We start from the raw sequence: 57671 nt of genomic DNA on the forward strand, positions 1-57671 counted from the left end.
ACATGACTTTGAAACAGATCCGCTATCACGACATCAAGAAGGGCTTCTTCTCCAACACGGACACCGTGAAGACGGCCTGGGTAGTGGAACAGAAGCCAACCTCTGACACTGTTGCCGAGGTTAACCTGATCAACAATCTGCCACGAGCCATTGCAGGTGATCTGGGCGATCTGGCTCTCAATATGTCTGATCTGCGAGAAGATCAGTCACAAAAGAGCAGCGACATTCAGGACAAGAGAGGCCATCTGGACGAGTTCCTTACCTCCAAGGGTGACGGCCTGTTGCAAAGCTATGGGAATGCACATGATGCGATCAGCAGCTTGCAGGACCATGCCATGAAGGAAGTCATGGCCAAGATGAGCAACGGCACAAGTATCCGCAAGATCCTGAAATGGGCGAAGGAACAACCTTGGTCAGCCATGTTCCAGGTTGAAATCACACCGATGGAAAGTGGCAAGAAGGATCAGTACAATGTCGTGATCAAGGAAGTTGAACACGGCACCACAGAAGCCAGCAGTGTTGTGCTGAATGAGCCAACAGATCAAGACAAGGAAAATGCCGGTAACATCGCTGACGAAGATGATCAGGCCTTTGGTGAAGATCTGCATGGTTTGAGTGGTGCCTTGAAGGCCCTGTTGAACCCATCCGTTTACAAGCAGCTGATCTCCAAAACCACCGGAGAAAAGAGCGACGGAATGCAAATCGTCGAAGAACCAACCAAACTGGCACGGGATTGGGCAGACCTGATTCAGAAATCTGCTGGCCCCGGTGCAAGCTTGCCGGACTATCTGGAACTTCGTCAGGTGAAGTACCGCGTCCGCTCCTTCCTGCCTTGGAAGAGAAACAAGCTGGAAGCCTGTTGGGTTCTGGAATTTAAGCCTACGGCTTTTAAACAAGCCGCATAAATGAGCTCATGTGCTCATAGATGACGAATGACCTTCCTTATCTAATGGCTTGGGCTCTGCGGTCTCCGCAGGGCCCGTTTTATTATCCGGTCTGCAGTGCGATCCAAAGCGGCAGGCTGATGCACGAGAGCAACGTGGATTGGGCGATCAGCGTGGCCGGTTGCCGGCAGTCCGCACCAAAGGCGGCGGCCAGTACATGGGCGGCTGATGCGGTGGGCAAAGCTGCGAACAGCACCAACACGGATGCCTGTTCTTTTGGAATGGCAAAGCTGTGCACCATAAACCAGGCAATGCAAGGCAAGGCCAACAGTTTGATGGAGTTCAACCCACCCGTATAAACATCCAGCTTCATCAGTCCCTGCCAATCAAGTGTCGCTCCAATAGCCAACAATGCTAGGGGGATGGCCGCCAGAGCCAGTTGATTGAGACCTTCCGAAAGGACTGAGGGAAGCGGATATCCGCTCAAACCCACCGCAACACCGCTAAGGGCTGCCAGAAAGAATGGATTGAGCACCACCTTTTCCGCTGCCTTGCGCAGGCCAAGACCTTTGCCCAGGGAAAGAGCCGTTACCGCCATCAGGTTTGCCATTGGCACCGCAAAGCCAATGGCTATGGCCATGAGAGAAGCACTGTCGGCGTCCAACGCATTGATGGCCACAAACCCGATGGCTGTGTTGAACCGCCACGCTGTTTGCCAACCAGCGGCAAAATCCAAAAACTGTGTTGGACCAAACGGGCGCAACATCCAGCCAAGCAGCAAGCCGATCCCTAAAATACCCCAGGTGCCCAATCCGATGATGGCTGCATCATCCAGATTGATGGGGCGAGCTGCTGCAGCGGAGAACATCAGGGCTGGAAACAGCAACTGAAAGTTCAGCGTATCAATGCCCCGCCATGTGGCCTGGTCCAGGCGCTTGCCAAATACACCGCCCAAAGCCAGCAAACCCAAACTTGGCAGCAATGCCATCGCAATCCCCATGCGCCCTCTCCCTACTGGTTTGGCTGGTCTTTCCTGCTGCTATGTCCTAGGCTAATGATGAGATATAAAATAATAAGCTAAGCTTATAATGTGTGGTGATACCTGATGACCAAGCCTGATGGCCTCAATTCTTTTGCAATGCGCTTGCCAGAACTTGCCGTGCGCGCTCTGCCTTTGCTGCAGGTGGTTGGCTCCGTCACCAAAACCGCGCATCAACTGGGGGTGAGCCAGTCTGCCGTCAGCCAATCCATCGCTGAGCTTGAAAAGCGGCTTGGCGTAAAGGTGCTCCGTCGTGGTTCTCAGCCAGTACAGCTGACGGATGAGGGCAAGGTGTAGAAGGGACAGGCCCTGAGCGTGCAGGCGGCGGAAGAGAACGCACTGGCCAGCATCAACGATCTGCGCCAGAACAAACGCGGGCGCGTGCGCATCGGCTCTTCAGGCCCATCGGCCTCTACCCAATTGCTGCCTAATGTGATGAAGCGGTTCTCACGCCACTATCCGGGGATCGCGCTGGAACTGCGTGAGGCACAGGATCAGGAAATCATCGCAGCTTTGCGACGCGGTGAGGTGGATGTGGCCGTAGTCCCGGGACTGGATGGAGACGAGGAGTTCGAGAGTCTGCCCATTGCCTGTGACCGACTTGTCGCAATCACTGCAGATGATATGAACTTGCCGCTGCACATGAACGCTGAAGCTTTTCAAAAGCAGCCCTTCATTATGACAAAGGGGGGCAGTGAGCCGTTGGTGCGGAAATGGTTTGGCCGGTCAGATACAGACCCACGCGTGGATCACTCCATTCAGCAGATCACATCCATTCTGGCGGTCGTTCGCTCCGGCCTTGCCTGCTCTATTATTGCAGAACTGGCACTGCCCGAGGATCTGGAGGGTGTGAAAGTTTTACCGCTTGATCCCCCTGCCCCGCGTAGCCTGTTCCTCACCCGCCTGCCAACAACACCCAGCAACAGCGCGGTGACGAGATTTTGGGAGTTTACCGAGCAGGAGATCTATCGGGAGGAGTAATTTTCCCCTGCCCTTGGGGCAATACCGCAACTCTCTTATCTTGGTTAATCAGAATGTGCTCATAAGTTACGAATCCGGGGATGGATTTTCCAAAACTGTACCGGGTGGTCGGTTAAAAACGATAATTTACGCCCGTCAGACGCGAAATTTTCACCAAAATTTTTCGTGATGACCGTAGGTAAACTACGTATTTTCAAATTAACTAATTGAAAAGCAACAGAAAAGTTTGAAATAGGTCTATTGTAGATGTATTCCCTATGCATGCCGAGGATGTAAACTAAATCATAATAAAAATCATGGTGGGAGGCTAACCATGGAAATAATGACGAATATCCTAGGCGAAATCAATTCTATCGTTTGGGGCCCTGTGATGCTTATAGCCATTCTCGGGGTAGGACTTTTTCTCCAGATCGGACTCAAACTAATGCCCATCTTTAAGTTGGGCACGGGCTTTAGCCTGCTCTGGAAAGGTCGCCAAGGCGAAGGTGGTGGTGAAATCAGCCCCTTCAATGCGTTGATGACTTCTCTTTCAGCTACAATTGGAACAGGTAACATTGCAGGCGTTGCGACGGCTGTGTTCCTGGGCGGGCCTGGCGCTCTCTTCTGGATGTGGATGACTGCGCTTGTGGGCATGGCAACCAAGTATGCCGAAGCTGTCCTCGCGGTGAAATACCGTGAGCGTGACAACGCTGGCAACTTTGTTGGTGGCCCGATGTACTACATCAAAAACGGTCTTGGCCGTAAGTGGTACTGGCTTGCTCCAACCTTTGCTGCATTCGGCGCTGTTGCTGCGTTCGGCATTGGTAACGGTGTGCAAGCCAACAGTGTTGCGAACGTTCTGAATGAGAACTTCAGCATTCCGGCACAGGCAACGGCTGTTGTCCTGATGGCACTCACAGCTGCTGTTATTCTGGGAGGAGTAACGCGCATTGGTAACGTTGCCGGCAAACTGGTTCCGTTCATGGCTATTGCGTACATTGCAGCTGGCCTTGTTGTTCTGATCATCAACATCGATTCCATCGGTGCTGCTGTGCAGACAGTGTTTGCTCAGGCATTCACCTCCACAGCTGCTGAAGGTGGCTTTGCTGGTGCTGCTGTTTGGGCTGCGATCCGCTTTGGTGTTGCCCGTGGCGTCTTCTCTAACGAAGCTGGTCTGGGTTCTGCGCCAATCGCTCACGCGGTTGCTGAAACCAAGAGCCCTGTTAATCAGGGTCTGATCGCAATGCTCGGCACGTTCATCGACACCATCATCGTTTGTACCATCACTGGTCTTGCGATTGTGGCATCCGGTGTGTGGACCTCTGGCTCCTCCGGTGCAGCGCTCACCTCTCTGGCATTTGAAACATCTCTGCCAGGTGTTGGTGGCTACCTGATTGCGATCTCGCTCTCAGTGTTTGCATTCACCACCATTTTGGGGTGGAGCTTCTACGGCGAGAAATGCGTTGGCTTCTTCTTTGGGCCTCGTGCGCTCAAGCCATACCGCATCCTCTGGGTGGTTGCGATCTACTTCGGCGCAACTGCGGAGCTGAGCTTCATCTGGCTGCTGGCTGATACGCTGAATGCGATGATGGCTATTCCAAACCTGATCGCGCTGGCACTTCTCAGCCCGATTGTCTTCAAGCTCACCAAGGAGTTCTTCTCCGAAGATGACGAGCCTGAGGGCGTGGAAAAAGCCCCGGCTGAATAAGAGAAAACACAGTTTTCAATAGAATGGCCCGGTTTCATCACCGGGCTATTTTTGTATGTGCAGATGGATGCGGTGCAACGCGATAATTAGGTGCGCCGACCAGCTCTGAGTATTTTCTGAAGCTGTTTTTGCTTGGCGGGGCTATCTGCCATTCAAAAAACTGAAGGTACTTATTAAAACCATATCTTTTCAAAAGAGAGTAGAAATAGTCTGCTGTAACCTTGGTGGAAACTTCTTCTGAAGCTAGCTTCCCTAGATTTCGGGAAGTGCACAGTGCGCGAGTTGGCCGCTCGCTTCACTTAGCATTTGATTTTTCCTCTGGAAAGCCATGCAGTTCGAATAGGTCATCTAATAATGGTGATACAATTTCATCTTTAGGCGAAAACTCATCACCCCACATGCGATTAAAGCTTCTCAGCATATTGTGAAAAGCTTCAGATTTTTGCTTATAGTCCAGTGATTGGGATATCTCTCGCATGTCTTGCAACAAAGGAAAAATTTTCTTGTTCAAGATATCACCTTCAAGTGTTTTGGCTATCAAGTCTATTTTTTCAGCGGTGCCTGTCATTTTACTAGATCCGGAAGTACAGTTGCAAACCCGTCATAGGAATAAGTTCATCTGTCTGAACAGATCAAACGCCCTCAAAAGAGCGATGTTTACATGCCGAAGTGATTATGATTGCTGGTCGTGACAAATAGACATCCAACAAGATGCGATTGATAGCGAAGGCATTTCACTGCAGGAGATCAACGATCAGTTGAGCGCGTTTGCCGATGGCGCCACGCTCTGGTCTTGGGGCAAAGACGTGCCAATGTTCCTGCAGTGTCAACGTGTTGCGTGATCCCTGCCCAGAATTGAAGCAGGGACCATATGGTCTATTGCGATATTACTTCCACCAGGCATCCGGTGAGGTGTAAGCGTCGTAGCTGTTGTTGTTCCGTTCCCACTGGTACTGAGCGGAATCGTAGGAGGACATGGATTCCAGTTTAGCGTCAGGATTGGTTTTCTGCGCGTCGAACAGGTCTTCATGGGCTTTGGTGAGCAAGTTGACGACAGGATCATTTGAAAAGAGGTCGCTCTCCTTACCACCGGATAGTCGTTTATAAGCAGCCTGAGCGCTGGCTTTGCTTTCTGCCCACTCAAAGGACTTTTGCTCTTCTGCGGAGGTCTCTTCCTCCAGATACTTCAAAAGAGACAGATAATTGTCGGCAGTCGGTCCAGCCTCGGGAGCGTCTTTTTTCAGGATCTCGTCAAGCTGCTCTTGCATCACTTGCTTTGCAGCTTCTATCTCTTCATCAGAGAAGTAGCCGTTTTCATTGCTGGCGATCAGGTGGAGGGTCTCGCGGTCAAACTCCAGATCATCAAAGATGTCTTTACGAAACGCTTCGATGTCATCCTTGTACTTGCTGGAGGTCGTATCAAGGTCGCCATAAAGATCGGTCAGCTTAGCACGTGCATCAACGGCAGTATCCGGAGTCGGCTTTAAGTCAGGCGTCTTTGTCTTGTCTTTCGACTCATCATCCGGTGACAAAACACTCTGGTTGACACGAGTGCTGATCGACGACGACGCATTGCCTATATACTTTGCAACACTGTAGTTGGAGAAGCTGTAGGTTCCGCCGCTACTGCTGAAAAAGCTCACAATTATTGTCCTTATAAAATCAATAGTGCGATGCTAGTGGCCCAAACCTGCGTGGCGCTGTTCTTTCTGGAAATAAAAGTTGCAAAACTGCAATTTTTGACGCTAGGGAATCTGCGTGGAAAATCTAGCTTATTTTGTAGGGTGTTGGCGGTTAATCAGCGATCTCGAAGACTTCGCCTGAGTTCAGGTCCTTGATCATATCAATCGCCTCACCGCTCCAGTGATAGCTGAAATGCCGGGCCTGAAGTGGAGCTTCCACCACGTCGGGATAAAACGCAGCAATACACAACCCGCTCTCGTCCCGCACACTTGGGTAGAGAATGCCATCGCCGCCCTCTTCCAGCAGTTTGCGTGCGAAGACCTGAGAGGCGCTGTAATCATCCGGGTGGAGGAGAACTTCAAAACGCGGATCTGTTACGTCAGCAAGTTTAGCCTCAACACTGCCGATCAACTCGCGCATCTGCGCAATCCAGCCCGGTGCCTCTTGCGTGGCGGCATAGAAATTTCCGGTATGATGCACAGTCTCGAACAGCGCGGTTTCAAAAGATTTGGCGGCATAAAAAGCGCCGAAGTACCCATCATGGAAACGGCCAGTCCGGTCAGGAGAGGCATGGGTGAATGGTGCCATCAGATAGGAAGAGCCTGTTCCATTGACCCGCCGTTCAACGGGTACAAGATCCAGATTGCCAATGGTTTCTGCAAGGCGCGGATTGGTGCGGCTCTCTGCAGCGGCCAGCAGTTCCCAATCTGCGGGATCGGCAATGTCTTCAAACAAATCTATGGGTGGGTAAGCCGAGTTGACCAACCGATAATACTTGGGCCAGCTGACATGTGTTTCAGGAGCTTTCAGGTCCGTCTCCACCAAAGTTAATGTGGTCACCAGTTGCCTCGCTGCGCATCAAGATATCTGCGCACGCGCATTAAGTCCGTGAGTTGTCCGCCCATCATGATCTCAAGAGCAGACTTACCGCCAAAGTCATGGTTCGCGCGTTTCACCCAACCATACCCACGGTTGGTGTCGCTGAACAGCAAGCGAAGCGCCTTGTGAATGCCAAGCAGGTTGGACAGGCGCGCTGCAAGGTCTACGCTGACACGACCATAGTGTCTCGTCTTCCAACGTTGATAGGTGCGCTTGGCAATGTCTCCCAGCAGCAAAGTGGCCTGCTCATCCGTCAGCTGCCAGCGCTCAAACAAGTTGATCACCGCCCGCTGCATGGCATGCACTTCTTCCTCGGTAAACTTTGGCCCACCGGGTGCCAGAGGTTGTTCAATCTTACGAAGACTAGGCATCTTCCCTCTCACCAAACCAGCTCAACATCATAATGACATATGGCACTATATTATAATTTTGACGCCAAATGTCAAGGTTTTGAGTTTGCTCCTGCGTGAATTTGGAGAGAGGAACAAACCCTGAGTAGTAGGTTTTCTGAAGCACATCCTAAAATACGAAATAACTAATATAAACGTGGATGACCAAGCGTCCGCCTTGATGCGTTGGAGGAGCATCTGTAAATATTGTCGTAAATACGAATATAAAATAGTTGGGGTGGGGCCGTGACTTATAAATCTCGCAGTTTGAGCAGTGTCTCCATAATTGCGCTCGTTTCAAACATTGTAATCGCGGCACCGCTTATGGCGCAGACGGTTCATATCACTGCACCTCAGACCGCGCCCAACGATGCTGCGCTGGACACGCAAGTGATTACAGGCCCAATCACGGAATACTCTGGGCAATTGCAGGTGACTGTGATTGGCAGCAGGGCATCTGGTGCAGATGCAACCGCAGAGATCAACATTCGCGGCATCAAAGACGATATCGAACAAAACAACTCCGGTGAAATTAACATCCAGGTCACTGGTGGGGTTGCAGACAGCAGCGCGAATGCCGGAACTGGAGCAACTGCAGCCATCACTATCGATGGCATTGAAGGAACAATTGAGAACGACAATGTCGGATCGATTGCGGTCAAAGGCGTTAGCAAGAGCGCCATCACATCTGGTGGTGGTCATGCCAGTGTGAAAGTGAACGTAAAGGCGGTTGATGACAGGATCCTGGGCGATAACTTGGGGCATCTTTCCAGTTATGCAGAGGCAGGAGAAGCCATCGCGCAGGGCAGTGGTAATGCAAATGCCAGTGTTGAAGGTTTCGGCACCTATCTTGATGTTGAGGGAGATAACGTCGGCACGATCAAAGCTGAAGGTTACGCAGGCACTGCCACAAGTAAAACAGGTATTGCCTACGCAGATGCTGACATAACCGGCATCGACAATGATCTTGAGGGCGAAAATAAAGGCCTAATCGACATTGTTGCAAAGGGCGGAGATGCACGTACGGAGGGAAGTGAACGCGCAACTTCGTACGCTCTCGCTATTGGTGTCAAAGGCTATACGGAACGGAACAGTGGCTCCATTCTTGTCGATGCTGACAACCGTGATGCCACTGCGGCCTCAACGAACGGTGAGGCCAACGCCGCGGCTGATGTCTATGGTGTTCATGGCAATCTCCTTGTTGAAAATTCGGGTCAGATAAGTGTGATTTCGAGCGCTGGCAGTTCAGAGACGTCAGGCGTTTCAACAGCAAACTCCAAAACACTTGCGGTGGGCGTGAATGGCTACATCCAGAACAACAGCGGCCATGTTCTTGTTGATGCAGACGGGCGTGATGCCAAGGCGCTCTCAGCTGGTGGTAATGCAGATGCCTCTGCTGAAGCCTACGGCACAAGAAGTGATCTGAATGACGACAATTCAGGTGAGATAAAAGCCTCTGCACACGCTGGGAAGGCAATCGGCTTTAAAGCAGAAGCAAATGCGGTGGCAAAGGGCGTTGATAATACCCTCAAAGGTGACAACATGGGCATAATCCATGCAGAAGCTTTTGCTGGTCAAGCAACGAGCACTGGCACCACTGGTGATGGTGCGTTTGCGAGTGCCGAAGTCGTGGGCGTTGATGACTACATTGAGGGTAACAACAGCGGCGATATTGTTGTGTTTGGCCAAGGCGGTAAAGCGACTGCAAATGGCACAGGTAGTGCTAACGCCTCTGTTGAATCTATTGGTGTCTATAATGGTATCCGCAATAGCGATCCGAATGTAACCACTGACAATCTTGGTATGGTTGCCGCTTATGGCACGGGTGGCACAGCGAGTTCTGTTGGTGGAAACGCCTATGGGTATGCAGATGTTACAGGCCTTGATGGCTCGCTGGGTGGTGAGAATAAGGGACTGATTAAAGCTATAGCCATTGGCAAATCTGCGATAACACAAAGCGATCAGATTGCTAATGCAGAAGGTCTTGCTATTGGCGTTAAAGGTGATGCTGATGCCAACAGTGGGACAATTCTAGTCCAGGCGACGGGCGGTACCGCACAAAGCGCAAATGCCGTGAAAGCCAACGGTTCCGCCAATGCCTTCGGTATAGGTTATGTCGATGGTTCAACGCGTTATGGCGTTGAAGGTGCCTTCACAAACACGGGCTTCATCAAAGTAGAAGCCACTGCAGGCACGGCCAACAGCGTACAGGATAAAGCGATCGCGTATGGTGTTGTTCTCAATGGGGCAACGACGCTTAACAATAGTGGTTTGATTGTGGCGTCTGCAACAGGCGGTGCAGGGGCTGAGGCCTATCAGGTGCATGCCGGAAGCAATGCGCTGACTGTGAATTCCTACGGCATTCTCTTCAATGATGATCTTACTGAAAACTTCAGCGGGACCATTCAGGCGGACAATCCGAACAATGTGGCGTTTAACAGTGCAACGCTGCATGTTCACCACTCAAACAGTACGAAAGTCAACGAGGCCTATGAGATCCCGGATCTTGTTGCAGGTCAGGATGTCCAGCAGTTCGCGCATCTGGATACCAGTGGAGTAGTAGGCCATGGCTGGAGTGTTGAGGCAGTGGAGAGCAGTTGGGGGACGACCAATCAAGAGGTTATCTTCAGATTTGCCCCCGATGTTTCCAGTCCACAATTGGTCGCCCAGCAACAGTACGGGGTGATTGATGCCACCCAGCGCATTGGTGCTGGCTTGCTGACGGATCTGATGTTTGAGGCGGAGAATGCAGGCGGTGAAGGCCTGTTGCTGTCGTATGAGGGCACACCAGTATCAGATGCGGAAAAGGCTGTTGCTGATATGGCAGGTCAGTCGAACACCAGTGGGTCATATGGCGTGTTTTATGCTGCGCCTCTGCACCTTTCTCAGCAAAATCAGAATGATAGTCTTGGCTATTCTGCTAGTACAACAGGTGTGGTGACGGGATACAACCGTGTCATCTCATCTGATCTGATTGTTGGGGCCAACGTTTTTTATGGTCACAGCGCGCTGGACTTTGACGGGGTCTACGATCAGGCAAAGGAAACAGTTGATACTTACGGTGTTGGTGTTCAGGGTGCTTATCGTAAAGATGCGATGCTGTTTACTGGGCAGAGCACGTTCTACCACACGAACAACACCTATAAGGACAGCTCGGCTCAGGCGAAAGAAACCTATGACAGCCAGAACCTGCTGACACGCGTTGCGGCCAGTTATATCTGGGAGCATGGTAACAATATCTTCTCACCAGAATTTGGTCTGAGCCACCTCTGGCACTCGCGGGGCGCGTTCAGCGTTGACAATCAAGGCGTACCGGATGTGCGTTACGATGCGATCAGCAATCACCAGTTCTCCGTTGATGCCTCCTTCGGTTGGACCGGAACTTATCAGGTGCAGGATGGAGAGCTAAAGGCCAATCTCCGTGCTGGTTTGCGTCAGATTTTGGGTGACGGTGGATTTAAAGATGTGCTCCGCTCCGGTGCAAATGGTGTGGCGACTGTCAGAAGTGATCAGGATCAGACACTGGCGCGCGCATCTGCTTCTCTGGATTATACCAAGGGCAACTTTGGTGCTTCTATCGGTGTGCTTGGTGAATATGGGGAAGATACTCGAGACACCGCTTTCTTCGGGCATGTCTCCTACAAATTCTGATCATCCGGGAGTGCATACTGGAGCGGCTTGGGTGCTCCAGTATGCTGCTGATGGAAAGGCGCTAGATTAACGCGATTTGCCCGAGCCTTGTCCGCCAGCGATGTGACTGAGCAGTAGAAATACAGGCGGTTTAATGTGAATGTTCTGATGGTTTGATCAGGTGCACGCCCGGAGCCGGACGCTTCAGGTCGTGGCTGTTTTGGCCGTCAGCTGGGATTTCGATCCATGCATTCTCCCCGGATCCGCACTCTTGTGTGGTTTTGAAGTAGAGAGTTTGTTCTGGAGCCAATGTCTTGTGCAGCTTGGCGCGGAAGATGAACTCGTCGTAATGCTCGTGTTTCAGACTACCGGTCCAGGTGATCTGCTTGACGCCTTCACTAAGAGTTTTGCCGTAATACTCATAGGTTTTGGCGTAAGGACCGGTTTCAGTCTCAAGCTCCCACCCTGCTTTGAGCATCGGCTTGACGGAGACCACGCCTTCCGGAATTACAACACGGACCTTGAGTGTTGGCTGACCATCACAGCCGTGACCAATACGGATGACACCTTTGTAAGTGCTGCCAACCTCTGCTTCCTTCTGTTCTAGCGTCGCGTGCCCATATGCAGAGGAAGCTGCGATGACCATAGAGAATGAAAGCATTGATAAAGCTAGCTTTTTCATAGATTTTCTTTCCTCGTTAAAATTGGCTCTGACAGGAAATCGGCACAGGAAACAGCATTCATGCAATCTCGCTAAGCCTAAGCTGGCGACACTGCATGTTGCTTGCTTCCTTTGAGGGGGATCGTCAGAAGCTGATCAATTGTTTTTGTTGGTTACAGGCTTCGGCTCAAGCTTGTGCGGCGACGTATCTCGCCCCTTTGCGGCCAGCGCTCAGGTAAATTGGTAAGGAGGGGGCGAAGAGGTATTTGCCGATGAAGCTCATGAGCTTACTCGCTTTTTCTGGAGAGCCGACACCGAAAACTGGGTGAGGCGCATATTCCAGCACGTTTTGCTCAATGTGGTGAGCAACGTCTATGCCATAAGTATCGCGGATGGCAGTCAACGCGACTTCGTAAGAGCCCACTGCAGGGCCTGCGCTGTAGAATTTGCCGTCAATAGCAACTTCGGTGCCGCTGGATTTTGCGCCAAGTTTATCCAGCAGCGGGGTGTGCTGATAATTTGAAGTAGCTGTTCTGCCTTGCAAAATGCCTGCTGCAGCATACACCAGTGTGCCTGCGCAAACGGAGATCATGCCTTTCGTTGCAGGCTCCTGACTTCTGATAAAATCAAGCAATGCCTTGTCTTTCAGAAGTTGCGGCAGAGTTGCGCCGATTACCAGAAAATCAACCTGAGGACATTCAGCAAAGTTCGTTGACGGCACCACCTTTGGCCCCAAAATGCATTGGACTGGCGTTGTGTCGTGAGAGGCCACATGAAGTGTTGAGTTGGGGAATGCACTCAACACTTCCACCGCGCCCATATAGTCTGGCAGATAACAACCGGAAGGTAGGGCTATAGCTATGGATGGGGCTTTGTAAGCAGATAAGTCCACTGGTGCTTTGGCCGCATGGTTACTGAACTGAGGATGTGGATCGTATTCCATTGTCAGCTCTGCAAACTTGGCGAACCATGTGCCGCTCAGTTTTTCCAGCACCATGAAGGCCGCTTCAATCATGCCTGTGGAGTGACCTGCGGTGTAAAACTTGCCATCCACCACGGCCTTACGCTCAAACACAGGTCGTACGCCGTAGTCCGTCAAACGTTTGGTGCCTGCATCGTCAGCTGTTGCGGCTTTACCGTGCAATATATCCGTTTTGGCAAGGGCTATGACGCCGCCGCTGGCCGCCAGAACGTAGGATACCAGCGCACATTGTTCTGTCAGAAATGCATGAAGGGCTGGATCATCCTGCGTTGATTGCGGCAAGTCTGGAATAACCAGCACATCTAGCGCAGGACAATCGTGAAACGTGGCATCCGGCAAAAGTGTCAAGCCGTGCTGTCCGGTGACAGGCCTTTTGGTAGCAGAGACGATGGTACTCCGATTGAGCGGATTGGTCCCAATGACCCCCTGTATCTCGCCAAGTTCGGATTCGTTGAACCCTGGCAAGGCAACATAGCCGATACGATAGCGTTTCATGGGTACTCTCCTTTTCCTTCAACCGACGGGCCGACTAAAGAATCTGCTCATTCAATTTTGACAAGTTATATAAAAAATGTAAAAAGAGTCAAATGGCATCGATGATCAACTACAAGCCCGTGGTCGAGCTGCTCAGCCACTACGGCCTTCAAAAAACAACCATGAGTGATCTGGCAGAGGCTGTCGGGGTCACACGGCAGACGCTGTACAATCGCTTCAAGACGAAAGATCATGTGCGTGACTGGGCATTGCTGGAGTTTATGTCCGAGGTGAATGACACAGCTCTCGCCGTGTTGGACAACGCACCTCCCGATGCTGCGCTGGACTCTATTCTGGAGGCGTTCGAGCGGTGGGGTGGTGATCATGTATCGATGGTCTGCCAGTCGCCTCATGGTGCTGACATATTGGAGGGCGGTTTGCAGCTGGTCGCATCCAGAGCAGAAACACCCATCGACCGTTTTGAAAACAGCTTAGAAAAATTCATCGAAAACAGACAGCTCTCGCCTTCTCCTGCAAAGACGACCATGGTCCTCGTGCTGGCTGCCAAAGGGGTCTTTGTTACCTCTGCAAATGCGAAGGATTATTCGGAAAAGATGGAGGCGGTGGTCAAAGCTCTGCTGGGTGCCAGGCAGGCTGCGTAAGAGCGGCTTAATTTACCTTGCAACGCACGCAAAACGTAAAGAACGCAAACGAACGCACAAAGGAACGCAAACTGAACTGGCGGGACTTATGCCCGTCATGGAGCGGACAATAAAAAACCGGCACAGAGCATAACTCCGCACCGGTTTTAAAAACGAGGTGTGTCTGGTGTTAGCCCAAACGCGCCAGAATTGCTTTTGCTGCAGCTTCAGAGGAAGCCGGGTTCTGGCCGGAAATCAGGTTGCCATCTTCCAGAATGAAAGAGCCCCAGTCAGCGCCCTTCTCATAGATTGCGCCTTTTTCCTGCAAGGCATCTTCCACCAGCAACGGCACAACATCGGTCAGCTGCACAGCGTCTTCTTCTGTGTTGGAGAAGCCGGTGACCTTCTTGCCGTTGACCAGCGCAGAGCCATCTGCAGCCTTGGCGTTGACCAGTGCGGCAGAGGCATGACAGACAACACCGACAGGTTTGCCAGCGGAATACAGCTGCTCGATCAGAGAGATAGAGGCTGTGTTGTCTACCAGATCCCACAGCGGACCATGGCCACCCGGGTAAAAGACAGCATCAAATGCATCAGCAGAAACACCGTCTAGTTTCACGGTGTTGGCCAAAGCATCATTTGCGGCTGTATCGGCCTTAAAGCGGTCTGTTGCGGCAGTCTGGAAGTCCGGCAGGTCGCTTTTCGGGTCCAGCGGAGGCTGGCCGCCAGCAGGAGAGGCCAGAGTGATTGTCGCGCCAGCGTCTTTGAAGACGTAGTAAGGGGCCGCGAACTCTTCCAGCCAGAAGCCGGTCTTTTCGCCTGTGTTGCCCAGCTCGTCGTGGGATGTGAGGACCATAAGCACGTTCATTGTGATCTACCTTTCAGCAGGCATAGGGGGAGTAGCCACCAGTGCCGTGGCACTGGTGTTCGTGTTGTTTTTGTTCTTCTCGTTTAGAGATCAGTCGCCGATTTTTACGACGAGTTTGCCGAAGTTCTTACCTTCCAGGAGGCCCATGAAAGCTTCCGGCGCATTTTCCAAACCGTCTACCATTTGCTCGCGGTACTTCACTTTACCCTCTGCAATCCACTGCTGCATATCCGCTGCGAATTTAGGGTAAAGATTTGGGAAACTGTCAAAGATGATGAAGCCCTGCATGCGGATTTTCTTCACCAGCAAAGTGCCCATCAACAGGCCCATACGATCCGGACCATCCGGCAGGCTTGTTGCGTTGTATTGAGAGATCAATCCACACAGCGGAATACGGGCATTTGCGTTGAGAAGCGGCAAAACCGCATCAAACACAGCACCGCCAACGTTCTCAAAATAAACGTCAATTCCGTCCGGACAAGCGGCTTTCAGGTCCTGCGCGAAGGTTGGAGAGTTGCGGTCAAGACAGACGTCAAAACCAAGGTTATCAACGGCGTGCTTGCACTTTTCCGCGCCGCCCGCGATGCCAACAACGCGGCAGCCTTTGATCTTGCCGATCTGGCCAACGGTTGCGCCAACTGGGCCGGAAGCTGCTGCAACAGCAATGGTTTCACCCGGTTTCGGCTCGCCAATTTCCAACAGGCCAGCGTAAGCCGTAAAGCCCGGCATGCCCATAATACCCAGTGCCCAGGATGGCATTGCTGGCTCTTTGCCAAGGTTGAAAACCATCTCGCCATTGGAAATTGAGTAGTCTTGCCAACCACCCAGGCTCACCACCCAGTCGCCTTCGCTGAAGTTCTTCAGGTTGGATTTCACCACGACAGAAACAGTTCCGCCGACCATAGCATCGCCAATTTCAACCGGGTCTGCATAGGATTTGGCATCGCTCATACGACCGCGCATATACGGGTCCAGAGACAGATAAACCGTACGCAGCAGCATCTCGCCTTCACCCGGTGTCGGGATAGCGGCTTCCTCAAGACGGAAGTTTTTGGATGTTGGAGCCCCGACAGGGCGTTCCGCCAGCACAATCTGGCGGTTCACTTCGGTATTCTGCGGCATTTCAGGTTCCTCAATTAATGTCAGTAATGCTTTGTTATTATTAGATTTTATGAATTCAGCTTGGTGTAAACGCGCAGGTCAACATTGCCACAAATCGCGTTGGAGTACGGGCAAAGCGTGTGTGCTGTCTGGATCACGTCATCGGCTTGCTCACGGGTCAAACCGGAGAATTCCAGATGCAGGTCAATGTCCAGCACATATCCACCCTCTGCTTTCTCGATAACATTGCCTTCTGCACGCACCTCAATGGAGTTCAACGGGTATTCCTTGTGTCCGGAAACCATTTTTAGCGAATGCTCAAAGCAAGAAGCATAACCCACTGCGAAGAGTTCTTCCGGTGTAATGCCAGGGCCTTCAACTCCTGGAGGGGTCACTCGAATTTTAGCAGCTTCGTCGCTCAACGTCGGTTTGGCGGAGCGTCCGTTTTCTGCTGTAGTGTCAGTGTCATAGAAGACTTTCATATCTTCACCTTAGATTTTGGACTGGCGTCTGATGGACTAGGGTTCATACGGGTTGATGGCGTTATGCAGCAGGCAGCATTATTTCTGTGACCTCCAGTGCTTTCTGGAGTGGTTTCTTATCTCGTGTAACTTTTCCGATGAGGCTGGCGCCGAGCCACATCTGGTAGAGCACCTGAGCGGCCATTCTGGCTTCTAACTTGGGTGCCATAGAACCGTCTTTGATGCCGGCTTCTATGATGTCGCCTAAACGTTTCTCTACTCTGGTGGTCATCTGGGCCAACAGCTCTCTCATATCTTCAGAAATGTCTGCTATTTCCGCGCTCAGCTTTACGATCAGACAGTGCTTTGATGCATCCTCGGAGTGCTGATAGTTCTCCCAAAGGTGCCAGTACTGGAACAGCTTTTCACGCATGCTCAGAGCCTCTGTCGCAAGCAGGGCATCCAAACTTCTCATATATTCATCTAGGTATTGTTGGACGAGTACGCAACCAAAGTGCTCTTTGGACTCGAAGTAATGATAGAATGAGCCTTTAGGAACGCCGGCGGTTTTTAACAGTACGCTCAGGCCCATGCTGGAAAAACCCTGCTCTGCTATCAACTTACGCCCGGTTTCCAAGATGTGTAGTCTTGTGGCTTCGCTTTTCTTCATCTTCATAAGGTGTGTTTTAATTAAAAATAGACCGGTCGTCTAGCCCACTTCGGAATATCCCTTATGACGTCTATTCACAAGGACTTCAATGCGGGTAATTCCCTGAGTGGACCAGCGGGGATTGTTGATGATTGGGGTGAAGGCCGGGGCTGAGTTATGCCCGCAGACCCTCTTCCATGATCGCCCATGAATTGTCGAAGCGCTGTTCGAAGTCTGTCGATTCTTCAAGACGGGAAATGATCAAAGTCCCTTCGACGAGAGCGATTATAGCTTCCACCACGTCGTGCTCGTCTTTCTCTTTGATGTTACCCTGCTCTATGCCTTCCTTGACCAGATCGGAAAGCCGGGCTTTGATCTGCCCGAAGAAGCGGCGCAGAACCACCTTGGCCACGTTGTGGCGATAGAACTCAAACCAGATCGCGGTGATCACCCTGTGGGTCCGCAGGAAAATCAGCGCTGTTTTGCAGATGAAGTAGATCTGCTGCAGCTGCGTTTCCTCGGCCTTGTCATGGTCATCCAACTGAATGCGCAGGGCATCTTCATAGGTGGTGATGTATTCAGCAAGTACCTGATCTTTTGTAGGAAAGACCTGTGTTACGTCCTTAACCTTCAGGCCAGCGTTAGCGGCAATATCAGCGTAAGTGGTCTCAAAGTAACCAAACTTCTCAAAGCAGGTTATAGCGGCTTCGAGAATGGATGATTTGGAAGCAGGTACAAGGAAGTCCTCTGAATATTCGGAGTGGGACCTGTCTGTATCACTCATAATTCGCCTCTTTCCCAAATCGTCGCCTGCTACACACTCAACTCTGCAAGCAGTCTGATTAGAAACACATGATGGGACAACATTTTGCCAAGATGATGGTAAATCGCCATCTATGATTTCTGATAAATATAGATCGCTTGCTGAATTCCGCCGTTCTAATAGGGGCTTACAGGGTTCTCAAGTCGGTCTTTTACATATTACGCAACGCGCTTGAACACGCTTGTCTGGAAATTCTGCTGGTTTTTCTTTGGCGTAATGTGAGTATGCGTTTGTGCATCCGTCAACGCAAAGACACCCGGCGCAAGCGCCTGAAGTTTCGCGGCAAGAGTGCGCGAAGAGTACCGCTGCACAGGAAGACCGGAGCATTTCTCTGGACCATCCTCAGCAAAGCTGGAGATGATTGCAGTGCCACCAACGGGAACAGCCTTAACTAACACGTTTACATAGGCTTTTTGGTCTTCAACCTCCGTGAGGAAGTGGAAGACAGCCCGGTCATGCCAGACCTGGTAGGTCTTGTCCGGTGTCCATTTGGTGATGTCTGCGTTGATCCACTCTACATCATCAGCAACACCGCCGAGACGCTCTTTGCCTGCTTCCAATACGACAGATGAGATGTCGAGTACAGCAAGCGGGCCGTATCCAGCAGCATGTAAAATGCTTATCAGCTTGGAGGCGCCCCCACCCACATCAATGAAGGTTTGGCCTAGATTGAGATGCTGGGTCACGAGTTGATAAGACAGTGTTGGCTGGGTTTCAAACCAGGTCAGGTATTCTTCTTCGCGGGCATCATAAACCGCATTCCAGTGCGCGACTTTCTCGTTCATCTCAGGCCTCGTTTATGCAACACGGCTTATATGGGAGTAGCCGGCTAAGAAAGCAATATATAATTTAGATAATTCTAAACTACAATCAATGGATTGCGCGAATGACCCAACGTCCGGCTTTGGTCTGCTAGGAGTTTAAGCGATTTTGCAGTGTTCGTGCAGCTACGTTTTTACGATGCAGACAAGCCCATGTTGCCTGTTAAAGGCCTGTTCTGGTCTTTGGTTGATCCTAGTCTTCAACAGTTGCGCAAAGAACCAAGGATCAGCCAATGCCTGAGAGGAAGAAGCTGGGTAATAATCTGGACAAGGTTGAAGTACGGCCCGTGGAGTTTGAGTGTCACGGTGAAGTCTTGCATGGAGATCTCTACCTCCCGAAGAAAAGACCTCCCCACGGCAAGCTTCCTGGAGTTGTGGTCACCGGAGCGTGGACTTCAGTAAAAGAGCAGATGGCAGGCCTCTATGCCTCTGAGCTTGCCATGCGCGGCTTTGTAGCGCTGGCTTTTGATTTTCGTGGCTGGGGCCTTTCTGCGCATGATGGCAAAACCAAGTACTTGGAAGACCCTACCCGCAAAACCGATGATATCCGCGCCGCTATTGATTTCATGGGACGATGCCCGGATGTGGATCCGGACAGGATTTGCGGATTGGGGATTTGTGCCTCAGCAGGGTACATGAGCGCTGCAACAGGTGGAAACCGGCACGTCCACTCACTGGCACTTGTCGCTCCCTGGCTTCATAATTCGGAAATTATCTCAGAGGTTTACGGCGGTGTGGAAGGCGTCAGCAGCTTGATGAAGGTGGGTCGCGATGCGCTGACCCATGAAGAGCCGCGCTACATTGTAGCCGCGAGTAAAGTTGATGACACCGCACTGATGTTTGACGTGGAGTATTACACCGAGGAAGACCGCGGTTTGATCCCGGAGTTTGACAACAAGTTCAATCTGGCTTCGTGGGAAGCGTGGCTAACGTTTGATGGTGTGCACACGGCGGACAAGCAAAATCAACCAACCCTGATTGTACACAGTGAGGCTGCCGCGATCCCCAAAGGTGCGAAGGAGTATGCGCGGCGTATGGGTGACCGGGCGACCACGTTGTGGTTTGAGGATGTCCGCCAGTTTGACTTTTATGACAAGACCCAACCCATTGACCGGGCTTTGGAAGCTGTCGCTGAACACTTCCTTTCCACGCTATAAGCAGGATCTTTGATGAGCGACCCGTCCGACCTTGAAACAGCAAAAGACACCGCCGCCATAATCACCGTGCTGGAAGGCGTTGTGAACTGTTTTGATCGGGGGGATTATGAGAGCCTTGGCCTGCTTTATAGCGACCACGTGGAGATGGATTACAGCTCGCTGCTTGGTGGCACAGCGCATAAGAAGACACGGGAACAACAGTTGATGGACTGGGCAGAGCTGCTGCCGGGGTTCGACCTGATGCGTCATTCTCTCAATGATTTCAATATCCGCATCGAGGAAGGCATTGCCAACGCCTCGTGCTCGGTTGCGGGGCAGTTGTATGTTGGTGACAAGGTTTGGGAGGTCGAGGGCCTCTATCAGTTCCGCCTGCATAAGCGCAGCAATCACTGGCGTATCTTCAAGCATAGTTTTGTGCTGAAGAGTGAGAATGGCAATGGTGATATACTGGAGACAGCCAAGAGCAGAGCCAAGGCCCATCCACCTGCTTTCCTGAAACGACGCAAGGCGCAAGCTGCTGTCGTTAAGTTCCTCAAGGCTTTGGAAAATAAGGATATGGAGGCGCTTGCCGATGTCTGGTCGGAAAAGGCAGTGCAAGATATGCCCTACTCGCCTGATGGCTTTCCGGATGTGGTGGAAGGCAAGGCGAACCTGATCAAGCACTACAGCGCATGGCCGGAAAATGCCGGAGAAGCGGATTTCACCTCCAACCTGAAATTCTACCCGATGATATCGCCTGAATGGGTCTTTGCGGAGTTTACGGGGGAGGTCGAGATTCTGACCACAGGACGGGAATACAACCAGATTTATGGCGGCTTGTTCCACGTGCCTCATGGTAAAATTCAGTATTATCGCGAGTACTTTAACCCAGAGCCCTTCCGCTTTGCCTACGACTTGGATGAGGGAAGAGACCCGGATCACTTTCTCATTGGCGAGCCTTGATGATAATATAAAAATGAATTACTTATTTAATTGCAAGTGAATGTTGGTGTGAACTGAACAGAGGTGCCAGATGGCCAGACGTGCGTTGATTACCGGTGGTAACAGAGGCATTGGGTATGCCATCGCAAAAGGACTGAAAAAAGAAGGCCTTGACGTCATTATCGGCTCGCGCAATGCAGAAGCAGGCGCGGAAGCTGCCAAGCAGCTTGACTGCGGGCATGTGCATCTGGATGTCGCGGACTTGCGCTCCATCGAACAGGCCTTTGATGATATTGGGATTATTGATGTTCTGGTGAACAACGCAGGTGTTCTCTATGAAGAGCCGATGCTGGAAAACCCTGCACAGTTTGAGCAGAGCATGCAAGTGATGGTGCATGGTCCGTATCACCTGATCCGACGTGCAGCTCCAGCTATGATTGACAGGCAATACGGGCGCATTGTGAACATGAGCTCCAACTGGGGGTCTTTCACTGAAGGGCTAGCTGGCCCCGGCGCTTATGGCGTGGCCAAAGCAGCGCTCAATGCCCTAACCCTTGCGCTTTCTCGCGAACTGCCGTCTTGCGTGAAGATCAACTCCATGTGCCCAGGATGGGTCGCAACCCGAATGGGCGGTGAAACTGCACCACGAACACCAGAGCAAGGTGCCGAAACCGGAATATGGCTCGCTACACTGCCAGAAGCTGGACCAAACGGCGGTTTCTTCAGCGACCATCACCCGATGGGGTGGTAGAAAACTGCATTTGCTACAGCGTATCTCCGAAAAGTGGAAACCGGTTTTCGGATAAAGATACGCAAAAACAAAGACTAAAGCAGTTCAGGTGTTTCAACTTAAATGCGAACTGCTTTAAAGAGCTACCCTACTCCGCAGGCATAAGCTTCTTCGCCTCTGTCTCTCCTTGCTTGGACATAAGCTGTTCAAAGTATTGGATTGTTTTGACCAGACCCTCGCGCAACTCTGTGGTTGGGCGCCAGCCCAGATAATCCCGGGCGCGGGTGATGTCAGGTTTGCGCTGGAGCGGATCATCCTGAGGTAGAGGCTCCCTGATGATCCGGGACTTGGACCCGGTTAGCTCCAGCACAAGCTCTGCGAGTTGCTTGATGGTGAATTCCTTGGGGTTGCCGATGTTGACCGGCATGGAAATGTGGTCCGGCGCATTCATCAGTTTGATCATCCCGTCCACCAAATCATCCCGGTAACAAAAAGACCGCGTTTGCATGCCATCGCCATACAGAGTGATCGGCTTGTTCGTCAGCGCTTGCATGATGAAGTTGGAAACTACACGCCCATCATTGGGGTGCATGCGCGGGCCATAGGTGTTGAAAATCCGCATGACCCTGATGTTGATGTTGTTCTGGCGGTAGTAGTCGTAAAACAGCGTCTCTGCGCAGCGTTTTCCCTCATCATAACAAGAGCGTACGCCAATGGGGTTGACGTTGCCCCAATACTCCTCCGGCTGCGGGTGAACCTTCGGATCACCGTAGATTTCAGAGGTGGAGGCCTGCAGGATCTTGGCTTTAACCCGCTTTGCCAGCCCCAGCATGTTGATGGCACCGAGCACGCTGGTCTTGGTGGTCTGCACAGGGTCAAACTGATAGTGAACGGGAGAAGCCGGACAGGCGAGATTGTAGATTTCATCCACCTCAACAAACAGCGGCTGGCACACATCGTGTCGTAACAGCTCAAACCGTTTGTGATCCAGCAAATGTTCCACATTCATGCGGGTGCCGGTGAAGAAGTTATCGAGGCACAGCACTTCATGCCCTGCCTCCAAAAGGGTCTCACTGAGATAGGAGCCCAGAAAGCCTGAACCTCCTGTCACAAGAATTCTGCGCCGATCATCAAGTGAGAACATGAGGCCAATCCGCAATACCGCCAAAGATTGGAAAAGCCTATCAGGCTGCCTTCGGACGTAAATATTGAAAAACCTCTCCCGATAATTGGGTCCTGATAAATTATAGTATTTTCAATGGGATGATGCCCTACACGTGTTTGTTGAGCAAAATTCAAATAAATGTGCTGGTTGAAGGCTTGCTCACAGCACCATGGCTGTTAGCATTACCAGTAGATCTCCTCACGCCTCGCGCGGCTTCTCTGTTCCCCAAATTTGAGAGGTTCACGCCAACAGCTTGTTGCAGGGCCCTAATGTCTTCCTCCCTTTCAGCTAGTGCGACCAGCGCTGGTATTCTTTCTGCTTTTGTTGGGTTCGCCAGTTCATTTGCCATTGTGTTGCATGGATTGAGCGGGGTTGGCGCAAGTGCAGAACAAGCAACCTCTGGCCTTATGGCACTTGCCATCGCCATGGGGATTTGCGGTATCGGCTTCAGCTTGTGGAAGCGTGTGCCCATTTCCGTCGCCTGGTCCACACCCAGTGCCGCGTTGTTGGCGACCTCCGGTCTTCCAGAGGGCGGATTTGCAGCCGCTGTCGGTGCCTTTGTGTTTGCTGGGTTGCTTGTGGTCATAACTGGGCTTTGGAAGCCTCTGGGCCGCATTGTTGGCCTGATCCCGGTTACTCTGGCCCAAGCCATGCTGGCAGGCGTCATCCTGCCACTGTGTCTTGTACCCTTTGAAGCGGTGGCCGAGATCCCTGCCCTCGCTTTGCCTGTTGTGCTGGCATGGTTTGTTGCGGGGCAGATTAACAAGTTACTGGCCGTTCCAGCTGCTTTGTTGGCCTTCCTTGTTGTGCTTTATTTCCATGCAGATACCTCAAGCCTTACCTCGCTGAAGCTGGTGCAAGCTCCCGTGTTTGTCATACCGGAGTTCTCACTCTCTGCTTTGATTGGGATTGGCATACCGATCTATATCGTCACAATGGCGTCCCAGAATATTCCGGGTGTCTCGATCCTTCGTTCCTTTGGGTATCAGCCCGTTCCCGGGCCGCTTTTCAGCTGGACAGGTGTTGGTTCCGTCCTCAGTGCACCATTTGGCGGGCACGGGATCAGCCTTGCTGCCATCACTGCTGCCATATGTGCCAATGAGGATGCTCACAAAGACCCTGCAAAGCGGTATTGGGCCGCAGTGATTGCGGGAGTTGTCTATATCATCTTCGGCATCTTCTCTGCCGGGTTTGTCGGTGTGGTTGAACTGGCACCGCGCATTTTGATTGGCGGTGTTGCCGGACTGGCGTTGATTGGAACACTCACCGTCTCGGTTCAGAGCATGCTGAAAGACGCGCCAAGTCGTGAGCCTGCCATTCTGACCTTCCTGATCACTGCGTCCGGTCTGTCCTTCTTTGGCATTGGGGCAGCATTCTGGGGGCTTCTGGTCGGTATGGGGCTTAAGTTCTGGATGGACTGGAAGCAGAAGGGCTCGCCGAGTGAACAGGTTACAGACAAAGCCTAGGACTACTCAGGGAACTTATCAAACTTCGTGACGTCTTCCAGATGATCATCCCAATTTGCCTTGCTGGCCATGAAGATGTGCGCGGTCGGCTGGGTATCGACAGGTGTGTCCAGTGACCCGGCAGGCACAACGAGGAAGTTGTTTTCGCGATCATGTGTGGGCACTGGAGAGCCGCATTCTTCGCAAAAGCTTCTGCGGTGCTGGGTGGACGGCACATTGTAGGACTTTATGGAATCCTCTCCACTGGTACAGGCGAAATCTGCATCAAAGGAAAAGAGATTGGAGCCGTGAACGGAGCCGGTTCCTTTGCGGCAATAGCTGCAGTGGCAGAAATAGAACTTCTTAAAGGTGGCCTGAATCTGAAATTGAACGGTCCCGCACAGGCAGGAGCCTTTATGAGTTTCGCGCATAATGATGGCCTTGAAGGGCAGATATAACTGGTTGGAGCGGCAATGTGGCAGCGTCGGTCTTCAAATGCAAAACATAAAAAAACGGCGGAGCATTTGCCCCGCCGTCTGTTGTATCCAGGATACAAATTCTTTTAGGCTTTTGCCTCCAACGCACGCCGTTCCGCGATGCGCTTGCGTTCCGCAATAGGATCAGGGATCGGCACCGCATTGATCAGCTCTTTGGTGTAAGGGCTCTGCGGATTGTGGATCACGTCATGGGCTTCGCCGATCTCAGCGATGTCACCAAACTCAAGAACCATGATGCGGTTACTGATGTGCTTCACCACGCTCAGATCGTGCGCAATGAACAGCAGAGACAGACCAAGCTCTTTCTGCAGGTCCATCAGCAAGTTCACCACCTGTGCCTGAACAGATACGTCAAGCGCGGAAACAGGTTCGTCGCAGATGATCAGCTTAGGATTGGTGATCAGCGCACGCGCAATACCGATACGCTGACACTGTCCGCCAGAGAACTCGTGCGGATAGCGGTTGATCATCCGCGCGGACAGACCAACTTTTTCCATGAGTTCACGCACTTGCTTCTTTACTTCATCCTTAGATGTGCTCGGATGATGCGTTTTCAGCGGTTCCGCGATGATCTGACCAGCGGTCAGGCGCGGGTTAAGCGATGCGAGAGGATCCTGAAAGATCATCTGGATTTCCTTACGGATCCCCAGAAGGTCTTTCTCGTTCATCTTCATCAGGTCGCGGCCCTGCCAGAACACTTCGCCGCCCTGAGATGGGATCATGCGAATGATCGCACGGGCAAGGGTGGACTTACCACAGCCGGATTCACCAACGATGCCGAGGGTTTCCCCTTCTGCCAGATCAAAGGATACACCTTTGACCGCCCGCAGAATTTCCGGCTGATGCCAAGGCAAAGCATTTTGCTTTTTGATCTTGAATTCCACCCGCATGTCGCGAACGGATAAGATTGGCTCTTTCGTGCTCAAAATCAGCCCTCCGCCATTTGGGTTTCAAAGCTGCGATCCAGCGTAACCAGACGTTCTTCGTCCTGATCCAGACGTGGAACAGCGCTCAGCAGACCTTGCGTGTATGGATGGCTCGGCTTGCCGAAGATATCGACAGTAGAGCCCTGCTCCATCACTTCACCTTTGTACATCACCATGGTGCGCTCACAGGAGCCAGCCACGATGCCGAGGTTATGGGTGATGAGAACAATCGCCATGTGAAACTCTTCCTGAAGTTCCACCAGCAGATCCATGATACGTGCCTGAACGGTCACATCCAGTGCGGTTGTTGGCTCATCTGCGATCAGCAGTTTTGGACGACACAGCAAAGACATTGCGATCATCACACGCTGACGCATGCCGCCGGAGAACTCATGTGGGTAAAGATGAATGCGGTTTTTTGCATTCGGGATCTTCACCGCTTCGAGCATCCGCACACATTCAGCAATCGCATCTTTCTTCTTCATGCGCTTGCCGTCTGGCGAGTTGTAAATGAGCGTCTCAGCCATCTGGTCCGAGATGCGCAAATACGGGTTCAGGGAGGTCATCGGGTCCTGAAAGATCATCGCGATCTCATTGGAGCGAAGCTTGTTCATTCCCTCATGAGAAAGTCCGATGATCTCCTGACCCTGATACTTAATCGATCCGGAAACCTGCGCATTATGAGGCAGGAGCCCCATAGTTGCGAAGGCCGTCTGGCTTTTACCAGAGCCGGATTCACCCACGATCGCGAGGGTCTCACCCTTGTCGATTTGCAGGTTTACGTTTCTTACGGCTTCTACCACTCCGTCCGGAGTGTTGTAGGTGATCCGTAGATTTTGGATATCCAAGAGTGCCACGATTTCACCTCCTACCGGTCTTTAGGGTCAAGCGCATCGCGCAGACCGTCGCCGATAAAGAAAAAGCTGAACAGAGTGATGATGAAGAAGAACATTGGGAATGCCAGCTGCCACAACGTGCCATACTGCATTGTTCCAGCGCCTTCAGCAATCAACGCACCCCAGCTGGTGTTAGGCTCCTGAACACCCAGACCAAGGAATGAAATAAAGCTCTCGGTCAGGATCATCTGCGGGACCAGAAGGGTTGAGTACACGACCACAACACCCAGAAGGTTCGGCACGATGTGACGAAGGATGATCGTAATCGGCTTTACGCCAGTCGCGATTGCAGCCTCAACAAACTCTTTGTTCTTCAGCGTCAGCGTCTGTCCACGTGCGATACGAGACATATCGAGCCAGGAGATCAAACCGATACCCACGAAGAGCATGAAGATTGAACGCCCGAACACCACCAGCAGCAGGATCAGAACAAACATGTAAGGAATGGACTGCAAAATATCGACGATACGCATCATCACGTTGTCGACTTTACCGCCAGAATAACCAGCGATCGCGCCGTACAATGTGCCAACGATAACAGCGATCAAGGCGCCGACGATGCCGACCATTAGCGAGATCTGAGTTCCCTGAATGACACGAGCGAACAGATCCCGACCAAGTTCATCGGCCCCAAAATAGTGACCGTTCTCGAGGTTTGGTGCGCCGAGCTCTGCGATCTGACCCAGAATACCCCAATCGATCTCTTCGTTGGACCAAACTGCGATCATGTGACCGAGGGTTGAGAACAGGAATACACCGCACAAAAGGATCAGGCTGACTACTGCAGCCTTGTTTTTGAAAAAGCGGCGACGGGCATCTGCGAACAGAGAACGCCCTACGACTTCTTCTTGAGCAGCCAGATTGTCTGCCAACTGCTCCATTTTTTGAACATCTACCATCATGTGCTCAGCCCTCAGTATCTAATCTTCGGGTCGACCCATGCGTACAGGATGTCGACAATGAGATTGAAGAGAATGGTGAGACCACCGATGAGGATCGTGATGCCCATCATCACAGCGTAATCTCGGTTGAGTGCTGAGTTCACATAGAACTGGCCGATACCACCGGTCGAGAAGTACATGTCAATGATAACGGAACCTGTGATCATGGAGACGAATGCAGGGCCGAGATAAGACATGACTGGCAGCAAAGCAGGCTTAAGCGCGTGCTTGAAGATGATAACTCTATACGGCAGGCCTTTAGCCATGGCTGTGCGGATAAAGTTGGTATGCAACACTTCCAGCATGGAGGATCGCGTCAAACGCGCAACGGATGCCATGTAGCTGGTAGAAAGTGCGATCACCGGCAAGATCAGGTGGTTCCACTGCCCGTCGTTCCAGCCGCCACCAGGCAACCAGCCCAGCCACAAAGTGAACACCAGAACAAGGATTGGTGCCATAACAAAGTTAGGCAGCACCTGCGCACCGATAGAAACACCAACGGCAAAGTAATCAAGCCAGCTGTTCTGTTTGAGCGCTGCTGCGATACCTAGCGCGCCTCCAACAATGACTGCGACTGCAAACGACAGGAAGCCGTAGGTCAGTGTGACTGGAAAACCGTGTGCGATGATGTCATTTACGCTTCGGTCCTTGTACTTAAAGGACGGGCCGAAGTCGAATTCTGTAATGATTCCACCAATATAGTTGACGATTTGAACATATATTGGATTATTCAGGCCATACTTGGCCTCAATGTTGGCAAGAACCGCAGGAGGGAGCGGACGCTCGGATGTGAATGGGCCACCGGGTGCCGCATGCATGAGCAAGAATGAGATTATTATGAGCAGCAGCAATGTAGGAATTGCGATAGCCACTCTTCGTAGGATGTAGCTGAGCATTGTTATTAGTGTCTCGTATGAAGAACGGGTGATTCAGCAACAAAAAGATGCAAAAACACCGGCGTCTGGGACACCGGTGCTCTTGATTGCTGGATTACTTCGCAACCTTGTAGAGGTTTTTCGCGTACCAGTTCTGCTCAGCGTTTTTGATTGGCCAGTTTTTCAACTGTGCGTTCATCATGTAAACGCCTGTGTAATGATAGATCGGAATGACTGGCATTTCTGCAGACATGATCTCTTCAATACGTGTGTAGTTTGGCTGAGGGTTTGCAGATACTTTTGCATCAGACAGCAGCTCATCAACTTCAGTATTGTTGAACTTGCCATCATTATAACCGGATTCTGAATCCATCAGGTCAAGGAAGGTGGATGCTTCGTTGTAGTCACCACACCAAGCGCCACGAGCAAGTTCAAAGTTCTGGTTGCCGCGCTCGTTCAGGAACGTCTTCCATTCCATATTGTTCAAGTTAACTTTAACGCCAAGCTTCTGCTTCCACATCTGGGTCATCGCAATAGCGACTTTCTTGTGGGCTTCAGAAGTGTTGTAAACGAGGTCAAACTCAAGCGGGTTGTCTTTGGTGAACCCAGCAGCTTCAAGCAATTCTTTCGCTTTTGCATCGCGCTCTTGCTGGGACCAACCAGCAAAGTCTACTTTCGGAACTTCGAAGCCAGCGGTTACAGCAGGAGTGAAGGTGTAAGCTTGGAACTGGCCGCCTTGAAGAACAGCATCGGTGATGACGCGGCGATCGAGTGCATATGCCAGCGCTTTACGAACGCGAACATCTTTGAACTCTTCTGGACCAGAGTCAGACAGGTTGAAAGTGTAGTAATAAGAGCAAAGGCGTGGGAATACGATGGCCTGATCTGGATGCTCTTTCTTCAAGCGTGGAAACTGACCTGCTGGTACTTCTGTGCGGTCGGTTTCGCCAGCAAGGTAACGAGTCAGAGCAATGTTTTCATCGTTGATTACAAGGGTTTCAACCTTGTCGATGATTGTGCTCTCGTTGTCCCAGTAGTTGGTATTACGCTCCATAATAGCAGTTTCCTGCGGAACGTGCTTCACCAGCTTATAAGCGCCGTTAGAGACGATGTTCTCTGGCTTTGTCCACGCTGCACCGTGTGCCTCGATCGCCCAAGCTGGAGTTGGGAAAGTACTGGAGTGCGTAGTCATAGCTGCGAAGTAAGGCAGTGGCTTCGTCAGCTTTACTTCCAGAGTATGATCGTTGATGGCTTTGATGCCGAGTTCTTCAGGCTTCATGTCGCCTTTAACGATCGCGTCTGCATTCTCAACGGACATCAACTCAGCATACCACTGGTATGGAGATGCGAGTTCCGGGCTAGCCAAACGGCGCCATGCATATACGAAGTCACCTGCTGTTACAGGCTTGCCATCAGACCACTTCGCATTGTCGCGAAGCTTGAATGTGTAAGTCAGGTTGTCGTCAGAAACAGTGTGGCTCAGAGCAACACCTGGTACCAGGTTGCCAAGGTTGTCCTGGCTGTAAAGACCTTCAAACAAGTTACGTGAGATCTCGGAGCCGGATACGTCTTCGTTGACCTGTGGGTCAAAAGAAGAGTGCTCGTCGAGAATACGGTATGTGAAAGTCTGGTCGTCAGCGAGTTTCTCGCCTGTTTCTGGATGAACACCCGCAGCAAATGCAGAGGTAGATAGCAATGCGGTGCCGACTACGCTCGCCAAAAGAGCGCTTTTGCTGAATTTCATCTAGGAATCTCCTCACTACATCGGTCGCCTGTTCCCCAACAACGCCGACTTGAATACATTTCTCAATAGGATCTAGAGTTCACCTCAATTGAAGGGCAAACCCAAAAAATTGCATATTTTCCTGAGAGCAACGCAAAATAGAAATTATTTCGCCATTTAGCAGCTCCCCACGAGTGGCTTTATGCTCAGTTCCCCTCGCTGCTGGCAGATACGCATATCCCGGTACGCACTCTAACGTAGTTTCTCTCTTATTCAATTGTATTCTTCGCAAGAAATGCCCGCTGCATCATATCCTGGGGGAAATGTAGCTAGATCGTTTGGCTAGGAACCTTGCACAATCCTAGGCTTTGTAAGCTTTTTAAGTAGTTTTGCGTCCAATAAAATTTCCAAGGAAAAACATCTGAATCATTCGGAGTCACTATTAACCAAATTTGAGAGTAATTAGTTAGGTATTCATAACCCATACTCTTTGCAGGGCAGAGTCTTCGGGTGGGGCATATGGAAGATATTCAGAGACTTCAGAGGTCGGGGGAACCTGAATTACAACTCCCGCTTATATTAGATCTTGATCACACGCTGATACGGACGGATTGCTTTTTTGAAGCTCTCATTCTGTTCCTCAAACTAAACCCTTTGAACCTATTCGTAGTTTTTTATTGGCTTGTTCGCGGGCGCGCCTATGTAAAACAGCAACTGGCTATCCGTGTAGATTTGAAAATCGATAATTTGCCATTGAACGAAGATGTTGTTGCCTATGCTCGTGCAGAAGCTGGTAAAGGACGTGACGTTCATATGGCGACAGCTGCTGATGAAGTTTTAGCCATCGCAGTTGCCAGTCGGCTCGGTTTTGTTAATGAAGTTCACGCCAGCAACGGCAAGATCAATCTGAAATCAGGCAACAAAGCGAGCTATCTGGAACAAAGGTTTCCGGATGGTTTTGCGTATGCTGGTGATAGTATTTCCGATCTGCCTGTCTTTAAGAGCGCTGTCCGCTCCTTAATCGTCCACCCTTCCGACAGTTTATCTCAAAAAGCGATGCGATGTGGGGAGGTGGAAAAGACCTTTGCAAGACCTGATGGTTTTTTTCGTCCGCTCCTGAAGAGTTTACGCCTCCACCAGTGGGCAAAGAACACGCTGCTCTTTGTGCCTCTTATTCTGGGTGGTCAGGCTTTGAACCCTGAAGCATGGGCAAGTGCGGTGCTGGGCTTTGTGGCTCTCGGCATTCTTGCAAGCTCCACTTATTTGTTGAACGACCTTTGGGATCTTGAAGCAGATCGCCAGCATTGGAGCAAGAAGGCAAGGCCGTTGGCATCGGGCAAGCTGAAGATCGCCCATGCTATGTTGGCTATCCCTTTGGGGTTTGCTCTGAGTTTTGCCATCGTGGCGACGTTAGGACCCTTCGTCGTATTGGGGCTCTTCGCATACTTGGTAACAACGGTTGCTTATTCCTTTTATCTGAAGCGCGTGCCATTGCTTGACACCGCTGTTTTGGCCGTGCTGTTCACAATGCGTCTTGGGGTGGGTGTAACGCTGGTTGATGTGCCGCCCTCCCCCTGGCTCTTTGTCTTCTCTATGTATTTGTTCCTCTCGCTGTCTTTGGCAAAGCGCCATACGGAGCTTGGTCGCCATGTGGAGGCTGGCACAAATGGGGAGATGTCTGGGCGCGGGTATCGAAACAGAGATTTGCCGGTGCTCCTTGCCCTCGGCTCGGCAAGTGGATTGGCAGCAACGCTGGTTATGGTGCTTTACCTGACCAATGAAGCGTTCAACTCCAACTTTTATTCCGCATCTGTGCTTTTGTGGGGCATGCCACCCATTCTGTTTCTTTGGCTTGGTCGCGTCTGGCTGAAATGCCAGAGACTGGAACTGAACGATGACCCCGTGGTCTTCGCATTGAAGGATAAGCAGAGCCTCGTGCTTGGCGGTATGCTGGCCATCCTGTTTGTGTTCGCATGGTTCGGAGGCTATTTGATCTGATGGTTGCTGCTCGCCTTGCCGCGCTCAAGTCTTCTTATGACACCAGTCCTGAATTCAGGCAGATTGTCAGATTTCTGTTTGCTGGTGGCTTTGCTGCCTTTGTAAACTGGCTTCTGCGGATTGCTCTGTCTGTATTCATGCCGTTTTGGCTGGCGGTGTTGCTGGCCTATTTCATTGGAATGAGTGTTGGATACACGCTCTATAAGCATTTTGTGTTTGTAGGGGCGCAGAAACCCGAAAGCATCAAACGACAGGTACTCATCTTTCTTGGAGTGAATCTCTGCTCAGCTCTTATCGTGCTTGGGCTGTCTGTTGGCTTAAACGCAATGCTCATGACTACCCTGCCACTCTTTATCGCACAGGCACTTGCACATGGTGTCGCCATCGCTGTTGGAGCGGTGACGAACTATCTTGGCCACAAGGTGATCACTTTCCGCCAAACCCGATAGAGCGGAACTCAACCGTTTGCCGCAAAAGCAAGCGCTTGCATGGCGACGTTGAGAAACAAAGCTTGCGCCACAAGCATAGCGAAGATCCCCATGTTGTCTTGTCGCACGGTGCGCACAACGAAGAGCATCATGAGCGGGAGCCAGTCCAGCACGTAGCGCTGCACGGAATACTGAGAAAAGCCGTTGGAATGGTAGAAGAGTGTCACTCCGGCGATGAGAGCGATTGTCAGCCCTGCAAAAAGGTATTCCCGGTTCCATTTGGCGAGGAAGAAGTAAAGCAAGAACGGAGCGCCGATGAAGAGCGCTATACCCTTGTCGCCAAAGCCGCTCATCTGCGTCAGGTATTTGCCTGAAAACTCTACATCCGGCCCTTGCACGAAGAAGTGGATCAGGTTGAAGAGCAGATAATCCCGATGGAACAAGCCCAGCTCTTGAACACGATCCTCAATCCATGACGCAGATGGATCACCCAGAGCATCCCATTCTGGCGGGAAGATGTACGCATACCCAGTTTGCATAGGATCGCCGAAGCGGGCGTAATTGTAAGCAAAGTAGATGCCTATTGCGATTGCAGGAAAGACTGCGAGTTTGAGCAGGCGCCCAATACTCTCAGCATTGATTGCAAAGATGGACCTGTCCGGTGGCGTCATCAGAACAAAAAAGAACGGCATGTAAAGAATGCTCATCTGCCGGGTGAGGAATGCGAGACCGATAAACAATCCCACAAGCCAAGCATTTCTCTTGATGAGCGCTGACCAGAGTACCAGTGACGTCAACATCGCAGCGACGGCTTGTGCAAAGAACCAGACACCATCAGCACGGAGCACGGTGTATTGCAGCGGTGTTGCAAAAAGAAAAGCTGCGACAAGCAATAGAGCCAGTCGGTAGTCCGTCTGGTAGTTGCGCGTAATTTGCCACCACACCAAGCCGGTAATGAAAAAGCAAATCAGTCCCAGAGCAATAAAGTGATGAAACTCTACACCAAACAGCGCTACAAATGGCAGAGCGATCAAGGCTGGTACGGGGGGGAATATGACAAAGATCTTGTCTTCGAAAAGCGCACAGTCCAGGTCAAAGCAGCGCGAAGCCTCAAAGCGGCCTTGCAAAAAAGCCTCCGCAAGCAAGGCGTAAGAGTTACTTTCTGGCTGCTCCCCAATCATGCGAAAAACAATGACTGCCAGAAGAATGGAAACCAAACTAGCAAGAATTGTTGTGAGGAGTGCGCCTCTAAAACGGTCAATCGAAATCATAATACCCCCAAATATGGGAGAGTAATAACATCAAGAATCCTAGTGTCTTCTTAATGCGCATAAGAGGACCTAAATTGATGCGAAGTTCTGGCAAAAGGAACCGCGCTAAATACATTCTCAGTGCTAACCCCTCAAGGAACGTCATTGATTACAATTCATCTCATTTCTTGATTTCACGTTTGTTGCCTGATAGGTGAAAGCTGTTGCTCCCACAGACTTTGCCGCAATCGCGGTAGATCCATGGTGTTGGGTTTTAAAAATAAACCCGCAGTTATGCCAGGATTGAAACAGGAATATCCAGATGTCGGACTCTCCGAAAACCGCAGGTGCTAGCCTGGGAACGGTTGAATTTGTTGCCCTCATGGCTACGTTGACCAGCTTGACTGCGCTTTCGATTGACGCCGTGCTGCCAGCGTTTTCAGTCATCGGCAAAGATTTGAATGTCGGAAATTCCAACAACGTCCAGCTCATCATTTCTGCGTTGTTTCTTGGATTAAGCTTGGGGCAGTTTATTTTTGGTCCTGTCTCTGATCGCTTTGGTAGAAAGCCTGCGGTTTATGCGGGATCTGTTGTTTTCGCGATTGGTGCTGTGCTTGCAGCCACAGCGACATCGTTGCCAATGATGATATTCGGGCGTTTGCTTCAAGGTGTCGGAGCCAGTGCTCACCGGACGGTTGTTATGGCGATTGTTCGCGACAAATATGTCGGCGCGGAAATGGCGCGCATCCTATCGTTTGTAACAGCAGTGTTTATTATTGTACCCACATTAGCGCCGTTGATTGGTCAGGGCATCCTATTTGCTGCTGGCTGGCGGGCAATCTTTGTCATCATGTTGGTTATGGCGTCTGTTGGCTGCATCTGGCTGGCAATGCGTCAGCCAGAAACGTTGAAACCGGAAAATCGCCGGGTCATCACGCCCAGAGTGCTTTGGGAAGGTCTTGAAGAAGTCGTAAGCCATAAGGCAACTTTGTATTACACAGCGGCTTCTGGTTTTGTTTTTGGTACGATGATGACATATCTCAGCACGGCTCAGCCGATGTTTGCAGACATTTTCAACGTCCATGAAACATTCCCGCTCTACTTTTCCGGCATTGCCGTGGTGTTTGGCATGGCATCCATCGTCAATGGCCGCATTGTCAGGCGCATTGGCTTGCAGAACATGTGCCGTGCTGCTTTGACCATTCAGATCGTCACCAGCCTTAGCTTTGGGCTGTATCTACTCCTCATTGATACCACGCCTGATCTGTGGCTGTTCATGACCTATCTCTCATTGGCGTTCTTCTGTCAGCCGATGTTGAACGGAAACCTGAACGCCATGTCCATGGAGCCACTCGGACATATCGCTGGTCTGGCAGCCACATTGGTTGGCGCGTCCACCACGTTTATTGCGCTCATCCTCTCAGTGATTGTTGGCCGTTTCTATGATCAGACCTTGCTACCCCTATCCTTTGCGTTTTGTGCTTTTGGCGGAATAGCGCTTGTACTGGTGATTATTGGTGCAAGGGTGCAGAAGGCAGAGAAGATCGCATCGTCAAATACGATCTCAGCTGAGGCCAGCGCATAAGCGCTGCTAAGAAGGTTCAAGAGATAGAAACTACTGTTTCTTTGGAAGTGTCCTGACCCAGGAAACAGCTGGCATTTCTACGTCTGCGCCGGGGTACCAGTCATCGCGGACTTCCTCGTGGCCTTCTTTTGTGCACACGAGTTGTGCGTCCTTGTATTCCTCTGGAATGACGAGCTGTCCGGGGCTTTTTACGTGTAGGTTTTCAGCATACCCATCCAAAATGCATTGCGCGCCAGATGGCTTGGTTTCGATAGAAACAACATATGCATCAGAGGGAGGGTTCGACGGATCGGGGCCAAAAACACTGGATTGACAGCCGACAAGGAGCATTGCAGATGCAATGAGAACTCCGAGGGAAGCCCCTTTAGAACTGAGTGGGCTGAACTGACCGGCATCTGATGCTTTGGCGAACCGCACGCGAATCTCCTGAAGAACTGAATTTCGCTTGGAAGCTACGCCTATTCATAGAGCAGGGTGAATCCCTCAAATCACCCCAACTAATATTGCAGGTAAGCGCCGCATTCGCCTGTTATTTGTCTGACCAGACAGCTAGTTCGTTGTTGTTAGGGTCAAGAAAATGGAAACGACGCCCACCTGGGAAGGTAAAGATCTCACGACAGATTTTTGCGCCGTTTTTCACCAATGTGTCCTGCAATGCTTCCAGATTTTCCGCATAAAGCACAATTAGCGCCGCACCGCTTGCAGTGGAAGATGAGAGGTCTGCCTTGAAGAAACCGCCATCAAACTCACCGTCATTGAAAGCGGCGTATTCTGGGCCGTAGTCCTCGAAAGTCCAACCAAGTGCATTGCTGTAAAACGCCTTTACCGCTTCCAGATCAGCTGCGGGCAACTCGATGTAATTGATTTTTCCAGATTTCATAATTTCAAATCCTTGAGAAAACACGGGGCTCTTTACAAGAGGTCTCCCGCAAATCTCCAATATTGCAACAAAACTAGATTGGTGTGATAGATAACTCAGTCCTATCGTTATAGTTGCAAGCAAGATATTCAAATGAAGATTTTTGGTTTTCCCCTTTGTACAATTGCAGCTCTTGCTCTGGGAGCTGTTGCTTTTCTTGGTGCTACGCCGGGCTTTGCTCAATCAGCCCCCAAAGGCGACGCGGCTGTTGCCAGCAGCCCTAAGGTTACCACGCAGCAACACGGAGATTGGTTGCTGGAGTGCTATGACCCTGCCGTAAACGGCATGAGTTGTCAGATCAAGCAGCGTGTGGTCCATAAGGAAAGCGGCCAGAATATTCTGCTGATGACACTCACCTACAGCCAGAAAGAAAAGAGCGACATGGTGCAATATGTATTGCCGCTCGACTTTCTTTTGGCTCCGGGCGTTGGCGTGAACATTGGTGATTTTCAGGCGGTCGCACGGGTCAATCGCTGTATGGCGCAAGGCTGTGTGATTGAAGGCAAAACTGAAGAGACCTTCATTAAGGCAATGAAAGCTGCAAAAGATCAAGGGCGATTTGTGATGATGTCCAGAGCAGGTAAAAAGGTTGGTATCAACTTTTCTGCCACCGGTTTTACAAAAGCCTACAACGAGATGCGAGCGCAGAACTCAAAGTAAGCTCGTGGTCACTGCGCCGCAATGCAGTTCCATTCACCGCGAGATCCCAGAACAGCAGTTGCTCCAGCTACTGTGCAATGCTTGATTTCAGTTTTGGCAAAATGCAGCTTCGAAGTCGGGTTCGGATTAGCAAGGTAGGCAAAGCCAATTACAGCCGTGAGAGCAAGTGCGGATGCAGTAACGGTGAAAAACACCCAATTGTTTTGCTTTGGATTTACGGAGAGTTGGGTAGAGATCGACATCTGAGGTTTCTGTTCTTTCAAGTCTGGGAAATCACGGCGTCAGTGCGCCACCGGCCTTTTCTGCGATCTGCATATATTGTGAGATTATAAAGGACAACAGTGAAACATCTTAGGTCATATGGTTATGAGTAAGTGATGCGAGATAGATGTTTACCATAAAAGCATTTGTTCTTGATATGTTCTGGCGCTAGGTGATATTCTGCATGTATGGCAGAACTAGAGCAATTTTTCCCACTTGAAATTGGGCGAGCCCACGAAGTTTGCGGAGCTGGTGCGTCGGCTTTTGCTGCTATGGCTTGCGGTACAGACCAGAGCGACAATGCACGTGCTATCCTTTGGCTTCAGCTAGATTGGCAAAGTGATATCGTCAATCCTGTTGGTATGATCCCTTTTTGCGATCCCTCACGGATCATCCTGGCCAGAGCGAAAAATCAACAAATGCTGTTATCTTGTGCAGAAGAGGCCCTGCGTTCTGGCGCGGTATCTCATGTCATTACGGAGCTTTATCGCCCGCTGGATCTTACAGCAGGCCGTCGCTTGCAACTTGCCGCAGAGATGGGGAAGGCGACAGGCATTCTTATAGTTTCAGAAGGAATGGGTAGCAATGCAGCACAAACTCGCTGGCAATGTTCTCCAGAATGTCCAACTTCTGTGAGTGATGAGCATAACTCCAAGACCGCAGGATTGACAGTTCTGCATTGGGAGTTAATTAAGAACAAAAAGGGAACATTAGATAGTTGGAAGGTTTGTTGGGATGCACAGGCGCATCGTATCATTGTGGTTTCCGAGGCTTGCCAGTGATCGCATACTGCGGATCAATCCGGTTGAGGTCCCCTTTGCGGTAATCCATCATGAGAAAAACATGGAACGGCTTTATTGCCTCAACTCTCAGGCGGTTCAGCAAGGGCTGGTGCAAGGCATGGGCCTATCTGATGCTAGAGCCCTTTGCCCCGATCTACGGACTGGGCCTGCTAACCTCCATGCGGATCACCATTTCCTGAGTGCTTTATTACGTTGGGCAAATCGGTATTGTCCTTGGGTGGGGTTTGATAGCAACGATAGCCTCCTCTTAGATGTAACAGGCTCCACTCATTTGCTTGGTGGAGAGGAAGAGATGCTGGAAGATATCCATCAGCGTCTTACCCATTCTCGTTTACATGTGCGTTCAGGTCTGGCTGGTACTCGCGGTGCAGCCTGGGCTATTTCCCGTTATAGCAAAGGTATCGTTCCTCAAGGCAAACTCAAAATTGCTCTCAGCCCTTTGCCTGTAGCTGCTCTTCGGCTGGATGATGCTACCTGTACAGCCTTACAGCGCCTTGGCCTGCGTACCATTGGAGAATTGATGGCTATGCCTCGGGCAACAATCAGTCGTCGTTTCAGTCTTGATGTGGTCCGCCGTATGGATCAGGCTCTAGGGGACCAGTCGGAGCAGATTGAACCTAAAGCTCCAAAAATCTCTTATGCTGCTCGCATTACCTTTCCGGATCCGATCGGTCTTTATGGCGATGTTATAGCAGGCCTTGAACGCCTACTGAATCGTATTTGCAATAAGCTAAAGCGGCAAGAATCTGGTGCCCGGGCCTTACGTTTGACCTGTCAGCGGGTTGATCAGGCAGCTGTTCAGGCAGAGTTGCGCCTTGCCCGTCCAATGCGAGAGGCTGAATGCATCCTGCCTTTGTTTGAACGCAGTGTGAGAGAGTTAGATGCGGGTTATGGTATTGATCAGCTGCGTTTAGAAGCATTCGATGTTGAGCCTCTCCCTCTGGTACAGGTGGACGCAAACACAGCTCACCAGGACTCTGGAGATGCTCTAGATGATCTCATTACACGTCTTGGCAGCCGTATTGGGTTGGACAATATCATCCGCTTTCTGCCAGCAGAAAGTCATGTACCTGAGCGAGCATTTGTAGAGGCTTCTGCGGCCTATACTTCGCCAGAAAGCAAATGGCCGCGGAACCAAGGATCGCAACGTCCTTTGCGATTATTCTCGCCGGAACCTATTAATGCCACGAGCAAAATACCGCCTCGTAAGTTTTGTTGGCGGCGTATGCATTTCTCTCTTGTTAAAGCTACTGGGCCTGAACGTATTGCCCCAGAATGGTGGTTGGATGATCCGAGTTGGCGTTCTGGTGTTCGAGATTACTGGCACATAGAAACTAAACAAGGGCGCAGGCTCTGGATGTTTTACACCCCACGGCACCCGGCGTGGTTTGTGCAAGGAGAGTTTGCATGAGTTATGCCGAGCTATGCGTTACTTCCAATTTCACTTTTCTTAATGGAGCCTCTCATCCAGAGGAGCTGATGGCACGTGCAGCTCACTTGGGCTTGTCAGCTATTGCAATCACAGATCATAATTCATTGGCAGGAGTGGTGAGAGCGTATTCTGCTTTAAAGGAAATCACTCGAAAACGAGATGAAGCACAACTTATTGCTTCCAGCCATCAGATGGATGAACAGGAAGACAAAAATGATTTGCAAACTCCAACATTCCCCCTGCCGCGTTTGGTGATTGGGTGCCGTTTGGTTCTTGAAGATAGCCCAATCCACTGGATTGCCTTAGCGCAAGATCGGGATGCCTATGCCCGCTTGTCTAGTCTGCTGAGTAAAGGAAAGCGTCGTACTGATAAAGGCCAATGTAAGTTATTATATAAAGATTTACTGGAAGAAGGTAGCGGTATGGTACTCATAGCCTTGCCGCAAGTTTTCTTAGATTGCAGTGCTGTTGCAGAACATATCCAGCAGGCGGTGCAAGCCTTTCCCTCCCATGTCTTTCTTGGAGCCGCTCCGCAATATGATGGCAATGATCAAGCTTATTTTAATGCTTGTGCCAAGCTCTCCTTACGCCTTGCTGCTCCTATGGTGGCTCTGGGAGATGTCCTTATGCACCGCGGCAATCGGCGCCAACTTGCTGATGTCCTGACCTGCATCCGTGAAGGTATCACTATCGATCAAATTGGCCGTCGGGCCTTGCCCAATAGCGAGCGGCGTTTGAAACCCTTCTCTGATATGGCGTCTCTGTTTCGTGCTCATCCTGCAGCCATCAAGCGTACGCTAGAAATTGCCAATAGGTGCTCTTTTTGCCTGAGTGAACTTTCCTATGACTATCCAGAGGAAGGCAACGCAATAGAAACAGCTCAGGGGCGTTTGAAGCGATTGACACTCGCAGGTATCAAGCGTCGTTATCCCAAAGGTGAAAGCCCAAAAGTACAAGGCCTTGTTAAAAAGGAGTTGGCACTGGTCGATAAGCTAGGCTTCGCCGCCTATTTCCTCACAGTGCATGATATTATATCTTTTGCCCGTTCCAGAGATATTTTGTGTCAGGGACGGGGGTCAGCAGCCAACTCAATTATCTGTTTCGCTTTGGGTATAACAGATGTTGCCCCGGAAACCATCTCTATGGTGTTTGAACGATTTATCTCAGAACATCGTGGTGAGCCGCCAGACATTGATGTTGATTTTGAGCATGAGCGCCGTGAAGAGGTTATTCAGCATATCTATAAAAAGTATGGTCGGCACCGAGCGGGCCTGTGCGCTACTGTTATTCACTTCCGTTCCCGGGCAGCCATTCGAGAAGTAGGGAAAGTAATGGGATTGTCGCAAGATTTACTTGCGAACCTTTCCGGGCAGATGTGGGGATCTTCCAGTCAAGGAGTACCAGAAGAACGTTTGAAGGCACTGGGGTTAAATGGCTCAAATCAACGCCTGGCACTTACCATCCACTTGATTAAAGAAATCATTGGCTTTCCTCGCCATTTATCCCAGCATGTGGGCGGTTTCATTATAACTAAAGGCCGTCTGGATGAGTTGTGCCCCATTGAAAATGCAGCGATGGAAGATCGGACCATCATTGAATGGGACAAGGATGATATCGATGCTCTTGGTATCCTCAAGATCGACGTTCTGAGTCTCGGCATGCTCACTTGCATTCGTAAGTGCTTCGCATTGATTGAGGAAAAACACGGTAATCAGCTTACAATTGATACCGTGCCTCAGGATGATGGCAGAACTTACGATATGTTGTGCGCAGCAGATGCCATTGGTGTGTTTCAGGTAGAAAGTCGTGCCCAGATGAATTTTCTACCGCGTATGCGCCCGCGTAATTTATATGACCTCGTGATCGAAGTGGCCATTGTCCGCCCTGGTCCCATTCAGGGAGGGATGGTGCATCCTTACATCAAACGTCGTCAGGGCAAAGAGAAGGTCACATATCCCTCTCAAGATCTGGAAGAGGTTTTAGGCAAAACCCTTGGTGTGCCTTTGTTTCAGGAACAAGCCATGCGTATTGCCGAAGTTGCAGCTGGTTTTACGCCAGCTGAAGCTGACCGTTTACGCCGATCTCTAGCCACTTTCAAGCGTATGGGCACCATAAGTTCGTTTAAGGAACGTTTTGTAAAGGGTATGCTGAAGCGTGGTTATGAGTTGGAATTTGCAGAACGCTGCTTCTCTCAAATTGAGGGTTTTGGTAACTATGGTTTTCCCGAAAGTCATGCCGCGGCTTTCGCACTCCTTGCCTATGTTTCTGCATGGCTTAAATGCCATCATCCGGCAGCTTTTGCCTGCGCTTTGTTGAATTCTCAGCCGATGGGGTTTTATGCTCCAGCACAAATTATACGTGATGCAAGAGAGCATGATGTGGAAATACGTCCTATTTGTGCGAATCGCAGTCATTGGAACAATAAGTTAGAATGGCGCACGGACGGTAAGCTCGCTATTCAACTTGGTTTTCGACAGATTAAAGGATTTAAAGAGGACGAAGCTCTCTGGATTGTCGCTGCACGGGGCAATGGCTACCCGGACCCACAAAGCATCTGGCATCGAGCTGGTGTTGGTCCTGCAACTCTAGAAAGACTGGCTGAAGCTGATGCTTTCGTCAGTATGGGGCTCAATCGCCGAGAGGCCTTATGGCAGGTGAAGGCAATTAAGGGGACTGAACCCTTGCCTCTATTCAACGACCCTCTGGACGGTGAAGTTATTTTCGAGCCAAAAGTCCACCTGCCAAGTATGCATCTGGGCGAAGAGGTGGTTGAAGACTACCTCTCTACCCGCTTTTCTCTCCGCGCTCATCCCATGGAGTTGCTGCGTCCGGATATACTTGAACTTACAACTCATGCCGCCCTTCAGGATGCACCACTTGGCCACACAATAGTCTGTGGTCTTGTTATTACACGCCAACGCCCGGGTACGGCCTCTGGGGTGATTTTTCTTACATTGGAAGATGAAACCGGGGTCTGTAACGTGGTTGTCTGGCCTAAAGTTTACGAAAAATTCCGGCGTGAAGTTATCTCAGGTCGCCTGCTATATGTCGCCGGCTATTTGCAACGAGAGGGCACAGTCGTGCATTTGATCGCACAGGAAATAAAAGATTATTCGGAACGCTTATCTATACTTGGTCATCCAATGGATGACGAGATTGGCAAAATGCTTCCAGTGGCAGATGATGCTCCCCGCAATCAGAGAATCTTACCTGCAATTACTCGTGCTTGGCACCCAAGAGAGCAGGCCAAAAAATTGTTCCCAAGTCGCGACTTCCACTAGTGCGGATCGTCTATCACGGCAATCGTATAAACTGTGCGAAAACAGTAAATTAAGGCAGATTAAAATAAGGAGTGACGAATGAAAGCTCTAGACAAACTGTGATTCGCTAAAGTGTTCGACAGACACTGAATTTTGGTTTTCTTGTCGATTGAAACCATTCAAACTATATTCTTTTTGTGAGGTATATTCCTAGTTTTCTGCGAATATGTGTGACGCGAAATCCTCTGTTCTCCCTTAAGTTGAAGTGCCCTTGCTGCATTACACCTCTCGCCCTCTTGGAAGTTTCGCAATTTTTCTCTAATCCGTTTTCTTAATGTTTTATGTGTTGAGAGGCACGGTCCCGTGGCGAAGTCCAGTAGCAATCCATTGATAACCGGCAGTGGTCTGTGGCAGCAGTCGCCTGAGCGTGTGTTGTTCGAAAACCTCTCCCTCGGGCTCAATGCAGGCGACCGGATTGGGCTCGTGGGCCACAACGGGTGCGGTAAGTCGACGTTTCTCAACATCCTTGCTGGTCGTAATGAATCAAGTGAGGGCAGCATCTCGGTTTCTCGTGCTGCTGTCGTTTCCTGCGTTGAGCAGCATCTTCCCAAGCAGTTGATGGAACTGACGCTGGCTGAGGCTGTTCGTGATGCGCTGCCGAAGGACAAGCGTGACTGGATGGACTGGAAGGTGGATGTGATGCTGCCGGAAATGGGGTTTGCACCTCACCAGTCCGCTGTGCTTTGTAAAGACCTCAGCGGTGGCCAGATGACACGGCTCATGCTGGCACGTGCTTTGATGACAGAGCCGAACCTGTTGTTGCTGGATGAGCCAAGCAACCATTTGGATCTGCCAACAATCATGTGGCTCGAAAGCTTCCTGAAATCATGGAAGGGCAGCTTTCTGATGATCTCTCATGACGTGACCCTGCTCGATTCCGTCACCAACCGCACTTGGATCCTTCAGGATCGCAAACTGCATGCCTTCGATCTGCCCTGCACGAAGGCCTTGGCAGAGCATGAAGTTTTGACGCAAGCACGTATTGCCCGGCGTGACTCCGAGGAAAAAGAGATCAAGCGCGTTGAGGCAAGTGCCAAACGTCTCGCGGATTGGGGACGTACGTACGACAACGAGGACCTATCTCGCAAAGCCAAATCCATGGAAAAAATGGTTGACCGAATGAAGGACGACCAGACTGACGCCGTCGAGGCTTATCCGTGGAACCTGTCTATTGCCGGAGAGCAAATTCAGGCTGACCGGCTGGTTCAACTGAAAGACCTGAACGTTACACCGCCTGTGGCGGATGTGTTCCTATACAATGTCGATGATATTGCTGTGCGGCCCGGTGACCGGATTGCGGTGATGGGGGCGAACGGGACGGGTAAGTCCAGCTTGTTGCGCTGCTGTTGGGAGAAACGGACGAGTGAAGCGGGCGATGTTCGGGTTCATCCTCGATGCCGAATTGCGTTTTATGATCAGACGCTTCAACAGCTTCCGGGGGAAGCTAACCTGGTTGAGGGTATGGTGTCTGTTGGTGAAGCTCTTGGTGTCGATCTGCGGGTGCCTGACTGCGAAAAGACCATTATTGCGGCTGGCTTCAAGTACAATCAGCTGTCACAGAAAGTCTCTCAATTGAGCGGCGGTGAGCGTGCGCGTCTGTTGCTTGTCTCTCTGTCTCAGGTGCAAGCCAACCTGATGATGCTTGATGAGCCGACCAACCATCTGGATCTTTACGGGCGTAACGAGCTTTCAAACCAACTTCAGTCGTTCAACGGTTCATTCTTGTTGGTCTCGCATGATAGGCATCTGGTGGAAGCGACGTGCAACCGGTTCTGGGTCGTGCAAAATGGACGTCTGCAGGAAGTTAATGACGCGGATGCGGCTTATGCGTTGATCGCTGAAGTTCAGGTGAAAGCTGTCAAAGTGGATGCTGCTTCACAATCAGTTGTCGAGACTACGGTTGGGGAAAGTGCTCCTGAACCGGATCACTCGGGTGAAGATGAATTGCTTGAACGGTTGATTGAGTTGGAAACGCTGATGGAAGCGGATCTGGCGCGGCGACCTAACAGACAGTCCCCTCACCTGCAGGTGCAATGGAAAGACGAGATTACTCAGATCCACGAGCGGCTTGAGTTGAACGGCTAGACCGGGTCGTTCTCCAGATCTGCAAGAGCCGCGCGGAGCTGTGCTTGGTGCGTCTCCTTCAGCACGTCGAAAGCTTCTGCTCCATACATGCCTCGGAGTGTGGTCTGCGAAATAGCGAAGTGCTGGATTGAGCCGATATGCTGGTAAATCCAACAAAATAACTCAGCATCCGAGGCTTTTGACCAGCGTTTCGTCTTGTGGGCCAGTGCGCCCAGTGCATCCAGAAAGGGCTTCATCGGCCAGTTTTCAGAGGTTGTCTGGGCATCCAGCAGGGCTCGGGCGACCAACTGCGTGTCCTCCACATTGCAAAGTGCATCCTGTGAGAGGTGAAGAAAGAACGTGCGCAGTTTGGCTTCTGGCGTCGTCCCCTCGACGTTTTCGATTGAAGACAACAACCGATCAGAAAGCGCGCTGAGCACCTCCTCATAAAGCACGACCTTTGAACCGAAGAAATGAAGCAGTGCCTGTTTGGTCACCCCAAGTTGGTCTGCAATGCCTGCGAGGCTTGCTGCGTGATATCCCTTGTGTGCAAAGACCGCGCTCGCCGCTGTGATGTAACGCGTTCTGGGGCTGTCTGTGTGCTGATCCAAATCGTGCTCCCTTTGCGTTCTGTATAGGATAAACTTGACAGCTTACCAAGTGGTAAGTTTATACTTACCAATCGGTAAGTGGAGGGTTTGCCATGACACGGGATGAAGAAATTGGTTTGATTGCTGAATTACTTGGGTTGGATGCGAAGAACGAGAAGTTCTTGGATGAGAAAGTCACGCTTTCCCCAGTGGAACGGTACAGTTGCCCTGATCGCTTTGCTCAGGAAATGGCGGCTTTGTTTCGCGGCAAGCCTGTTGTTGCTGCGCAATCTACAGAACTGCCCAAGGCAAATGCTTTCCTAAGCCGATCGGTTTCCGGACTTCCTGTGCTGTTGACCAGAAATACTGAGGGAGAAGCTCATGCGTTCCTCAATGTGTGTCGCCACCGTGGTGCTAAGCTGGTGAGAGAGGAAACTGGCTGTAAACAAAGGTTTTCCTGCCCGTATCATGCATGGACATGGTCCAACCAAGGCGACTTGGTAGCGGTGCCACAGGAGCAACAAGGCTTTCCGGATCTGGATCGCTCTCAATATGGCTTGAGGGAACTTCCAGTTATGGAAGCCCACGGCTTTATTTGGGTCATTGCTGATCCAGAGATTCGGAATGCAGAGGAAATCCTGCAATGCCTTGCTCCACTTTCCGATGACTTGTCATGGCTGGAGCTCGCTGATCATCGGATCGCGGTGGAAGAAACCTTTGAAATTGCGGCTAATTGGAAGACACTGCTTGAAGGCGGGATCGAGGCCTATCATTTCCGCGTGGCCCACCGCAAAACGATTGGCCCCTACTTTCCGGATAACCTCTCCAGTTATCAGATGCTGGGAGAGAACATGCGGTCCGTGTTGCCGCGCATCACTCTGTTTGAACTGAGAGACAAACCTCAGGACGAATGGAGTATTCGTGAACATGCCAATATCATCTATTCAGTTTTGCCTGGAACGCAGCTGCTTGTTCAGCAAGATCATGTTGTCTGGGTGCATTGTGAGCCGCTTGCCGTTAACCGCACACGGGTCCGATTGGCTACGCTGGTCCCGAACTCCATGCCACAAACTGACGAAATGCAGAAGCACTGGGTCCGCAATCAAGCGATCACCTCAACGACCTTGAAGGAAGACTTTGAGTTGGGCGAAGAGATTCAGCAAGGGTTTGCATCCGGCGCCAACACGCATCTGACTTACGGTCGCTTTGAAGGGGCGCTTGATCGGTTTAACCAAGTCCTTGAAGATGCAATGAAAGTGACGGAAGAGGCGTGAGCTGAGATGGGCAGGCAAAAGAAAAGCCCGCTGAATGCTCAGCGGGCTTCTCGCAAAATTTTGAAGCAAAAGGCTTAGCCAACGAATGCGCGCTCAACCACGAATGTAGATGGGGCAGCGTTGGAGCCTTCTTCAAGGCCATGCTTTTCAAGGATCGCCTTGGTGTCGTTGATCATCTCCATGGAGCCACAGATCATGCCGCGGTCAATGGCAGGATCAAGCTTCGGCACGCCAAGGTCTTCAAAAAGCTTGCCGTTTTCGATCAGATTGGTGATGCGTTCCTGACAAGGATATGGCTCGCGGGTTGCTGCTGTGTGCAGGCGCAGTTTTCCAGCTGCGAATTCACCAACGAGTGGATCGTTCTTCACTTCCTCAACCAGTTCCTTCGCGTAGGTGAGTTCATTCACTTCGCGGCAAGTCTGGGTCAGAATAACTTCCTCAAACTTCTCATAGGTTTCTGGATCACGGATCAGGGATGCGAACGGAGCAACACCAGTACCGGTAGAGAACATATAAAGACGTCGACCTGGGATCAGGGCGTCGTTTACGAGCGTGCCAGTCGGCTTCTTACGCATAAGAACGGTATCGCCTGGCTGGATCTTCTGCAGGTGCTCGGTAAGCGGACCGTCCTGAACTTTAATGGAGAAGAACTCCAGCTCTTCGTCCCAGGATGGGCTTGCGATGGAGTAAGCACGGAAAACCGGCTTCTCAGCATTTGGTAGGCCGATCATGACAAACTCACCAGAGCGGAAACGGAAAGAGCTTGGGCGCGTAATGCGGAATTTAAACAGGCGGTCAGTGTAGTGCTTTACGGACACTACTTTTTCGGCAAATACGTTTGCCGGAATAGGAAATTCGGTCTTGGCTTCCTGATCAAGCACAGGAGCTGGGGCCAACGCTGCGTCGGTCATTTGCAATCCTTAGATTGTTTTGATTAGGCCATAGCCCGATACTTGGCCAATTGTTGCCTCCGCTTTATCCGAGCCAAGGCCCGAAAAGCAACCGTTTTATAAGTAAAATTTCAGAAATTTACTCGTGAAAGTGACTAAGTCACCGTCGGAGCTCAAAGAACTGTCAGTTTCTGAAAGAAAGCGTGTAAGATGAGCTGACATGAGAATTCAGCGATAGGTGGAACTACTCAAAACAAGTCGCTAGTAAAAATGACTTCAGTTCCCTCATGAATCAGCTTGGCATGCCTGCTCTAAGGTCAAGATAGCAAGATATGTTCAGTCCCTCTGTGTTGTAAGGGTAGAAATGATGACAGGCAGAGGGAACGGGACGTGAAAGCGGAGCAGAACAAGGCAGCCTATGAAAAACGAATGCTGCGTGTTCTTGAGTACATCTATGAGAATCTGGATGGAGATCTAAGCCTTGATGCTTTGGCTGACGTCGCCTGCATGTCGCGCTTTCACTGGCATCGGGTTTTCCAGAGCATGCGCGGTGAAACGCTTGCGAGCTCAATCCGTCGTATTCGTTTAAACAGAGCTGCGTTGGATCTTATTCAAACAAAACAAGCTGTTACCGAGATTGCTGAGAGATATGGCTACCCGAGCGCGCAGAGCTTTTCTCGCGCGTTTAAGGGAGAATATGGTGTTGCTCCGGGGCAGTTTCGTGAAAATAAAAGCGCGGCTCCAGAGATTGCCTCCGAGAAAAGCAGCATCTTTTCAATGCATCCAGTCGAAATTAGAGATGTGCCTGAAAAGACCTTGCAGGTTCTTTGCCATCGCGGTTCCTATTCTGACATGGGAGTTGTTTATAGCAAATTGGCGGCAATGTTGTCTTCTCGCGGGGTAATTCGAAAATGTGGGCCGTTTGTTGGTATCTATTATGATGATCCTTCACTCGTGCCACCGGCGGAGTTGCGGTCTCGTGTGGGGGCGGTTGTTCCGCCGATGTTTGAAAATACTGAGGGACTTGAAGCACATAGCATTCCAGCTGGGCGTTGTGCTGTGCTGCGGCATCAGGGGCCGTATGCAGGTTTGCAGGCGGCTTTCTGTTATCTTTATGGCGTGTGGCTGCCGAACTCAGGTGAAGAGGTCGCGGACCACCCGTGTTATGAGATGTTTTGGAATAGCCCGACCAACACCGCTCCTGAAGACCTCGTTGTCGAGATCTATTTACCATTGCAATAACAATCTCTTAGAGAAGCACAAGCTCGCCCTCAATTCTGCAGGATGTTGTTCTCTTCCTGGGTTTCCTGCTTCTCATTTATGTTGCCATCCTTGTTGATTTCCTTGATGCAAGCCTCCTGATCGGCAGCAGACATGTTGGTGAAACCAAAATTCGGCGGATACCCCAGTGGATCGGAGCCAGCGCCGCCTGTGCGGTATTTTTCTGCAATATCGGGACAATCAGAAACCGGGCTCACGATGTCGGGGTATTCGGACTTCAGCGGATTGGCGTTTTCGTTTGCGACCGGGTCGTCAGCAAAGTTGTTGATTTGCGCGGCGCCATAACCCGTTGAAAATGCGAAGAAACTCAATGCTATAAGTGTTGTTATTGCTTTTGCTTGCATGTCAGTTGCACCCACCACTTGGAGAAAAGAAGGTCGGCTGCATTAAACAGGAAACCCGCAAAGGTTGTGTGAGCGCTTATGTTTTAATTGCGTTTATTTGGGTAATACACCGCTCTTAAGTTGCCAGCGGCTCGCTTTACAAGCGCTTAACCTATGCGTAAGGTTTGGGTTCGCTCTGGAGGTTTTGACCTTTCACCGCGAATGGGGGGACGTCATGTTGAAGAAGATTGGCTGGGGTGTTCTGGCCGTTGTGCTGTTGCTTGCTGTGGGTGCTTTTTACTTCCGGCAAGACATTGCCGAGATCCGTGCCGTGATGGCTTATGCGGATGCATTCAAACCTGAGAACATCGATCAGAAATTCAGGTCGCTTTACAAAGAGTATTCCAGTACCTCGGTGAAAGCGCCAGATGAGACCTATGAGTTGCCGCGGGCGCATCAGGCATCACCAATGCCAGCGACCTTTATGTATAAGGGCGAGGCAGCCTCTACTGCAGATTACATTCTGGATTCTCACACCACCGGCCTTGCCATCATGCACAATGGTAAGCTGATTCATGAGTATTATGATCGCGGGAACACCGCTGAGACTCATGCCATTCAGATGTCCGTCTCCAAATCCATGGCTTCCATCCTTGTTGGGGTGGCACTGGATGAAGGGCATATCGAGAGTGTGGAAGATCAGGTCGTCAAGTATGTGCCGGAGCTGAAGGGTACGGCTTATGACGGTGTTCGTCTGAAGGACGTGCTGGAAATGTCGTCGGGTGTCCGCTGGAACGAGAACTACGCTGATCTGAATTCAGACATCGTCCAGTCTGTCGTCGCAATCCTGCTGGGTTCTCAGGATGAGTTCACCAAGGATGTGCCGCGTGAGCTGGAGCCAGGCACCTACAATCGCTATTCCTCTATTGATACGCATGTTGTGGGCTGGGTGCTGCGTGGGGCGACCGGCAAACCCTATAAAGAATGGTTCAACGAGAAGCTCTGGTCCAAGATTGGCGCTGAATCCTCTGCTGAAATCATGGTGGATCAGGAAGGTGAACCGGTTGTCTTTGGCGGGGTGAACATCCGCCTGCGTGATATGCTGCGGGTTGGGATGGTGCTGGAGCGTGGTGGTTTGAACCACAAAGGCGAGCGTATCGTGTCGGAAGAGTGGATCAACACATCGGTCACGCCAGATGAGCCGCGCTTGATGCCCGGCTACAACAATCCGCAGAGCCCCTCACCGCTTGGCTACAAATACCAGTGGTGGCTGCCGCTGGAATCCGATCAGGGTGACTTCACCGCAATCGGCATTCACGGCCAGTTCCTCTATATCAACCCGGCTCGAAATGTGGTGATCGCCAAAACCTCGACCTATCCGTCCTATCAACGCGATAAGGAGATGGTGAAGATGAAGTCGATCGCGCTGTTTCAGGCCATTGCCCGCCATTTGAGCGACGTGCCGAACTCTTAAAACGCGTTCTGATTGATAAGAACTCGCTTCATAGAAAAAGCCGGCTCAGGGAGAGAACCGGCTTTTATAAAATCGTGGATGCTCTGCGTTATGCAGGCTGGCCTGTTGCTGCAAGCAGAACTTCGCGGATGTTGACGTTCTGTGGCTGCTGGTAAACGAACAGCACAGTGTCAGCTACGTTCTGTGGGTCCAGTACGCCGCCCATTTCTTTCTTCCACTGCTCGTAACCATCAATGATGTCCTGAGAGGTGGTGTGAGACAGCAATTCAGTCTGCACAGCGCCCGGAGCAATGGTCATGACGCGCACGTTGTCTGCTGCCACTTCTTCACGCAGGTTTTCGCTGATGGCGTGAACGGCAAACTTGGTGCCGCAGTAAGCTGCGTGTGCCGGGAATGTTTTGCGGCCTGCAATGGAGCTGACGTTGATGATCGAGCCGCCCTTGCGCGCTTTCATGCCTGGCAGAACTGCGTGGATGCCATTGAGGACACCCTTCACATTCAGGTCGATCATGCGGTCCCATTCAGTTGGATCCTGAACGGACAGATCACCCAGCAGCATGCAGCCAGCGTTGTTGACGAGTGCGTCTGCAGGGCCGAATTTCTCTTCCGCTTCCTTAACAGCTGCAATCAGCTGCTCACGGCTGGTGACGTCTACGCCGCGGCACAGTGTGTTTGGAAGACCCAGAGCTTCCATCTGCTCAACCCGGCGTGCAAGCAGAAGAAGTGGATGGCCAGCCGCGCTGAAAGACTTCGCAATGGCTGCACCAATGCCGGAACTTGCTCCAGTGATAATGATAAGTGGCTTTGTCATTTTGTTTTCCTGCCTAGTTAGCTTTTTCTTGAGCAAGATGAACTTGCGTTGTGTTGAGGCGATTGTACAAAAATGATCACGCTGATAAATATGGGTAATCCGAAATGATTGTTAGGCTGAAATGAACAATATCTACTGGAATGGCCTTCGCTCGTTTCTGGCTGTGGCAGAACATGGCAGTTTTACCTTAGCCTCTGATGAAACGGGTCTTTCAAAAGCAAGCTTAAGCCAACAGGTGAGCCAGTTGGAGGAGCAGCTGGATGTGCAGCTGTTGTTTAGAACCACCCGCAAACTGCGCCTGACTGAAATTGGTGAGCGTTACTATGAAATGTGCCGCACCGGCGTGAAGCAGATTGAAGATGCATCTGATTTGGCATCGCAGGCGACGGACAGCCTGACTGGCCCCATTCGTATGAACGCTGTGGGCGGATTGATTGGGGAGGAGTTGATTGCACCGCTGGTGATTGAGTATCAGCACGCCAATCCGGGGATTGAGGTGAAACTGGATTTTTCCAGCATCCGGGAAGACTTGCTGGAGACGGACTACGATCTTGTGTTGCGGATGGGAGATTTAGAAGACAGCACCCTGATTGCCCGCAAGCTGCACACCATCACAACACGCTATGTGGCGTCCCCGTCCTTTGTGGCGGCTCATTCTAAAATCCGCCACCCTTCTGATCTCAAAGGTCTACCTTTCATTTCCGGCAGTGTGCAGGAATGGATTTTCACGCGCGGACAAGAGCGCATTGTGGTGCAGGCGGAAAAGGGATTTCAAATCTCCAATGGCCGTGTCATGTGTCAGGCAGCGGCAGCGGGCTTGGGTGTTGCACGTCTTGCCGATGTTTACACCGATGCACTCATCAAACGCGGCGAGTTGACGGAAATGCTTTCCGGATGGAAGCAGACAACACCGCTTTGGCTGGTGAGCCCGCCAACACGGCACCAACTGCACCGGGTGCGGGAATTGATGAATTACCTCACAGCCAACTTCAAAACCCGCTATGAGGCGGTGCTGGGTTAGCGGCGGTAGGTGCCAACAAAGCCATCTGGCACAACCGCGCCTGCGGGGCTGGAGTTGGGGACATTCACGCCAACCGGAATGAAGACGCGCTGGATGATGATCTTGTCACCATCTGGCGGCGGTGGGCCGGGGAGCACGGCGCCTTGTGTGGTTTTGTAGCCTTTCAACTCGCAAATGAGATTTCTGCTCTCAAAGCCGGCGGGCACAACCATCGGGCCGGGCGTGTGCTTTACAAAGATGGATGACCGATACCCTTCCAGAAAACAGAAGGCACCATCAGGCGTGGTGTTGACCGTAATCAGCGTTGCCCCCGGTGGAATCTCGATGGAGGGCGAATAGGCCTGTGGCAGGCGTTCTTCATCAGAAACGCACCCTGCCAATAGGGGAAGAGTGATTGCGAGAGTGCTTAAAGGGAGCTTGATTTGCAAGTCGTGGGCCTCTTCAGGACGATCTGCAAAAGGTAACGGGCGCATGAAAAGGATGACACCCATAAGAATTGCTGAGGTTGTTTTACTGATAGCCTCAAAAATGGTGAGGAGTGGTGGTGACCTCACCGAAAGACAAGGAGTTATCCAACACTGGATCCACTGAAGATTTTGCAAGCAGACCTGCCGTAACTCTCGATAATACTCGCAAGGACCAGACTGTTTTACGCGAGATGAGCGACTGTGACTTTCCTGAGAGAACTTCAGCTTAAAGCAAGCAAAGTTTAGATGCCGAGTAAGGTTTGAATGGAAGTTTCTGGCTATGCAGCATGATGCACGGCGTTCGAAATATCAGATAGAGTGTTCAAAATGCACACGAACTTTGTAAGGCGGTTTAGGAATGCTCGGTTTTTTTATGAATCAGAGGATTGTATTTCGGTGCATGCAAGTGTGCTGTTTCCTGTTTTATGTCTTTGCTAGTGAAGATAATCGGGAGCTTTCATGGTGAAATCAGCAGTTTAGGTCGTGGATAGGCGGTGCTTTGCCGAAGTATATTTTTTTTGATTATTGAAGCGGGTTAAGGAATACATCTTGTTGGCATGTTGATAGTCAGACGGGTAATTTCTTCATTTTCTCAGTTTAATTTTATTCTCGAATTGAACTTGGTTCACGCATTAATGATGGAAGTTGCGCATAAAACACTAAGGAAAATTCGACAGGTTTTGTACTCTTGCATCCACGAAATTAGGAAGTATCTATGAGAGAGTGAACCGAAAGGTGCACAAGGATACTTTGAGCCCATATAGCCGTTTTGCGCAGATTAACGGAACGAGAATGACAAAATTAGGTGAAGCCACGCTGAAGCTGTTGGAAAATAGCACAGTACGAAAAGGTCTTGCTGAACTCCGCGTGGGGATCGAAAAAGAAGCTCTGCGTGTTGGCAGAGATGGCTTTATGTCATTGCGTGATCACCCGGAATCTCTGGGTAAAACGCTAACGCACAAGTTTATCACGACAGATTTCTCTGAGGCTCAGGTGGAGTTCATCACACCTGCTGTGCATTCTGTTGCAGAGAGCCTGGATTTTCTGAAAGAACTGCAGGCTTTTGCAGCGCGTAAGACGGATGATGGCGAGTATTTGTGGAATGCGTCCATGCCGCCTGAAATTGCCGGCGATGAGACGATCCGCATCGCGGAGTATGGAAACTCGAATGCGGCGCAGATCAAAACGCTGTACCGCAAGGGACTGGCGCATCGCTATGGCAAGCGTATGCAGACGATCTCCGGGATCCACTACAACTTCTCCATCTCCGATGGCCTTTGGCACGAGTTTCATGAACAGTGTACCTCCGGCGGAAGCCTACAGGACTTCCGCAGTGCCGGGTATCTCGGCCTGATCCGTAACCTGCAGCGTCATGGCTGGCTGGTGCTTTACCTGTTTGGGGCTTCTCCTGCCGTAGATAAAAGCTATCTGGCATCCCCGCATCCAACCCTGTCCATGCTGGGTGATGACACTTATTTTGGCGAATATGCAACGTCTCTGCGCATGAGCGATCTGGGTTACACCAGCGTCGTGCAGAGTGAGCTGGACATTCACTACAACTCTCTTTGCGATTACATTGAAGGCTTGCGCGGCGCTCTTGCAACGTCTGTGCGCCAGTACGAGCAAATTGGTGTGGCGGAAGAAGGCGATTACAAGCAGATCAACACACACCAGCTGCAGCTTGAAAACGAGCTGTATGGCTCTGCACGGCCTAAGCGAAACACCAAGGAAGGCGAGCGCCCGATTGCTGCGCTGTGTCGCCGTGGTGTTGAATACATCGAATTGCGCTCTCTCGACATCAATCCGCTCAATCCGATCGGGATTTGTGAGCAGCAGGCTCACTTCCTCAATGCCTTCCTGACCCACATGACCCTTGCTCCATCCCCATGTATCTCCTCTGGAGAGCAGCAGGCGCTCAACGATCAGCAGCGCATGGTTGCCTGGCAGGGTCGCCTGCCAAACCTGATGCTACCAGCCTACGGAGATGGTGGTATGGAACTGCGTGAAGCAGGCCATCAGGTGCTTGATGATATGCGTCTGACAGCTCAGATCATGGATGAAGTGTACGGTGGTACAGGCCATACAGACGCTGTGAACGCGCAGGCGGCTAAGCTGGACAATCCTGAGCTCACACCATCCGCTCAAATTTTGAAAGGCGTGAAGCAGAAGGGCTCTTACACCGGCTTTATCGCTGATCTTTCCAAGAACCAATCTGATCACCTGAAAGCCATGCCGCTGTCTGGTGAGCGTCTGAAGTTCCAGGAAGCGATGGTTTCTCAGTCCCGCGCCGCTTATGAGCAGGTTGAAACGCAAGCGGGTAGCCACAGTTTCGATCATTTCCTGGATTCGCAAAACACAACAGAAGTTTTGCCACCAGAATGTCTGGACGGCCAGTAAAGCCTGCCCCTGAACACGGAAGGCAAGGCTTGCTCCAAATCCTGCCCTACACATCTGATGACCACGACGTGCTCGCTGCGCTCTATGAGAGCGTGGCGAGCCGTACGTTTGCCTATGATTACACCAGCCTCGTAGATGCCAGCCAGTTTCAAAGCCTTGTTGAGGGGGAGGATGTCTGGGTCTTGAAGTATGCAGGAGAGCGTATCGGCTTCATTGGGTATTTCACGCCAGAGCACTTCCTGCATTCGCTGTACATAGACTACGCCCACCACAAACGCGGGTTCGGGCGACAGGCACTTCAGTTTTTGCTGGAAAATTATGGCTGCAGGCACGAGTTGAAAGTGCACCGCATTAATCAGCCTGCGTTGAAGTTTTACAGCGCGCTTGGATACGAGGATATCACTGCACAGGCCGATGCTCATCAAACCTGGCAGCGTTTGCGCTCTCCAGAGGCAATTCTGGATCACTCACCGGCTATTGCGGTGGGAGAGCAAGCCTCTCACCGACAATAAATTCAATATATCAAACTATTAGAGCACGCCGCGTTCATTAACATTCACGCATCGCGCTCTAATATCTTTGGTGGAGCGAATTCTTGTCGTTTGATTGAAACCAACCAAACGGAACGCGCTCTAAGATGGCATGCAAAGAGCAGGTAGACGATCAACATGTGCTTTGATCGTTTGCTCGGCCAGTTCACCGTCCCCAGTGCGCACAGCATTGATCAGTTGAGTGTGATCATCCTGAACGCCTTCTGAAATAAACCCGGCACGGCGCATCGCAGCGCGGTAGCGGGTGCACTGGTCATGAAGCATATGCAGGAACCGGCTTGCCCAACTGGAGCCTGCTCCCTCAACCAACGTCATATGAAATACGCGGTTGGCTTCTTCCCATTCATTCCAGAAATCACGCCGTGAAGCTTGCCATGTCCGCTCAATTTCCTGCAGTGCATGGTAGGCATCCAGCACGCTTTCGCGCCACTGAGCGTCGCCCTTTTCAACGGCGGTTCTTACCGTTGCGCTTTCAAGAAGGCGGCGCTGATCAATAATATCCTGAAACTCTTTTTGCGTAAGTTCTGGAATATAAAATCCCTTATGAGATTGCGTGGCAACCAGTCCTTGAGACACGAGACGGGAAAGTGCTTCGCGTACAGGTGTAGGCCCAACATCAAATGTGCTGCACATCTCGCGAATGCGCAATTTACTGCCCGGCTCAAGCTGGCCAGACAAAATTGCCGCCCGCAGGTGCGCGTAGGCCCTGTCAATGAGAGAGGCGGATGACGGGACGTTTTGTGCAATGACCGATGTTACGGCTCTTTCTAAGGTATCCTCTATTTTCAAAGTTATCTGCCTTACAATTATTATCTATGCAATTTGGCGTTTCTTTTCGTAGCTATGGAAACTATGTCATTTGTTTTCTTGTCCGACCAAGTTAAATTGCAAATATGAATTGGCCTTCTTATTACATCAATTGTAAAACAATATCTGAACTATAAAAGCAATGAAATTGCGTAGGAATGACATAACTTTCCAATAAAACGAGAGTGTTTTATGGAAAATAATGTCGAATTATCGATTATTTTTAAAAAAATGTGTAAGTGCGCTCTTATTCATTGAGCATATGAATCAGACTTACTTAGAGTTCGATGAACAGAAATAGAGTTTATTCGCTATTTTAATAAAATATTCTCAACTATACTCTGTAGGCTTATTTCTTCGCGTATAAACGGCAGAAACTATTAGCAACGCTCTAAGTGGAAACCACGTCTAATCCGCGAAAAATCTCCCCCCGTTATACGATGAAATACTCAGCTTCTCTCTGGTGTTTCAGAAAACTTATCCCCCCTGTCTCAGGCAGTGTTATTGCTCACTGGAGAGGGGAGAGAATCAATAGCCGGATGGTTGAGTCGGGCCGACCTGACGCAGGAATATGTTTCTGGAGAAATGGATCGGTTGTTTTGTCGATTTTATGCACGCCTCGTTTTTAAGTTTTTGAGATAACCTAACTATCTGAAATTAATAGTAATTATGCCTCTTTATGAGGCGATGATCATAAGTGTTAATGAGGATTAACCAAAAAGGGATTGAACTGAACTACAGGTTGGTTACCCTTTCGACGCAAACACGGGCCATATGGGCGCACTTTCCGTTTGTGGATGACTAGAACCGTTTGAGGGCTAAGCGAAGTGGAATACGGCAACAACACTCTTTTGCGTGAGGAAACTCCGTCTGAGAAGATCTCCCGTTATTCGCAGCTCCTTTCTGGCCAGCTGCACCGGTTAAGACAAGAACTTTATCCGCCTGAAGCGCATAAATTGCTGCGCTCGTTCTCTTCTGTCGATGTTGCCCGTCTTATCGGCGTTTCTGAAAGCACCATTCGCCAGCTGGATCTGGACGGAGAAGGTCCTACACCAACCCGTCTCGCCAATGGCCGTCGCAGCTATACGTTGCAGCAGATCAATGCGATCCGTGAAGTGCTTGCCGCCCGCAAAAAA

55 protein-coding genes (2 of these 55 running past the window's edge) are annotated in these 57671 nt (G+C 50.9%); 25 read left to right on the top strand and 30 right to left on the bottom strand.

Going from position 1 to position 57671, the window contains the following annotated elements; translation table 11 throughout:
- Positions 1-905: the end of a hypothetical protein gene (locus tag PsAD26_RS09485; protein ID WP_063310195.1), read on the top strand. Its footprint begins 1399 nt before the window's first position; 905 of the gene's 2304 nt are visible here — the last part of the coding sequence; the start codon falls outside the window, past its left edge; its stop codon occupies positions 903-905.
- 82 nt (positions 906-987) lie between these two features.
- On the opposite strand, the gene PsAD26_RS09490 is transcribed toward PsAD26_RS09485, so the two are convergent.
- Positions 988-1884, bottom strand: a complete 897-nt coding sequence (locus PsAD26_RS09490) for an AEC family transporter (RefSeq protein WP_063310196.1) — start codon at positions 1882-1884, stop codon at positions 988-990.
- A gap of 105 nt (positions 1885-1989) precedes the next feature.
- On the opposite strand from PsAD26_RS09490, the gene PsAD26_RS29950 reads away from it, so the two are divergent.
- The 3 genes from PsAD26_RS29950 to PsAD26_RS09500 all read left to right on the top strand — a co-directional run bounded on the left by PsAD26_RS29950 (position 1990) and on the right by PsAD26_RS09500 (position 4591).
- Positions 1990-2220, top strand: a complete 231-nt coding sequence (locus PsAD26_RS29950; RefSeq protein ID WP_208985601.1) for a LysR family transcriptional regulator — start codon at positions 1990-1992, stop codon at positions 2218-2220.
- Between the two features lie 18 nt (positions 2221-2238).
- The gene (locus tag PsAD26_RS09495) at positions 2239-2904 is read left to right on the top strand and encodes a LysR family transcriptional regulator substrate-binding protein (protein ID WP_208985602.1); all 666 of its coding nucleotides are present in this window, start codon (positions 2239-2241) and stop codon (positions 2902-2904) included.
- Between the two features lie 313 nt (positions 2905-3217).
- Entirely contained in the window at positions 3218-4591 is a 1374-nt protein-coding gene (locus PsAD26_RS09500; RefSeq protein ID WP_063310197.1) for a sodium:alanine symporter family protein, read from the top strand.
- A gap of 295 nt (positions 4592-4886) precedes the next feature.
- Here PsAD26_RS09500 and PsAD26_RS09505 read toward each other — a convergent pair whose 3' ends face one another.
- From PsAD26_RS09505 to PsAD26_RS09520, 4 genes are all read right to left on the bottom strand, one after another.
- Positions 4887-5159 carry a hypothetical protein gene (locus PsAD26_RS09505; protein WP_063310198.1) on the bottom strand — a complete coding sequence of 91 codons (273 nt, stop codon included), beginning with the start codon at positions 5157-5159 and terminating at the stop codon, positions 4887-4889.
- 319 nt (positions 5160-5478) lie between these two features.
- A complete protein-coding gene (locus tag PsAD26_RS09510; RefSeq protein ID WP_208985603.1) occupies positions 5479-6234 on the bottom strand; it encodes a hypothetical protein in 756 nt (251 codons plus the stop codon).
- Between the two features lie 151 nt (positions 6235-6385).
- Entirely contained in the window at positions 6386-7114 is a 729-nt protein-coding gene (locus tag PsAD26_RS09515; RefSeq protein ID WP_244278188.1) for an RES family NAD+ phosphorylase, read from the bottom strand.
- Positions 7111-7449, bottom strand: coding sequence for an MbcA/ParS/Xre antitoxin family protein (locus PsAD26_RS09520; protein WP_082826935.1), 339 nt, complete (start codon positions 7447-7449; stop codon positions 7111-7113). Before PsAD26_RS09520 ends, PsAD26_RS09515 begins: the two co-directional genes overlap by 4 nt.
- A gap of 339 nt (positions 7450-7788) precedes the next feature.
- Here PsAD26_RS09520 and PsAD26_RS09525 point away from each other — a divergent pair, with 339 nt between their 5' ends.
- Complete coding sequence (locus tag PsAD26_RS09525; RefSeq protein ID WP_208985604.1) at positions 7789-11193, top strand: autotransporter outer membrane beta-barrel domain-containing protein; 3405 nt, start codon at positions 7789-7791, stop codon at positions 11191-11193.
- Positions 11194-11323: 130 nt separating this feature from the next.
- Here the strand turns inward: PsAD26_RS09525 and PsAD26_RS09530 are convergent, their stop codons facing one another.
- The gene (locus PsAD26_RS09530) at positions 11324-11854 is read right to left on the bottom strand and encodes a DUF1775 domain-containing protein (protein ID WP_063310201.1); all 531 of its coding nucleotides are present in this window, start codon (positions 11852-11854) and stop codon (positions 11324-11326) included.
- 166 nt (positions 11855-12020) lie between these two features.
- Positions 12021-13310 carry a DJ-1/PfpI family protein gene (locus tag PsAD26_RS09535; protein ID WP_063310202.1) on the bottom strand — a complete coding sequence of 430 codons (1290 nt, stop codon included), beginning with the start codon at positions 13308-13310 and terminating at the stop codon, positions 12021-12023.
- 92 nt (positions 13311-13402) lie between these two features.
- On the opposite strand from PsAD26_RS09535, the gene PsAD26_RS09540 reads away from it, so the two are divergent.
- Entirely contained in the window at positions 13403-13951 is a 549-nt protein-coding gene (locus tag PsAD26_RS09540; protein WP_208985605.1) for a TetR/AcrR family transcriptional regulator, read from the top strand.
- Positions 13952-14120: 169 nt separating this feature from the next.
- On the opposite strand, the gene PsAD26_RS09545 is transcribed toward PsAD26_RS09540, so the two are convergent.
- The 6 genes from PsAD26_RS09545 to PsAD26_RS09570 form a co-directional block, all read right to left on the bottom strand.
- Entirely contained in the window at positions 14121-14798 is a 678-nt protein-coding gene (locus PsAD26_RS09545) for a type 1 glutamine amidotransferase domain-containing protein (protein ID WP_063310204.1), read from the bottom strand.
- Positions 14799-14888: 90 nt separating this feature from the next.
- Positions 14889-15920: an NADP-dependent oxidoreductase gene (locus PsAD26_RS09550; protein ID WP_063293039.1), complete on the bottom strand. Its 1032-nt coding sequence runs from the start codon at positions 15918-15920 to the stop codon at positions 14889-14891.
- A gap of 47 nt (positions 15921-15967) precedes the next feature.
- Positions 15968-16381, bottom strand: coding sequence for an Ohr family peroxiredoxin (locus PsAD26_RS09555; protein WP_082596691.1), 414 nt, complete (start codon positions 16379-16381; stop codon positions 15968-15970).
- 61 nt (positions 16382-16442) lie between these two features.
- Entirely contained in the window at positions 16443-17036 is a 594-nt protein-coding gene (locus tag PsAD26_RS09560) for a TetR/AcrR family transcriptional regulator (RefSeq protein ID WP_057462421.1), read from the bottom strand.
- Between the two features lie 148 nt (positions 17037-17184).
- A complete protein-coding gene (locus PsAD26_RS09565; RefSeq protein WP_063310205.1) occupies positions 17185-17793 on the bottom strand; it encodes a TetR/AcrR family transcriptional regulator in 609 nt (202 codons plus the stop codon).
- Between the two features lie 197 nt (positions 17794-17990).
- The gene (locus tag PsAD26_RS09570) at positions 17991-18617 is read right to left on the bottom strand and encodes a class I SAM-dependent methyltransferase (RefSeq protein WP_063310206.1); all 627 of its coding nucleotides are present in this window, start codon (positions 18615-18617) and stop codon (positions 17991-17993) included.
- Positions 18618-18886: 269 nt separating this feature from the next.
- On the opposite strand from PsAD26_RS09570, the gene PsAD26_RS09575 reads away from it, so the two are divergent.
- From PsAD26_RS09575 to PsAD26_RS09585, 3 genes are all read left to right on the top strand, one after another.
- The gene (locus tag PsAD26_RS09575) at positions 18887-19810 is read left to right on the top strand and encodes an alpha/beta hydrolase (protein WP_084403627.1); all 924 of its coding nucleotides are present in this window, start codon (positions 18887-18889) and stop codon (positions 19808-19810) included.
- A 12-nt stretch (positions 19811-19822) separates the two neighbouring features.
- The gene (locus PsAD26_RS09580; RefSeq protein WP_063310207.1) at positions 19823-20752 is read left to right on the top strand and encodes a nuclear transport factor 2 family protein; all 930 of its coding nucleotides are present in this window, start codon (positions 19823-19825) and stop codon (positions 20750-20752) included.
- 70 nt (positions 20753-20822) lie between these two features.
- Positions 20823-21482, top strand: a complete 660-nt coding sequence (locus PsAD26_RS09585) for an SDR family NAD(P)-dependent oxidoreductase (protein WP_057462417.1) — start codon at positions 20823-20825, stop codon at positions 21480-21482.
- 127 nt (positions 21483-21609) lie between these two features.
- Here the strand turns inward: PsAD26_RS09585 and PsAD26_RS09590 are convergent, their stop codons facing one another.
- Positions 21610-22605, bottom strand: coding sequence for a UDP-glucuronic acid decarboxylase family protein (locus PsAD26_RS09590; RefSeq protein ID WP_057462416.1), 996 nt, complete (start codon positions 22603-22605; stop codon positions 21610-21612).
- Positions 22606-22895: 290 nt separating this feature from the next.
- Between PsAD26_RS09590 and PsAD26_RS09595 the strand changes: the two genes are divergently transcribed.
- Entirely contained in the window at positions 22896-24092 is a 1197-nt protein-coding gene (locus tag PsAD26_RS09595; protein WP_063293032.1) for a benzoate/H(+) symporter BenE family transporter, read from the top strand.
- A gap of 2 nt (positions 24093-24094) precedes the next feature.
- Here PsAD26_RS09595 and PsAD26_RS09600 read toward each other — a convergent pair whose 3' ends face one another.
- From PsAD26_RS09600 to PsAD26_RS09625, 6 genes are all read right to left on the bottom strand, one after another.
- The gene (locus PsAD26_RS09600) at positions 24095-24502 is read right to left on the bottom strand and encodes a GFA family protein (RefSeq protein WP_057463857.1); all 408 of its coding nucleotides are present in this window, start codon (positions 24500-24502) and stop codon (positions 24095-24097) included.
- Positions 24503-24633: 131 nt separating this feature from the next.
- Positions 24634-25494, bottom strand: coding sequence for an ATP-binding cassette domain-containing protein (locus PsAD26_RS09605; RefSeq protein WP_063310208.1), 861 nt, complete (start codon positions 25492-25494; stop codon positions 24634-24636).
- Positions 25495-25496: 2 nt separating this feature from the next.
- Positions 25497-26351, bottom strand: coding sequence for an ATP-binding cassette domain-containing protein (locus PsAD26_RS09610; RefSeq protein WP_063293031.1), 855 nt, complete (start codon positions 26349-26351; stop codon positions 25497-25499).
- An 11-nt stretch (positions 26352-26362) separates the two neighbouring features.
- A complete protein-coding gene (locus PsAD26_RS09615) occupies positions 26363-27292 on the bottom strand; it encodes an ABC transporter permease subunit (RefSeq protein WP_193757828.1) in 930 nt (309 codons plus the stop codon).
- A gap of 11 nt (positions 27293-27303) precedes the next feature.
- On the bottom strand, positions 27304-28227 hold the full coding sequence (gene oppB, locus PsAD26_RS09620) for an oligopeptide ABC transporter permease OppB (protein WP_057463860.1): 924 nt from the start codon (positions 28225-28227) through the stop codon (positions 27304-27306).
- 94 nt (positions 28228-28321) lie between these two features.
- Entirely contained in the window at positions 28322-29950 is a 1629-nt protein-coding gene (locus tag PsAD26_RS09625; protein WP_063310209.1) for a peptide ABC transporter substrate-binding protein, read from the bottom strand.
- A gap of 498 nt (positions 29951-30448) precedes the next feature.
- On the opposite strand from PsAD26_RS09625, the gene PsAD26_RS09630 reads away from it, so the two are divergent.
- Complete coding sequence (locus PsAD26_RS09630) at positions 30449-31927, top strand: UbiA family prenyltransferase (RefSeq protein ID WP_084403628.1); 1479 nt, start codon at positions 30449-30451, stop codon at positions 31925-31927.
- On the top strand, positions 31927-32376 hold the full coding sequence (locus PsAD26_RS09635) for a GtrA family protein (RefSeq protein WP_063310210.1): 450 nt from the start codon (positions 31927-31929) through the stop codon (positions 32374-32376). Before PsAD26_RS09630 ends, PsAD26_RS09635 begins: the two co-directional genes overlap by 1 nt.
- A gap of 8 nt (positions 32377-32384) precedes the next feature.
- On the opposite strand, the gene PsAD26_RS09640 is transcribed toward PsAD26_RS09635, so the two are convergent.
- Positions 32385-33626 (bottom strand): glycosyltransferase family 39 protein, encoded by a 1242-nt coding sequence (locus tag PsAD26_RS09640; protein WP_063310211.1) that lies wholly within the window; start codon positions 33624-33626, stop codon positions 32385-32387.
- A gap of 301 nt (positions 33627-33927) precedes the next feature.
- On the opposite strand from PsAD26_RS09640, the gene PsAD26_RS09645 reads away from it, so the two are divergent.
- Positions 33928-35190 (top strand): multidrug effflux MFS transporter, encoded by a 1263-nt coding sequence (locus PsAD26_RS09645; protein ID WP_063310212.1) that lies wholly within the window; start codon positions 33928-33930, stop codon positions 35188-35190.
- A gap of 30 nt (positions 35191-35220) precedes the next feature.
- Here the strand turns inward: PsAD26_RS09645 and PsAD26_RS09650 are convergent, their stop codons facing one another.
- Positions 35221-35607: a hypothetical protein gene (locus tag PsAD26_RS09650; protein ID WP_063310213.1), complete on the bottom strand. Its 387-nt coding sequence runs from the start codon at positions 35605-35607 to the stop codon at positions 35221-35223.
- A 112-nt stretch (positions 35608-35719) separates the two neighbouring features.
- Positions 35720-36073 (bottom strand): VOC family protein, encoded by a 354-nt coding sequence (locus PsAD26_RS09655; protein ID WP_063310441.1) that lies wholly within the window; start codon positions 36071-36073, stop codon positions 35720-35722.
- Positions 36074-36202: 129 nt separating this feature from the next.
- Here PsAD26_RS09655 and PsAD26_RS09660 point away from each other — a divergent pair, with 129 nt between their 5' ends.
- Complete coding sequence (locus tag PsAD26_RS09660) at positions 36203-36769, top strand: invasion associated locus B family protein (RefSeq protein ID WP_063310214.1); 567 nt, start codon at positions 36203-36205, stop codon at positions 36767-36769.
- Between the two features lie 8 nt (positions 36770-36777).
- Here PsAD26_RS09660 and PsAD26_RS09665 read toward each other — a convergent pair whose 3' ends face one another.
- A complete protein-coding gene (locus PsAD26_RS09665) occupies positions 36778-37011 on the bottom strand; it encodes a hypothetical protein (protein WP_063310215.1) in 234 nt (77 codons plus the stop codon).
- A gap of 207 nt (positions 37012-37218) precedes the next feature.
- On the opposite strand from PsAD26_RS09665, the gene PsAD26_RS09670 reads away from it, so the two are divergent.
- From PsAD26_RS09670 to PsAD26_RS09685, 4 genes are all read left to right on the top strand, one after another.
- On the top strand, positions 37219-37812 hold the full coding sequence (locus tag PsAD26_RS09670; RefSeq protein ID WP_063310216.1) for a hypothetical protein: 594 nt from the start codon (positions 37219-37221) through the stop codon (positions 37810-37812).
- A complete protein-coding gene (locus PsAD26_RS09675; protein ID WP_084403629.1) occupies positions 37766-39244 on the top strand; it encodes a DNA polymerase Y family protein in 1479 nt (492 codons plus the stop codon). Before PsAD26_RS09670 ends, PsAD26_RS09675 begins: the two co-directional genes overlap by 47 nt.
- Entirely contained in the window at positions 39241-42546 is a 3306-nt protein-coding gene (locus tag PsAD26_RS09680; protein ID WP_084403630.1) for an error-prone DNA polymerase, read from the top strand. Before PsAD26_RS09675 ends, PsAD26_RS09680 begins: the two co-directional genes overlap by 4 nt.
- A gap of 342 nt (positions 42547-42888) precedes the next feature.
- A complete protein-coding gene (locus PsAD26_RS09685) occupies positions 42889-44670 on the top strand; it encodes an ABC-F family ATP-binding cassette domain-containing protein (protein WP_063310218.1) in 1782 nt (593 codons plus the stop codon).
- Here PsAD26_RS09685 and PsAD26_RS09690 read toward each other — a convergent pair.
- Positions 44667-45260 (bottom strand): TetR/AcrR family transcriptional regulator, encoded by a 594-nt coding sequence (locus PsAD26_RS09690; protein WP_063310219.1) that lies wholly within the window; start codon positions 45258-45260, stop codon positions 44667-44669. The genes PsAD26_RS09685 and PsAD26_RS09690 overlap by 4 nt on opposite strands.
- A 92-nt stretch (positions 45261-45352) precedes the next feature.
- Here PsAD26_RS09690 and PsAD26_RS09695 point away from each other — a divergent pair, with 92 nt between their 5' ends.
- Positions 45353-46513: an SRPBCC family protein gene (locus PsAD26_RS09695; protein ID WP_063310220.1), complete on the top strand. Its 1161-nt coding sequence runs from the start codon at positions 45353-45355 to the stop codon at positions 46511-46513.
- A gap of 74 nt (positions 46514-46587) precedes the next feature.
- On the opposite strand, the gene PsAD26_RS09700 is transcribed toward PsAD26_RS09695, so the two are convergent.
- Entirely contained in the window at positions 46588-47424 is an 837-nt protein-coding gene (locus tag PsAD26_RS09700) for a ferredoxin--NADP reductase (protein WP_084403631.1), read from the bottom strand.
- 369 nt (positions 47425-47793) lie between these two features.
- Here PsAD26_RS09700 and PsAD26_RS09705 point away from each other — a divergent pair, with 369 nt between their 5' ends.
- Positions 47794-48645: an AraC family transcriptional regulator gene (locus PsAD26_RS09705; protein WP_063310221.1), complete on the top strand. Its 852-nt coding sequence runs from the start codon at positions 47794-47796 to the stop codon at positions 48643-48645.
- 29 nt (positions 48646-48674) lie between these two features.
- Here the strand turns inward: PsAD26_RS09705 and PsAD26_RS09710 are convergent, their stop codons facing one another.
- A complete protein-coding gene (locus PsAD26_RS09710) occupies positions 48675-49028 on the bottom strand; it encodes a hypothetical protein (RefSeq protein ID WP_063310222.1) in 354 nt (117 codons plus the stop codon).
- 214 nt (positions 49029-49242) lie between these two features.
- On the opposite strand from PsAD26_RS09710, the gene PsAD26_RS09715 reads away from it, so the two are divergent.
- The gene (locus PsAD26_RS09715; protein WP_063310223.1) at positions 49243-50481 is read left to right on the top strand and encodes a serine hydrolase; all 1239 of its coding nucleotides are present in this window, start codon (positions 49243-49245) and stop codon (positions 50479-50481) included.
- Positions 50482-50569: 88 nt separating this feature from the next.
- On the opposite strand, the gene PsAD26_RS09720 is transcribed toward PsAD26_RS09715, so the two are convergent.
- Complete coding sequence (locus PsAD26_RS09720; protein ID WP_063310224.1) at positions 50570-51292, bottom strand: SDR family oxidoreductase; 723 nt, start codon at positions 51290-51292, stop codon at positions 50570-50572.
- A 121-nt stretch (positions 51293-51413) separates the two neighbouring features.
- On the opposite strand from PsAD26_RS09720, the gene PsAD26_RS09725 reads away from it, so the two are divergent.
- Entirely contained in the window at positions 51414-52313 is a 900-nt protein-coding gene (locus PsAD26_RS09725; RefSeq protein ID WP_063310225.1) for a LysR family transcriptional regulator, read from the top strand.
- Here the strand turns inward: PsAD26_RS09725 and PsAD26_RS09730 are convergent.
- A complete protein-coding gene (locus PsAD26_RS09730) occupies positions 52310-52786 on the bottom strand; it encodes a hypothetical protein (RefSeq protein ID WP_153041479.1) in 477 nt (158 codons plus the stop codon). The two genes, PsAD26_RS09725 and PsAD26_RS09730, sit on opposite strands and share 4 nt — an antisense overlap.
- 786 nt (positions 52787-53572) lie before the next feature.
- On the opposite strand from PsAD26_RS09730, the gene gshA reads away from it, so the two are divergent.
- Together gshA and PsAD26_RS09740 are read left to right on the top strand one after the other, a co-directional pair.
- The gene (gene gshA / locus PsAD26_RS09735) at positions 53573-55177 is read left to right on the top strand and encodes a glutamate--cysteine ligase (protein ID WP_063295862.1); all 1605 of its coding nucleotides are present in this window, start codon (positions 53573-53575) and stop codon (positions 55175-55177) included.
- Positions 55159-55689: a GNAT family N-acetyltransferase gene (locus PsAD26_RS09740; protein WP_084403632.1), complete on the top strand. Its 531-nt coding sequence runs from the start codon at positions 55159-55161 to the stop codon at positions 55687-55689. Before gshA ends, PsAD26_RS09740 begins: the two co-directional genes overlap by 19 nt.
- 120 nt (positions 55690-55809) lie before the next feature.
- On the opposite strand, the gene PsAD26_RS09745 is transcribed toward PsAD26_RS09740, so the two are convergent.
- Positions 55810-56517 (bottom strand): GntR family transcriptional regulator, encoded by a 708-nt coding sequence (locus PsAD26_RS09745; RefSeq protein ID WP_275507197.1) that lies wholly within the window; start codon positions 56515-56517, stop codon positions 55810-55812.
- Positions 56518-57362: 845 nt separating this feature from the next.
- On the opposite strand from PsAD26_RS09745, the gene repA reads away from it, so the two are divergent.
- Positions 57363-57671 carry the 5' portion of a plasmid partitioning protein RepA gene (gene repA / locus PsAD26_RS09750; RefSeq protein ID WP_063310227.1) on the top strand. It continues 912 nt past the right edge of the window, so only the first 309 of its 1221 coding nucleotides appear in the window; its start codon is at positions 57363-57365; its stop codon lies off the right edge, out of view.

The organism is Pseudovibrio sp. Ad26, assembly GCF_001623285.1.
Lineage (GTDB): Bacteria > Pseudomonadota > Alphaproteobacteria > Rhizobiales > Stappiaceae > Pseudovibrio > Pseudovibrio ascidiaceicola.

Bases quoted from the DNA above. Each gene is read 5' to 3' on its own strand.
- PsAD26_RS09645 (WP_063310212.1), top strand. From the start codon at position 33,928: ATGTCGGACTCTCCGAAAACCGCAGGTGCTAGCCTGGGAACGGTTGAA.
- PsAD26_RS09565 (WP_063310205.1), bottom strand. From the start codon at position 17,793: ATGAGTGATACAGACAGGTCCCACTCCGAATATTCAGAGGACTTCCTT.
- PsAD26_RS09615 (WP_193757828.1), bottom strand. From the start codon at position 27,292: ATGATGGTAGATGTTCAAAAAATGGAGCAGTTGGCAGACAATCTGGCT.
- PsAD26_RS09570 (WP_063310206.1), bottom strand. From the start codon at position 18,617: ATGAACGAGAAAGTCGCGCACTGGAATGCGGTTTATGATGCCCGCGAA.
- PsAD26_RS09520 (WP_082826935.1), bottom strand. From the start codon at position 7,449: ATGCAGCGGGCGGTGATCAACTTGTTTGAGCGCTGGCAGCTGACGGAT.
- PsAD26_RS09530 (WP_063310201.1), bottom strand. From the start codon at position 11,854: ATGAAAAAGCTAGCTTTATCAATGCTTTCATTCTCTATGGTCATCGCA.
- PsAD26_RS09575 (WP_084403627.1), top strand. From the start codon at position 18,887: ATGCCTGAGAGGAAGAAGCTGGGTAATAATCTGGACAAGGTTGAAGTA.
- PsAD26_RS09715 (WP_063310223.1), top strand. From the start codon at position 49,243: ATGTTGAAGAAGATTGGCTGGGGTGTTCTGGCCGTTGTGCTGTTGCTT.
- PsAD26_RS09550 (WP_063293039.1), bottom strand. From the start codon at position 15,920: ATGCCGCAGAATACCGAAGTGAACCGCCAGATTGTGCTGGCGGAACGC.
- PsAD26_RS09595 (WP_063293032.1), top strand. From the start codon at position 22,896: ATGTCTTCCTCCCTTTCAGCTAGTGCGACCAGCGCTGGTATTCTTTCT.
- PsAD26_RS09700 (WP_084403631.1), bottom strand. From the start codon at position 47,424: ATGACCGACGCAGCGTTGGCCCCAGCTCCTGTGCTTGATCAGGAAGCC.
- PsAD26_RS09540 (WP_208985605.1), top strand. From the start codon at position 13,403: ATGGCATCGATGATCAACTACAAGCCCGTGGTCGAGCTGCTCAGCCAC.
- PsAD26_RS09500 (WP_063310197.1), top strand. From the start codon at position 3,218: ATGGAAATAATGACGAATATCCTAGGCGAAATCAATTCTATCGTTTGG.
- PsAD26_RS09535 (WP_063310202.1), bottom strand. From the start codon at position 13,310: ATGAAACGCTATCGTATCGGCTATGTTGCCTTGCCAGGGTTCAACGAA.
- PsAD26_RS09490 (WP_063310196.1), bottom strand. From the start codon at position 1,884: ATGGGGATTGCGATGGCATTGCTGCCAAGTTTGGGTTTGCTGGCTTTG.
- PsAD26_RS09585 (WP_057462417.1), top strand. From the start codon at position 20,823: ATGGCCAGACGTGCGTTGATTACCGGTGGTAACAGAGGCATTGGGTAT.
- PsAD26_RS29950 (WP_208985601.1), top strand. From the start codon at position 1,990: ATGACCAAGCCTGATGGCCTCAATTCTTTTGCAATGCGCTTGCCAGAA.
- PsAD26_RS09725 (WP_063310225.1), top strand. From the start codon at position 51,414: ATGAACAATATCTACTGGAATGGCCTTCGCTCGTTTCTGGCTGTGGCA.
- PsAD26_RS09660 (WP_063310214.1), top strand. From the start codon at position 36,203: ATGAAGATTTTTGGTTTTCCCCTTTGTACAATTGCAGCTCTTGCTCTG.
- PsAD26_RS09730 (WP_153041479.1), bottom strand. From the start codon at position 52,786: ATGCGCCCGTTACCTTTTGCAGATCGTCCTGAAGAGGCCCACGACTTG.
- PsAD26_RS09710 (WP_063310222.1), bottom strand. From the start codon at position 49,028: ATGCAAGCAAAAGCAATAACAACACTTATAGCATTGAGTTTCTTCGCA.
- PsAD26_RS09665 (WP_063310215.1), bottom strand. From the start codon at position 37,011: ATGTCGATCTCTACCCAACTCTCCGTAAATCCAAAGCAAAACAATTGG.
- PsAD26_RS09740 (WP_084403632.1), top strand. From the start codon at position 55,159: ATGTCTGGACGGCCAGTAAAGCCTGCCCCTGAACACGGAAGGCAAGGC.
- PsAD26_RS09675 (WP_084403629.1), top strand. From the start codon at position 37,766: ATGCACAGGCGCATCGTATCATTGTGGTTTCCGAGGCTTGCCAGTGAT.
- PsAD26_RS09505 (WP_063310198.1), bottom strand. From the start codon at position 5,159: ATGACAGGCACCGCTGAAAAAATAGACTTGATAGCCAAAACACTTGAA.
- PsAD26_RS09555 (WP_082596691.1), bottom strand. From the start codon at position 16,381: ATGAAAGTCTTCTATGACACTGACACTACAGCAGAAAACGGACGCTCC.
- PsAD26_RS09625 (WP_063310209.1), bottom strand. From the start codon at position 29,950: ATGAAATTCAGCAAAAGCGCTCTTTTGGCGAGCGTAGTCGGCACCGCA.
- PsAD26_RS09560 (WP_057462421.1), bottom strand. From the start codon at position 17,036: ATGAAGATGAAGAAAAGCGAAGCCACAAGACTACACATCTTGGAAACC.
- PsAD26_RS09580 (WP_063310207.1), top strand. From the start codon at position 19,823: ATGAGCGACCCGTCCGACCTTGAAACAGCAAAAGACACCGCCGCCATA.
- PsAD26_RS09670 (WP_063310216.1), top strand. From the start codon at position 37,219: ATGGCAGAACTAGAGCAATTTTTCCCACTTGAAATTGGGCGAGCCCAC.
- gshA (WP_063295862.1), top strand. From the start codon at position 53,573: ATGACAAAATTAGGTGAAGCCACGCTGAAGCTGTTGGAAAATAGCACA.
- PsAD26_RS09600 (WP_057463857.1), bottom strand. From the start codon at position 24,502: ATGCGCGAAACTCATAAAGGCTCCTGCCTGTGCGGGACCGTTCAATTT.
- PsAD26_RS09640 (WP_063310211.1), bottom strand. From the start codon at position 33,626: ATGATTTCGATTGACCGTTTTAGAGGCGCACTCCTCACAACAATTCTT.
- PsAD26_RS09695 (WP_063310220.1), top strand. From the start codon at position 45,353: ATGACACGGGATGAAGAAATTGGTTTGATTGCTGAATTACTTGGGTTG.
- PsAD26_RS09635 (WP_063310210.1), top strand. From the start codon at position 31,927: ATGGTTGCTGCTCGCCTTGCCGCGCTCAAGTCTTCTTATGACACCAGT.
- PsAD26_RS09630 (WP_084403628.1), top strand. From the start codon at position 30,449: ATGGAAGATATTCAGAGACTTCAGAGGTCGGGGGAACCTGAATTACAA.
- PsAD26_RS09720 (WP_063310224.1), bottom strand. From the start codon at position 51,292: ATGACAAAGCCACTTATCATTATCACTGGAGCAAGTTCCGGCATTGGT.
- PsAD26_RS09590 (WP_057462416.1), bottom strand. From the start codon at position 22,605: ATGTTCTCACTTGATGATCGGCGCAGAATTCTTGTGACAGGAGGTTCA.
- PsAD26_RS09680 (WP_084403630.1), top strand. From the start codon at position 39,241: ATGAGTTATGCCGAGCTATGCGTTACTTCCAATTTCACTTTTCTTAAT.
- PsAD26_RS09545 (WP_063310204.1), bottom strand. From the start codon at position 14,798: ATGAACGTGCTTATGGTCCTCACATCCCACGACGAGCTGGGCAACACA.
- oppB (WP_057463860.1), bottom strand. From the start codon at position 28,227: ATGCTCAGCTACATCCTACGAAGAGTGGCTATCGCAATTCCTACATTG.